Annotated in this window: 48 protein-coding genes and 1 pseudogene (1 of these 49 cut by a window edge); 29 read left to right on the top strand and 20 right to left on the bottom strand. The window is 65.8% G+C overall.

Annotated elements, in window-relative coordinates:
• The 6 genes in view from BRX37_RS19910 to BRX37_RS19885 are tightly spaced (at most 23 nt apart) and all read right to left on the bottom strand, a layout consistent with a single transcriptional unit that may run on beyond the window.
• Window positions 1–2,146: the 5' portion of a glycoside hydrolase family 31 protein gene (locus BRX37_RS19910; RefSeq protein WP_125988946.1), read on the bottom strand. Its footprint begins 191 nt before the window's first position; only the first 2,146 of its 2,337 coding nucleotides appear in the window; the start codon lies at window positions 2,144–2,146; its stop codon lies off the left edge, out of view.
• A 23-nt stretch (window positions 2,147–2,169) separates the two neighbouring features.
• On the bottom strand, window positions 2,170–3,795 hold the full coding sequence (locus BRX37_RS19905) for an alpha-L-fucosidase (protein WP_125988944.1): 1,626 nt from the start codon (window positions 3,793–3,795) through the stop codon (window positions 2,170–2,172).
• Entirely contained in the window at window positions 3,795–4,601 is an 807-nt protein-coding gene (locus BRX37_RS19900) for an SGNH/GDSL hydrolase family protein (RefSeq protein WP_125988962.1), read from the bottom strand. Before BRX37_RS19900 ends, BRX37_RS19905 begins: the two co-directional genes overlap by 1 nt.
• 8 nt (window positions 4,602–4,609) lie before the next feature.
• Entirely contained in the window at window positions 4,610–5,404 is a 795-nt protein-coding gene (locus tag BRX37_RS19895; RefSeq protein WP_125988942.1) for a GDSL-type esterase/lipase family protein, read from the bottom strand.
• Entirely contained in the window at window positions 5,401–6,369 is a 969-nt protein-coding gene (locus tag BRX37_RS19890) for an alpha/beta hydrolase (protein ID WP_125988940.1), read from the bottom strand. Before BRX37_RS19890 ends, BRX37_RS19895 begins: the two co-directional genes overlap by 4 nt.
• Window positions 6,366–7,157 (bottom strand): IclR family transcriptional regulator, encoded by a 792-nt coding sequence (locus BRX37_RS19885; RefSeq protein WP_125988938.1) that lies wholly within the window; start codon window positions 7,155–7,157, stop codon window positions 6,366–6,368. The genes BRX37_RS19890 and BRX37_RS19885 overlap by 4 nt, the downstream gene beginning before the upstream one ends.
• A gap of 254 nt (window positions 7,158–7,411) precedes the next feature.
• Here BRX37_RS19885 and BRX37_RS19880 point away from each other — a divergent pair, with 254 nt between their 5' ends.
• From BRX37_RS19880 to BRX37_RS19840, 9 genes are all read left to right on the top strand, one after another.
• On the top strand, window positions 7,412–10,144 hold the full coding sequence (locus BRX37_RS19880; protein WP_125988936.1) for a TonB-dependent receptor: 2,733 nt from the start codon (window positions 7,412–7,414) through the stop codon (window positions 10,142–10,144).
• A gap of 152 nt (window positions 10,145–10,296) precedes the next feature.
• Window positions 10,297–11,478 (top strand): L-fucose:H+ symporter permease, encoded by a 1,182-nt coding sequence (gene fucP / locus BRX37_RS19875; protein ID WP_318276795.1) that lies wholly within the window; start codon window positions 10,297–10,299, stop codon window positions 11,476–11,478.
• Window positions 11,475–12,299 carry an amidohydrolase family protein gene (locus BRX37_RS19870; protein ID WP_125988934.1) on the top strand — a complete coding sequence of 275 codons (825 nt, stop codon included), beginning with the start codon at window positions 11,475–11,477 and terminating at the stop codon, window positions 12,297–12,299. Before fucP ends, BRX37_RS19870 begins: the two co-directional genes overlap by 4 nt.
• Entirely contained in the window at window positions 12,296–13,279 is a 984-nt protein-coding gene (locus BRX37_RS19865; RefSeq protein ID WP_125988932.1) for an aldo/keto reductase, read from the top strand. The genes BRX37_RS19870 and BRX37_RS19865 overlap by 4 nt, the downstream gene beginning before the upstream one ends.
• Window positions 13,272–13,580: a UxaA family hydrolase gene (locus BRX37_RS19860; protein ID WP_125988930.1), complete on the top strand. Its 309-nt coding sequence runs from the start codon at window positions 13,272–13,274 to the stop codon at window positions 13,578–13,580. Before BRX37_RS19865 ends, BRX37_RS19860 begins: the two co-directional genes overlap by 8 nt.
• Window positions 13,577–14,779, top strand: a complete 1,203-nt coding sequence (locus BRX37_RS19855; RefSeq protein WP_125988928.1) for a UxaA family hydrolase — start codon at window positions 13,577–13,579, stop codon at window positions 14,777–14,779. Before BRX37_RS19860 ends, BRX37_RS19855 begins: the two co-directional genes overlap by 4 nt.
• Window positions 14,752–15,519, top strand: coding sequence for an SDR family oxidoreductase (locus BRX37_RS19850; RefSeq protein WP_125988926.1), 768 nt, complete (start codon window positions 14,752–14,754; stop codon window positions 15,517–15,519). The genes BRX37_RS19855 and BRX37_RS19850 overlap by 28 nt, the downstream gene beginning before the upstream one ends.
• On the top strand, window positions 15,519–15,863 hold the full coding sequence (locus BRX37_RS19845) for an L-rhamnose mutarotase (RefSeq protein WP_125988924.1): 345 nt from the start codon (window positions 15,519–15,521) through the stop codon (window positions 15,861–15,863). Before BRX37_RS19850 ends, BRX37_RS19845 begins: the two co-directional genes overlap by 1 nt.
• Window positions 15,864–15,876: 13 nt before the next feature.
• Window positions 15,877–17,496 carry a DUF5597 domain-containing protein gene (locus BRX37_RS19840; RefSeq protein WP_125988922.1) on the top strand — a complete coding sequence of 540 codons (1,620 nt, stop codon included), beginning with the start codon at window positions 15,877–15,879 and terminating at the stop codon, window positions 17,494–17,496.
• A 473-nt stretch (window positions 17,497–17,969) separates the two neighbouring features.
• On the opposite strand, the gene BRX37_RS19835 is transcribed toward BRX37_RS19840, so the two are convergent.
• Window positions 17,970–18,512, bottom strand: a complete 543-nt coding sequence (locus BRX37_RS19835) for a gluconokinase (RefSeq protein ID WP_097384450.1) — start codon at window positions 18,510–18,512, stop codon at window positions 17,970–17,972.
• A gap of 154 nt (window positions 18,513–18,666) precedes the next feature.
• Between BRX37_RS19835 and BRX37_RS19830 the strand changes: the two genes are divergently transcribed.
• The 3 genes from BRX37_RS19830 (at window position 18,667) to BRX37_RS19820 (ending at window position 27,914) form a co-directional block, all read left to right on the top strand.
• Window positions 18,667–21,690 carry a glycosyl hydrolase family 28-related protein gene (locus tag BRX37_RS19830; RefSeq protein WP_125988920.1) on the top strand — a complete coding sequence of 1,008 codons (3,024 nt, stop codon included), beginning with the start codon at window positions 18,667–18,669 and terminating at the stop codon, window positions 21,688–21,690.
• Window positions 21,691–21,826: 136 nt separating this feature from the next.
• Window positions 21,827–24,796 carry a TonB-dependent receptor plug domain-containing protein gene (locus tag BRX37_RS19825; RefSeq protein WP_125988918.1) on the top strand — a complete coding sequence of 990 codons (2,970 nt, stop codon included), beginning with the start codon at window positions 21,827–21,829 and terminating at the stop codon, window positions 24,794–24,796.
• A gap of 79 nt (window positions 24,797–24,875) precedes the next feature.
• On the top strand, window positions 24,876–27,914 hold the full coding sequence (locus BRX37_RS19820; protein ID WP_125988916.1) for a glycosyl hydrolase family 28-related protein: 3,039 nt from the start codon (window positions 24,876–24,878) through the stop codon (window positions 27,912–27,914).
• A 4-nt stretch (window positions 27,915–27,918) separates the two neighbouring features.
• On the opposite strand, the gene BRX37_RS19815 is transcribed toward BRX37_RS19820, so the two are convergent.
• From BRX37_RS19815 to BRX37_RS19785, 7 genes are read right to left on the bottom strand one after another with little or no spacing between them, the layout of a single operon-like run.
• On the bottom strand, window positions 27,919–29,259 hold the full coding sequence (locus tag BRX37_RS19815) for a DUF1552 domain-containing protein (protein WP_010338474.1): 1,341 nt from the start codon (window positions 29,257–29,259) through the stop codon (window positions 27,919–27,921).
• The gene (locus BRX37_RS19810; protein ID WP_125988914.1) at window positions 29,256–30,974 is read right to left on the bottom strand and encodes a DUF1592 domain-containing protein; all 1,719 of its coding nucleotides are present in this window, start codon (window positions 30,972–30,974) and stop codon (window positions 29,256–29,258) included. Before BRX37_RS19810 ends, BRX37_RS19815 begins: the two co-directional genes overlap by 4 nt.
• On the bottom strand, window positions 30,971–32,146 hold the full coding sequence (locus tag BRX37_RS19805) for a hypothetical protein (RefSeq protein WP_125988912.1): 1,176 nt from the start codon (window positions 32,144–32,146) through the stop codon (window positions 30,971–30,973). Before BRX37_RS19805 ends, BRX37_RS19810 begins: the two co-directional genes overlap by 4 nt.
• Window positions 32,147–32,163: 17 nt before the next feature.
• Window positions 32,164–32,955 carry a COG4315 family predicted lipoprotein gene (locus BRX37_RS19800; RefSeq protein ID WP_125988910.1) on the bottom strand — a complete coding sequence of 264 codons (792 nt, stop codon included), beginning with the start codon at window positions 32,953–32,955 and terminating at the stop codon, window positions 32,164–32,166.
• The gene (locus tag BRX37_RS19795; RefSeq protein ID WP_125988908.1) at window positions 32,955–33,419 is read right to left on the bottom strand and encodes a c-type cytochrome; all 465 of its coding nucleotides are present in this window, start codon (window positions 33,417–33,419) and stop codon (window positions 32,955–32,957) included. Before BRX37_RS19795 ends, BRX37_RS19800 begins: the two co-directional genes overlap by 1 nt.
• Before the next feature lie 26 nt (window positions 33,420–33,445).
• Complete coding sequence (locus tag BRX37_RS19790) at window positions 33,446–34,102, bottom strand: cytochrome b/b6 domain-containing protein (RefSeq protein ID WP_125988907.1); 657 nt, start codon at window positions 34,100–34,102, stop codon at window positions 33,446–33,448.
• Window positions 34,102–34,410: a high-potential iron-sulfur protein gene (locus BRX37_RS19785; protein WP_125988905.1), complete on the bottom strand. Its 309-nt coding sequence runs from the start codon at window positions 34,408–34,410 to the stop codon at window positions 34,102–34,104. Before BRX37_RS19785 ends, BRX37_RS19790 begins: the two co-directional genes overlap by 1 nt.
• A gap of 198 nt (window positions 34,411–34,608) precedes the next feature.
• Between BRX37_RS19785 and BRX37_RS19780 the strand changes: the two genes are divergently transcribed.
• Window positions 34,609–35,355, top strand: a complete 747-nt coding sequence (locus BRX37_RS19780; protein ID WP_206434189.1) for a response regulator — start codon at window positions 34,609–34,611, stop codon at window positions 35,353–35,355.
• Window positions 35,352–36,683: a sensor histidine kinase gene (locus BRX37_RS19775; protein ID WP_125988900.1), complete on the top strand. Its 1,332-nt coding sequence runs from the start codon at window positions 35,352–35,354 to the stop codon at window positions 36,681–36,683. The genes BRX37_RS19780 and BRX37_RS19775 overlap by 4 nt, the downstream gene beginning before the upstream one ends.
• Before the next feature lie 98 nt (window positions 36,684–36,781).
• On the opposite strand, the gene BRX37_RS19770 is transcribed toward BRX37_RS19775, so the two are convergent.
• Entirely contained in the window at window positions 36,782–38,134 is a 1,353-nt protein-coding gene (locus tag BRX37_RS19770) for an FAD/NAD(P)-binding protein (RefSeq protein WP_125988898.1), read from the bottom strand.
• Window positions 38,135–38,342: 208 nt separating this feature from the next.
• Here BRX37_RS19770 and adh point away from each other — a divergent pair, with 208 nt between their 5' ends.
• The 7 genes from adh to argB all read left to right on the top strand — a co-directional run bounded on the left by adh (window position 38,343) and on the right by argB (window position 46,767).
• Window positions 38,343–39,863 carry an aldehyde dehydrogenase gene (adh, locus tag BRX37_RS19765; protein ID WP_125988958.1) on the top strand — a complete coding sequence of 507 codons (1,521 nt, stop codon included), beginning with the start codon at window positions 38,343–38,345 and terminating at the stop codon, window positions 39,861–39,863.
• Window positions 39,864–40,001: 138 nt separating this feature from the next.
• Window positions 40,002–40,394, top strand: coding sequence for a DUF779 domain-containing protein (locus BRX37_RS19760; RefSeq protein WP_004208356.1), 393 nt, complete (start codon window positions 40,002–40,004; stop codon window positions 40,392–40,394).
• Window positions 40,384–41,685: a DUF3422 domain-containing protein gene (locus BRX37_RS19755; protein WP_125988896.1), complete on the top strand. Its 1,302-nt coding sequence runs from the start codon at window positions 40,384–40,386 to the stop codon at window positions 41,683–41,685. Before BRX37_RS19760 ends, BRX37_RS19755 begins: the two co-directional genes overlap by 11 nt.
• Before the next feature lie 42 nt (window positions 41,686–41,727).
• Window positions 41,728–42,879, top strand: a complete 1,152-nt coding sequence (locus BRX37_RS19750; RefSeq protein WP_048937584.1) for an FIST N-terminal domain-containing protein — start codon at window positions 41,728–41,730, stop codon at window positions 42,877–42,879.
• Window positions 42,876–45,125 (top strand): hybrid sensor histidine kinase/response regulator, encoded by a 2,250-nt coding sequence (locus BRX37_RS19745; protein ID WP_125988894.1) that lies wholly within the window; start codon window positions 42,876–42,878, stop codon window positions 45,123–45,125. Before BRX37_RS19750 ends, BRX37_RS19745 begins: the two co-directional genes overlap by 4 nt.
• A 66-nt stretch (window positions 45,126–45,191) precedes the next feature.
• Window positions 45,192–45,824, top strand: coding sequence for a queuosine precursor transporter (locus tag BRX37_RS19740; RefSeq protein WP_010338459.1), 633 nt, complete (start codon window positions 45,192–45,194; stop codon window positions 45,822–45,824).
• A gap of 25 nt (window positions 45,825–45,849) precedes the next feature.
• A complete protein-coding gene (argB, locus tag BRX37_RS19735; RefSeq protein WP_004208351.1) occupies window positions 45,850–46,767 on the top strand; it encodes an acetylglutamate kinase in 918 nt (305 codons plus the stop codon).
• 8 nt (window positions 46,768–46,775) lie between these two features.
• Here the strand turns inward: argB and BRX37_RS19730 are convergent, their stop codons facing one another.
• Window positions 46,776–47,297: a GNAT family N-acetyltransferase gene (locus BRX37_RS19730; protein ID WP_125988892.1), complete on the bottom strand. Its 522-nt coding sequence runs from the start codon at window positions 47,295–47,297 to the stop codon at window positions 46,776–46,778.
• 160 nt (window positions 47,298–47,457) lie between these two features.
• Between BRX37_RS19730 and BRX37_RS19725 the strand changes: the two genes are divergently transcribed.
• The 5 genes from BRX37_RS19725 to BRX37_RS19705 all read left to right on the top strand — a co-directional run bounded on the left by BRX37_RS19725 (window position 47,458) and on the right by BRX37_RS19705 (window position 50,363).
• Window positions 47,458–47,751 carry a YggT family protein gene (locus BRX37_RS19725; RefSeq protein WP_004208349.1) on the top strand — a complete coding sequence of 98 codons (294 nt, stop codon included), beginning with the start codon at window positions 47,458–47,460 and terminating at the stop codon, window positions 47,749–47,751.
• 140 nt (window positions 47,752–47,891) lie between these two features.
• Window positions 47,892–48,215 carry a DUF167 domain-containing protein gene (locus BRX37_RS19720; protein ID WP_125988956.1) on the top strand — a complete coding sequence of 108 codons (324 nt, stop codon included), beginning with the start codon at window positions 47,892–47,894 and terminating at the stop codon, window positions 48,213–48,215.
• Window positions 48,212–49,105 (top strand): bifunctional methylenetetrahydrofolate dehydrogenase/methenyltetrahydrofolate cyclohydrolase FolD, encoded by an 894-nt coding sequence (folD, locus tag BRX37_RS19715; RefSeq protein WP_097384437.1) that lies wholly within the window; start codon window positions 48,212–48,214, stop codon window positions 49,103–49,105. Before BRX37_RS19720 ends, folD begins: the two co-directional genes overlap by 4 nt.
• Window positions 49,102–49,749: a Cif family virulence factor gene (locus BRX37_RS19710; RefSeq protein WP_010338454.1), complete on the top strand. Its 648-nt coding sequence runs from the start codon at window positions 49,102–49,104 to the stop codon at window positions 49,747–49,749. The genes folD and BRX37_RS19710 overlap by 4 nt, the downstream gene beginning before the upstream one ends.
• A complete protein-coding gene (locus tag BRX37_RS19705; protein WP_004208345.1) occupies window positions 49,746–50,363 on the top strand; it encodes a MarC family protein in 618 nt (205 codons plus the stop codon). Before BRX37_RS19710 ends, BRX37_RS19705 begins: the two co-directional genes overlap by 4 nt.
• A 157-nt stretch (window positions 50,364–50,520) precedes the next feature.
• On the opposite strand, the gene BRX37_RS19700 is transcribed toward BRX37_RS19705, so the two are convergent.
• The 4 genes from BRX37_RS19700 to pedF all read right to left on the bottom strand — a co-directional run bounded on the left by BRX37_RS19700 (window position 50,521) and on the right by pedF (window position 54,449).
• Window positions 50,521–51,288 (bottom strand): response regulator, encoded by a 768-nt coding sequence (locus tag BRX37_RS19700; RefSeq protein WP_125988890.1) that lies wholly within the window; start codon window positions 51,286–51,288, stop codon window positions 50,521–50,523.
• Window positions 51,289–51,301: 13 nt separating this feature from the next.
• Window positions 51,302–53,056: a methanol/ethanol family PQQ-dependent dehydrogenase gene (locus BRX37_RS19695; protein ID WP_125988888.1), complete on the bottom strand. Its 1,755-nt coding sequence runs from the start codon at window positions 53,054–53,056 to the stop codon at window positions 51,302–51,304.
• A gap of 95 nt (window positions 53,057–53,151) precedes the next feature.
• Complete coding sequence (locus tag BRX37_RS19690) at window positions 53,152–54,015, bottom strand: substrate-binding periplasmic protein (RefSeq protein WP_125988886.1); 864 nt, start codon at window positions 54,013–54,015, stop codon at window positions 53,152–53,154.
• A 5-nt stretch (window positions 54,016–54,020) separates the two neighbouring features.
• Window positions 54,021–54,449 carry a cytochrome c-550 PedF gene (gene pedF, locus BRX37_RS19685; RefSeq protein ID WP_004208341.1) on the bottom strand — a complete coding sequence of 143 codons (429 nt, stop codon included), beginning with the start codon at window positions 54,447–54,449 and terminating at the stop codon, window positions 54,021–54,023.
• A gap of 167 nt (window positions 54,450–54,616) precedes the next feature.
• Between pedF and BRX37_RS19680 the strand changes: the two genes are divergently transcribed.
• From BRX37_RS19680 to BRX37_RS19670, 3 genes and pseudogenes are all read left to right on the top strand, one after another.
• A complete protein-coding gene (locus BRX37_RS19680; RefSeq protein WP_125988884.1) occupies window positions 54,617–55,579 on the top strand; it encodes a PQQ-dependent catabolism-associated beta-propeller protein in 963 nt (320 codons plus the stop codon).
• 120 nt (window positions 55,580–55,699) lie between these two features.
• The gene (locus BRX37_RS19675; protein ID WP_125988882.1) at window positions 55,700–57,079 is read left to right on the top strand and encodes a porin; all 1,380 of its coding nucleotides are present in this window, start codon (window positions 55,700–55,702) and stop codon (window positions 57,077–57,079) included.
• A gap of 104 nt (window positions 57,080–57,183) precedes the next feature.
• Window positions 57,184–57,466 (top strand): annotated as a pseudogene (locus BRX37_RS19670) (TonB-dependent receptor); the annotation flags it as partial.

The following is a 57,466-nucleotide window of genomic DNA, read 5'->3' as shown; positions in this document are numbered from 1 at the left end:
TCTCCAGGGCCTGCTTCTCGGCCGTGCTCTTCACCTGCACGCCCATCGGCACGATCGAACCGGCCTTCACGAACAGCGGCATGCGGTTGATCGGGGCATCCACCTCGATCGTCTGGCCACCCTCATATTTCTGGTTGGTCCAATAATCATACCAGGCGGTGCCGGCGGGCAGATAGACCGGGCGCTTGGTCTGGCCCTGCTTGGTCACCGGGGCGACCAGGAAGGCGGGGCCGAACATATATTGGTCGCCGATGTCCGACACCTTGGGGTCGTTCGGGAAGTCCATGAACAGGCCGCGCATGAACGGCGCGCCGGTGTCATAGGTGTGGCGGCCCAGCGCATAGATATAGGGGATCAGCGTGTAGCGCAGGCGCAGCCAGTCGGCCAGGATCGGCTCGGCTGCCTTGCCATAGGTCCACAATTCCGTGTCCGGGCGCTGGCCATGGATGCGCAGCGTCGGCGTGAACACGCTATACTGGAACCAGCGCACGAACAGTTCGGGATAATCGGTATAGTCCGCACCCGCCGCCGTCATGCCGGCCGGATCGAGCAGCACCGGATGCTGCGCCTTGGGGCCGCTCGGCCACTGCCAGCCGCCAATGTCGCTGCCCCAATAGGCCAGGCCCGACGCGGTGAAGTTGAGGCCGGCGGGCACCTGCCGGTCGAGCGCTTCCCAGGTCGACTTGATGTCGGACGACCAGAACAGGCCGCCATTGCGCTGCGAGCCCAGATAGGCGGCGCGCGCCAGGATCATGTTGCGGAAATTGGGACGGTCGCGCTCCGAGCCTTCGGCCACGCCCGACGTATGCACCAGCGGGAACAGATTATGATAGCGGTCGCCCGAACCGATCGAGTAGAAATAGCCGTCCGGCACCAGATCGGGCTCGGTCTCGTCCAGCCAGAACCAGTCGAAGCCCTGGCTCGCGATATTGTCGCGCAGCTTGCCCCAGAACCATTCCCGCGCTTGCGGATTGGTGCTGTCGATCAGCGCGCCGGCCCGGTCGGACCGCATCGGCAGGCCGTCGACCGGATTGCCGTCCTTGTCCTTCAGGAACCAGCCCTTGGACTTGAGATACTCGAAATAGCGGCCTTCGCGCTCGAACCGCGGCCACACGCTGATGATCGACCGCATGCCCATGGCATTGAGCTGGTCGTTCATCCCCTTGGGGTCGGGATAATAGGTGCGGTCGATGTCGAGCTGGCCCATGCGGGTCCAGTAGAACCAGTCCAGCACCATGATATCGAGCGGCAGATTGCGCTGGCGATAGCCATTGGCGACGTCGAGCAATTCCTTCTGGCTCTCGTAGCGCGCCTTGCTCTGGATCAGGCCGAAACCGGCCTTGGGCGGCAGCGGCGTCGCGCCGGTCAGCTTGGCATAGCCGGCATAGAGGTCATCGGTGGTCTTGCCGGTGATGACGAAGAAGGAGACGCGCTCGCCGACCTGGCTCTGGAAGCGGGTCGAATTGTGCAGGCCGGGCCACACCAAAGTGCGCGCCGGATTGTCCCAGACGATGCCATAGCCCTTGTTGGTGACCAGGAAGGGGACGCAGACGGTCTCGCCGGCCGGCGCGTCATAGCTGTGCGAACAGTCGATCTGCTTGCCGCGCAGATCCATATAACCTTCCTGGTTCTGGCCCAGGCCGTAATAATGCTCGTCCAGCGGCGCGTCGAAGCTGGCGCCGACCTTGAAGGTCTTCTCGCCATTGACGGTCACGGGCGCCATTTCCCAGCCGGTCATCTTGGTGAGGACGGTGCCGCTGGCATCCTTCACCGACAGGCTGACCGGCGGCAGGGCCGGCGCGAAATAGCGCTGCATCTGGGTCGGCGCACCGGGCCAGGGCTGGGCATCGATCGTCAGCGAGATCGCCGAGGAGGTGAAGATGTCGCCGGTCGCGTCGCTGCTATGGGTCCAGCCGGTGGCATCGGCCTTGGCATTGGGGCCTTCGCCCGGTGCCGCCTGCGCCAGGTCCGGGTCCATCGCGATGGTGACGCGCACGATATTGGGGGCATAGGGTTCGATCGCGACCCGGCTGCCATTGCGGTCCAGCAGCGCCATCGGCGCGGCCAGCGCCGGTGCGGCGATGGCGATGCAGGATGCACCCAATGCGATCCCCGCCAGTCTTGCCTTGAAGCCCTTTGCGATCATCCCAGTCATTCCCTGTACTTGCATTAAACCAGACCCCGGCCGTCGATGCGGACGGCGGGGACGAAATCGATGCCGTGCGGCATGGTGAAGTGGAGGCCCGCGCCATCCTGACGGAAGGCAAGCTGGCCGCCACCGAGCAGCGTCACCCGCTCGATTGTGCCAGTCCCTTGGCCGCGCGCCAGTGAGCGGATGGTCGTAGACCCGGCCGGCTTGCCCAGGAACAGCGCATAGAGCGCGCCCTTGTTGGTGGTGAATCGGATGTCCTGCGCGGTGAAGGGCTTGGCCTTCTCCTCATTCTGCATGCCCACGATCGCCTGGGTCGGCCCTTCGCCATAGCGCTTCCACGGCCGCGAACCGAAGATCGCCTCGCCGCCATGCACCATCCATCCGGCCATCGCGTCCAGTATCTTCTCCGCCTCGCTGTCGATGGAGCCGTCGCCGGGCTGCGGAATGGACAGCATCAGATTGCCGTTCTTCGACACGACATCGGCCAGCCGCTGGATTACCTGCTCGGCGCTCTTGTAGCTTTTGTCGGTCAGCCGGGCGATATTGTAGAACCAGTCGCCGATGCAGGTGTCGGTCTGCCAGGGCTCGTCCCAGATATGGTCGGTATAGCCGCGCTCGACATCCTGGACGATGCCGAACCGGGCATAGGGCTTGAGCTGCTTGCCGGTCATGACCACGTCGATCTTGCCGTGCCATTCGATCGACCGGTTATAATAGTCCGCCGCCGCTTCCAGCCCTACCGGGCCGAAGGGCAGTTCATGATCGTCCATATAGACCATGTCGGGCTTGTATTTCGCCACCAGGTCGGTCTGGCGCAGCAGCCAGCGGGTGACATAGGCCGGGTCATCCTTCGGCCCGGTCTCGATCCACTGGCCGTTATTGGCGTCGTGCCACTTGTCCATCGCCTCGATCGTGTCGATGCCGTCGGGCAGCACGGCATGGCCGCCGGTATAGAGTTCGCGCGGGTCGAGGCCATCCCACCATTGGCCCTTGCCGTCTTCCTTGCGCAGCCGGAACGCGTCGTAACGCACGCCCTTCTGCGGGCCGACCGGATCATAGCCATAAGCGGGCTGATACCAGTGCCAGGCATGGGCGGCATGGTTCGACACGCCGAATTTCAGGCCGGCCTTGCGCGCCGATTTTTCCCAGATGCCGACGATGTCCTTCTTCGGCCCGACGCGCAGGCTGTTCCAGGCGTGATAGCGGCTGTCATAGCAATCGAGATTGTCGTGATGGCAGGCCAGCGCCATGAAATATTTGGCGCCGGCCTTCTGATATTTGGCCATCAGCGCATCGGGATCCCACTTGTCGGCGGTCCACAGATTCTGGATGTCCTTCATCCCCGCGACCGACGGATGGCCGTAGGTCTTGAGGTGATGTTCGTACATCGGGTGGCCCTGCATATACATGAAGCGGCCATACCAGTCGCCCTGCGCCGGCACCGATTGCGGACCCCAGTGCGACCACATGCCCAGCTTCGCGTCGCGGAACCAGTCGGGATAGCGGTAATTGTCGACCAGCGAGGGCCAGCTTGCCTGCACCGGGCCTCTGGCGGTGCCCATAGGGCTGGCCGCGCGGGCGGCATTGGCCAGGCCCAGCGCAGCCGCGCCCGCCAGGAAGGATCGGCGTCCGAAATCCTGCATCACTTTTCCCCCAAAGTCTTGGCGATCGCGGCCTCGGCCAGCGGGCGCATGATGGCATAGCCTTCCCTGGTCGGATGGGCGCCGTCGCTCGACAGGCCCGGCTTCATCGCGCCATCGGGCTGTGCCATCGCCTTGTGATAATCGACGAAGGTGAAGCCATTGGCGCGGGCATAGTCGGCCAGCCATGTGTTGATCGCGGCGACCTGCGGCGCGGGCGTCATGCCGGGGCTCCAGGGGAAAGCGGCGGCGGGCGGCACGGAGGCGATGATGACCTTGATGCCGTGCGCGCGGGCGAGGTCGGCCATGGTCTGGATATTGCCCAGCACCGTTTCCATCGTCGCCGCACCGGTATTGCCGGCGATGTCGTTGGTCATCGCCATGATGTGGACCGCCTGCGGCTTCAGCGCGATCACGTCATTGCGGAAGCGCACCAGCATCTGCTGCGTCGTCTGGCCGCTGATGCCGCGATCGACCAGCCCGTTGTGGAACATGGTCGGGTCCAGGTTGATCCAGTTGTCGGTGATGGAATCGCCCATGAAGACGACGCGGACCTTTTGGCCCTCGATTGCCTTGTTGGCGGCGGCATAGCGGCACAGCTGCCCGAAATCGCGGGTCAGCATGTGCAGGTTCCACAGCTTCCAGCCGGCCTCGTCGCTCGGCTTCTCGTGGGTGGGGCAGGGATCGGCGACGATGCCGACTGGATCATTGGCATGCGGATCGCCCGGCACCTTGGTTTCGGCGAGGGCCGGCATGGCCAGCGCCATTGCGCAGGCAGCGGCGAGAAGGGGGGCGGTGAAACGCAGCATCGTCGTCCTCATTTCCTTGTTCCTAGCGCCTGCGCGATCGCCCTGGCGGCGATCGGCGCCATCACGGCATAGCCATTGTCCAGCGGATGCACGCCGTCCTGCGTATAGGCGGCGGCCATCAGGCCATTCTGATCGACCATCGCGGCATGATAATCGGCAAAGACATGGCCATGCTGCGCGCAATAGGCACGCAGCCACTGGTTGAGCGCGACCAGTTCGGCTGGCTTGCGCTCCGCCACCACATCCTTCGCCGCATCCGTGTAGTTGTTGACCGGCAGGATCGATCCGAACACGACCCTGATATGATGGGCGGTGGCGATGTCGGCCATCGCTTCCCAATTGGCCTCGATCTGTTCGGGTGTTTCCTGCTGCAGGAAGCCCTGAACGTCATTGATGCCGGACAGGATCACCACGACCTTCGGCTTCAGCGCCACGACATCCTGATGGAAGCGCAGCAGCATCTGCGCCGTCACCTGGCTGCCGATGCCGCGATTGACATAGGGCTTGCCGGGGAAGCTGGCCGCCAGGTTCCAGCGATCGGTGATGGAATCGCCCAGGAACACCACGCGCTGCTCGCCGGGTTTCGGCGCGGGCAGGGCGGCGTTAGCGGGCGCGTAGAGATAGCGTTCGCCAAAATCCTGCATCAGGCTGGGCACCAGTTTCGCGCGGAACGGGCCAAGCCATGGCCCCCAATCCTTTTCCGCGACGGTGCGGCGTTCGGGCGCGCTTTGATAGGGGGCGGGTGCCGCGGACGCAGCGCTGGCGACAAGCGCGAGCAGGCCTATCGACAGCGCTGTCTTCATTGCGCCAGCAATCCCTGCTTGGCGGCGAATGTCATGAACAGACCGGGCCAGGCCGACGCCTGCATCGTCCGGGGCAGGCGGTTGCCGAAGCCATGGCCGCCATCCTCGAAAATATGGAGCGCGACCGGGCGCTTGGCCACCTCCATCGCCTGGAACAGGGCGATGCTGTTGGCCGGCGGCACCAGACCGTCGTCGCTGGCATGGACCAGGAAGATGGGCGACGTATCGGCGGCCACCCGCATCTCCACCGATTGCGCCCGGCGCATGTCGGCGCTGGCGCCCTCACCCAGCAGCATGTCGCGCGACCCGCCATGGGTGAAGGGCGCGTCGAGGCTGACCACCGGATAGATGAGGCCGGCGACATCGGGACGCGCGCTTTCCCGATCGGCGGCATCGACCGGGGCATAGACGCGCTCGCCATGGCGCGTCGCCAGCGATCCCGCCAGATGACCGCCGGCCGAGAAGCCGAGCACGCCGACGCGGCCCTTGTCGACAGCGAAATTGACAGCCCGCGCGCGGATCAGCCGCATCGCGCGCTGGGCATCCTGCAACGGCACATCCTGCCGCTGCGCCCAGCCTTCGCCGGGCAGGCGATAGAGCAGGATGAAGGCGGTGATGCCCCGGTCGTTGAGCCAGGCGGCCTGGCTCGTGCCTTCATTGTCGTAGGACAGGAAGCCATAGCCGCCGCCCGGCACTACCAGCATCGCCGCGCCATTGGGGCGGGCAGGACGGCGCACCACCAGCACTGGGCGGGCGATCCCCGTCACCCAGCGATCGGGCTTGGCCGGGTCTTTCGACTGGTCGTCGATCTTGCGGACGATCCGCGCGCCGGTGTTGCCGGGCGGCGGTCCGGGCCACAGCTCGATCACCTCGTCGGCCGCGGTCGTCTGCGCGGGGGCAAGGCCGGGCAGGGCGGCAAGGCCGGCGGCAGCGATCAGCGCTGTGCGGCGATCCAGCAGGGTCATTGATCCTCCTCCATGGCGGTGGCGCGGGACGGCGCATCCTTGATCGGCGACATGGCCGCGCCGATCGCCTGCGCGGCGGCGCGCACCAGGTCATTGCACTGCTCGATGCTCGCCCGGTTGGCGGCGCCGTCGACGAAGGGCATGGTCAGCGATGCGCGGGCGATCCCGCCGACCAGGATCGGCGCCGACAGGTCGGTGATGCCGGTCAGCATCGGGCTGGGCGACACCGCGCCGCCCGCCGCGACGGCGGCGTCCAGCCGCGCGACCAGATCGCCTTCCTCCAATTGCGGATCGCTGGCCCGGATGTCCTTCAGCATCGCCTCGCGATTTTCGGGCGACTGGAAGGCGAGCAGGATGCGGCCGGAATTGGAGCGGTGCAGCGGCCGGCGATAGCCCACGCGCACGGCAAAGCCCGACAGGCCCGGCGCCTCGATCGCGATGATGACGACCATTTCCGCGCCCGACACCACCGCCATATGACAGCTTTGCCCGGCCTGCCGCGCCAGTTCCTGAATCACCGGCAGGGCGGTCGAGGCAAGGTCGCGAATCGGCGGCTGGCTCATGCCCAGGGTGAACAGCCGATTGGTCAGGCGATAGCCATCCTCGGCGCGGGCGATATAGCCATGTTCCTCCAGCACCTGGAGCATGCGGAAAATCTCGCTGACCGACCGGCCAAGCGCGGCGGAGATGTCGGACATGATCAGCGGCTCGCTGGAACCGGCCAGAAGCTCCAGAATTTCCAGCCCTTTCTTCAGGGCCGGCGCTTGGTAGCGCGCCTTGCCTTCCATCCCGATCCCCTCACCAATCGGGCGCTATCTCGCCTTTGGTAGCGCCATCATCTGTTGGTCCTTCCCTACACACCATCTACAGGTGAAATCAATTTTTATATTTCACAAATTGGAAACGGAGAGTAATAGGGCGCCGCGTTGGTATCGCTCCCAATAGGGAAATATCACGGCAGGGGAATATGTTTTTGCCGCGGCATCGCGGCGCCGAATCGATCAGTGCTCCGACCAGGGGCCAGGGGAGAGGAAGGGACCAAATGTTCAAGAATTTTAACGTGCCGTCGCGTGCGGAATTGCTCGCCGGTATCTCGCTCGCCAGCGTCATGCTGGGGTGCAGCGTGCAGGCGCACGCCCAGGATGTGGCTGCGGAACAGTCGAGCGATGCTCCTGCGTCCGAAGATGGCATCGTTGTCACCGGCGTCCGCGCCAGCCTTTCCAGCGCCCAGTCGATCAAGCGCAACAGCGACGTGATCGTTGACTCGATCGTCGCCGAAGACATTGGCAAGCTGCCCGACCGGAACGTCGCCGAAGCGCTGCAGCGCATCCCCGGCATCCAGGTGCAGCGCCAATATGGCGAAGGCAGCTCGGTCGCGATCCGCGGCCTGACCCAGGTCCGCACCGAACTCAACGGCCGCGACATCTTCACCGCCTCGGGCGCCAACCAGCTCAGCCTGGAAGACATTCCGTCCGAATTGCTGGCCGGCATCGACGTCTACAAGAACCCGTCGGCCGACCTGATCGAGGATCAGCTGTCGGGCACGATCAACTTCCGCACCCGCAAGCCGTTCGACTTTGACGGTCTGAAGGTCGCCGCCACCGCGACCCAGAGCTATTTCGACCTGACCGACAAGTTCAAGCCTTCGGCCTCGCTGATGGTCAGCGACCGCTGGGACACCGGCATCGGTGAAATCGGCATCCTCGCCAGCGTCTCGTTCCAGAAGACCGCCTTCCGTCAGGACACCATCTCGACCGAGCCCTTCTACACGCTCGATCAGTCGGTTGATGCGAACGGTAATCCCGTTTCGCCGGTCGATTATGCGACCGCCGTCCAACTCGGTCGTCTTGGCCAGACCACGACCCTGCCGCACGGCACTGGTATCGGCGAAGTCTATGGCGATCGTCGTCGCCTCGGCACCGATGTCGCGCTGCAGTGGCGTCCCAGCGACACGCTGGAACTGACCGCCGAAGTCTTCCGTTCGGATTACAAGTTCCGTTACGACGATTACAGCTTCTTCGCCTATAGCGGCGACGTCGCGATTACGCCTCAGCCGGGCGCGGCCTTCACCTATGCCGACAATGGCGATTTCCAGAGCGGCACCTTCATCAACGTGCCGATCGGCAACAACACCAGCTCCCAGACCCGTCATTCGATCACGACGGACTATTCGCTGAACCTGAAGTGGAAGCCGGTCGACAATCTGACGATCACCGCCGACGGCCAGTATGTCGATGCCAAGACCAAGAATCTGCGCTCGATCTTCGGCCTGAACGGCGTTGCCGACACCCTCTATCAGGATATTTCCGGTTCGGTCCCGGTCGTGAACATCGGTTCGGAAACCGGCCTCACCAACCCGGCGACCTACACCAGCGCCTTCTATCTCGATAACCTCAATGAATCGAAGGCGTCGGACAAGACCGCGCGCCTCGACGCCGAATATCGCTTCGATGCCGGCATCCTGTCGTCGATCAAGGCGGGCTTCCGCTATGCCGACCGCAAGAACCGCACGATCGACACCGGCTATCGCTATACCGGCCTGTCGGGCATCCCCAGCGAACTGGAAACGGTTGACCTAGGCGACTTCTTCCGCGGCGACGCCGACCTGTTCGGCAACATCATCGCCTTCAACCGCGGCATCATCCGCAACTATCAGGATACGCTCGACACGCTGGGCATTGCCAGCGCGCCGGCCTATACCCAGAGCGGCACCAACCAGCAGCGGCAGAAGACCTTCACCGGCTATGCCACCGCCTTCTTCAAGGCCGATCCGGTCGACGGCAATATCGGCGTCCGCGTGATCCGCACCAATCTCGACGTGTCGGGCTTTTATCAGCAGACCACGATCATCCAGAATCCGGATGGCACCGAAACCAACGGCCCGACCGTGTTCAACCCGATTGCGGTGTCGGATGACTATACCTCGGTCCTGCCGAGCCTGAACCTGCGCGTCCACCTGACCGATAATCTGCAGCTGCGTTTCGCGGCCGCGAAGAATATTTCGCGCCCCAGCTTCACCCAGCTTGCTCCCAGCCTGACAATCACCGAGCCGGGTAGTGCGCAGCAAAATCAGATTCACACGGCCAGCGGCGGCAACCCGTATCTGAAGCCGATGAAGTCGGACAATCTGGACGCGACGCTGGAATGGTATTTCTCGCGGACCGGCTCGCTGACCGCGGCGGCCTTCTACAAGAATATCAAGAACTACATCCAGACTGCGGTCGCCAACCGTGAAGTGACTTTCGACAACGGCAACACCTACACTTACGAAGTGACGTCCTATGGCAATGTCGCCAAGGGCAAGGTGAAGGGCTTTGAACTGGCCTATCAGCAGTTCTTCGACTTCCTGCCCGGTCCGTTCGACGGCCTCGGCATGCAGGCGAACTTCACCTATGTGGACTCGCAGGCACCGTCGCCCGCCACCAGCGGCCCGGTCACAAACGTTCCGCTCGAACTGCTGTCGAAATATAACTACAATATCGTCGGCATCTACGAGAAGGGCGGCCTGTCGGCTCGCGTCGCCTATAACTGGCGCAGCAAATATGTCGTGACCACGGCGGGCAACGGCACCGGCAGCCTGCCGGTGTTCAACAAGCCCTTCGGTCAGCTCGACGCCTCGATCAGCTATAATGTGACGCCGCAGTTCGCGGTGGCGCTGGACGGCACCAACCTGACCAACACCCGTCGTGCGACTTATTTCGGCATCGACAGCCGCCCGCGTGACGTGGTGGTCAACGACCGTCGCATCAGCCTGACGGCCCGGATCAGCTACTGATCCGTCTGGGAGGCGTATAACCTCCCCCGACTGCGCAGGCCCGATCCCAAGAGGGACGGGCCTGCCATGTTCGCCAATAGAGAGGATGGGTGATGCAGGCAGATGCCAGGGTAGACAGACAGGAAGATAGCGGCGCCACAAAGATGGCGGTCATGCTGACGATCGGCCTCTTCTTTCTCTGGGGCCTTGCCAATAATCTCAACGACGTGCTGATCGCCCATTTCCGGCACGCCTTTGCCATTTCGGACTTCGCCTCGGGCCTGGTCCAGTCGGCCTTTTATCTGGGCTATTTCTGCTTCGCCATTCCCGCCGCGCTGACGGCGCAGCGTTTCGGCTACAAGGCGACGGTGATCCTGGGCCTGCTGCTGTTCGCGCTCGGCGCCTTGCTGTTCCTGCCGGCCTCCGCTGCGGTCAGCTATCCCTTCTTCCTGTTCGCCCTGTTCGTGATCGCCAGTGGCCTCGCTTTCCTCGAAACCGCCGCCAATCCGATGGTCGCGGTGCTGGGCGATGCCGCGGGCGCCGCCCGCCGCCTCAATCTGGCCCAGGCGTTCAATCCGCTCGGCTCGATCACCGGCGTGGCGCTGGGCGCGACGCTGATCCTGTCCGATGCCCCGGCACAGGGCGCCGCTGCTGCCTCGGCCGTGCGCCTGCCCTATCTGCTGATCGCGCTGGTCGGGCTGGCTTGGGCGGCTTTGCTCGCGCGCACGCCCTTCCCGAAGGCGGCGGTGGAGGGCCATGCCGGCGCCGCCTCGCCGCTGGCCGGCTATCGCCAGTTGCTGCGTCGTCCGCGCTATCTGGCCGGGGTCGCCGCCCAATTCTTCTATGTCGGCGCACAGGTCGGCATCTGGAGCTATCTCATCCGCTATGCCCAGGCCGCGCTGCCGGGCATCACCGCCCAGCATGCCGCCTGGCTGCTGACCCTGTCGCTCGGCCTGTTCATGGCCGGCCGCTTTGCCGGTGCGGCGCTGCTCTCCCGTTTCGATGGCGCGCGGCTGATGCGGCTGTTCGCGCTCGTCAATCTCGGCCTCGCACTGGTCGGTTCGGTCTGGCTCGGCCTGCCGGGCGTCGTCGCGCTGGTGGCCGCCAGCTTCTTCATGTCGATCATGTATCCGACCATCTTCGTCCTCTCGCTCGATGGCCTCGGCCCGCTGACCAAGCCGGGCGCGTCGATGATCGTCATGGCCATCATCGGCGGCGCAGTGCTGACCGCGCTCATGGGCCTGATTTCCGACCTGGCCGGCACGATCAACGCCGCGATGGCGGTGCCCGCTTTCTGCTTCCTGGTGGTCGCGGCCTATGCCCATCGCATGCGGGGCAAGGGCGGGGCGGCATGATCGACGCCCATGTCCATCTCTGGCAGCTCGGCCGCAACGATTGCACCTGGCCCGGCGAAGACCTGCCGGCGATCCATCGCGATTATGGGCTGGATGATCTGGTCGCGCAGCTCGATGCCAACAAGGTCGACGCCGCGATCCTGGTGCAGAGCCAGGAATCGGACGCCGACACCCATTGGCTGCTGTCACTCGCCGCCGAAACCGATCGCATCGCCGGCGTCGTCGGCTGGGTCGACCTGACCGGCGATGTCGCTGCCCGCGTCGCCGCGCTGCAGGTTGCCGGCCCGCTGGTCGGCATTCGCCCGATGATGCAGGGCCGCGCGGCCGACTGTTTCGACGATCCGGCGCTGGCGCCCGGCTTCGCGGCGCTGGCCCGCCATGGCCTGGTGCTCGACGCGCTAGTGCGGCCGCATCATCTCGCCTCGCTCGCCCGGCTGGCCCGGCGCCAGCCCGACCTCAGCATCATCATCGATCACGCCGCCAAGCCGCTCGTCGGCGATACGATCCCGGCGGACTGGCGCGCCGCCATGGCCGATCTCGCCGCCTGCCCCAATGTCGCGTGCAAGCTGTCGGGCCTGCTCACCGAGCTGGCGCCGGGGGCGGGGGAGGGCGCCGCCGCCCCCTTCATCGCCGAACTGCTCGCCCTGTTCGGCCCGGATCGCCTGCTCTGGGGCAGCGACTGGCCGGTGCTGACCCTCGCGTCCGATTATGCCGCCTGGTTCGACCTCGCCCGCGCATTGGTGCCGGTCGCGGCGCATCGCGCCATCTTCGCCGACAATGCCGCGCGTCTCTATCGCGTCACGCAGGGAGCCGCCGCATGATCGATTTCCCGACCCTGGGCATGGGCACCGCGCCCATCGGCAATCTCTATCGCGTCGTCAGCGATGCGGAGGCGCGCGCCACCCTCGACGCCGCCTTCGCCGCCGGCATCGCCTATTTCGACACCGCCCCCCATTATGGCTTTGGCCTTGCCGAACGGCGGCTGGGTGCGGCGCTTGCCGACCATGACCCGCAGGGCAGGGCGCGGGTCTCGACCAAGGTCGGCCGCCTGCTGCGGCCCACCGACGCGCAGGGCGAACGCCATGGCTTCGTCGACGCCGACCCGTTCGAGCCGCATTTCGACTATGGCCATGACGCCGTGCTGCGCTCCTTCGAAAGCAGCCAGAAGCGCCTGCGCCGCGACCGGATCGACCTGCTGCTCGCCCATGATATCGGCCGCCTGACCCATGGCGATGCGCATGATGATCATCTCGCCGCCTTCCTCGACGGCGGCTATCGGGCGATGCGTGACCTGCGGGACGCCGGCGCGATCGGCGCGATCGGCATCGGCGTCAACGAAGTCGCGATCTGCCACGAATTGCTCGACCGGGTGGAACTGGACGCGATCCTGATCGCCGGCCGCTACACCTTGCTCGATCGCGGCGCGGAGGAACTGCTCGACCGCTGCGCCAGCGCCGATGTGCGGGTCATCGTCGGCGGTCCCTATAATAGCGGCATCCTCGCTCGCGATCTCAGCGGACCGCTCCATTTCGACTATGCCGCCCCGGACGCGGCGATCCTCGCTCGCGCTCAGGCCATGGCGGCGCTTTGCCGCGACGCCGGCGTCGCGCTGCCCGCCGCCGCGCTGCAATTTCCGCTGCGCCACCCGCAGGTCATGGCCGTGATCCCCGGCCTGGTCGGCGCGGACCAGGTCCATGACACGATCGCCCGCCTGGGCGCCTCCATTCCAGCCACGCTCTGGTCGGCGCTCGACGCCGCCGCCCGTGCCCATCCTCTTGCCAAGGCCCACAGCCATGCTTGAACATGACAGCCGCCTCATCCTGCTGCACCCTAACGACAATGTGCTGATCTGCGTCAGCGCGATCGAGGCGGGCGATATCCTGCCCGTATCGGGCGGCACCATCCCCGCGCGCGAAGGCATCGCGATCGGCCACAAGATCGCCCGCATCGCACTCGCGCAGGGCGACAAGGTCATCAAATATGGCGCGCCGATCGGCTCGATGACCGCGCCGGTCGTCGCCGGCCAATGGGTCCATATGCACAATATGAAGAGCGATTATATCAGCAGCCACACCCGCACCGCGCTGGAGCAGGGCGCATGATCCAGGGCTGGCTCCGGTCCGACGGGCGCAAGGGCATCCGCAATGTCGTCGCCGTCGCCTATCTGGTCGAATGCGCGCACCATGTCGCGCGCCGCATCGTCGACAAGGCCGATGATCCCGATGTCCAACTGATCGGCTTCCCCGGCTGCTATCCCAACGCCTATGCGGCCAAGGTGATGGAGGCGATCGCCACCCATCCCAATGTCGGTGGCCTCGTCATCGTCTCGCTCGGCTGCGAAAGCTTCAATCGAGAGAAATTGCGCGCCGTCGTGGAGGCGAGCGGCCGCCCGGCCGAACTGTTGGTGATCCAGGAAAAGGGCGGCACCGCCGCCACCATCGCCGCCGGGCTGGAGGCGGTCGATCGGGTGCGGGCACAGCTCGCGTCGGTCGAGCGCGTACCGATGGGCGTCGAGGAACTGGTCGTCGCCACCATCTGCGGCGGGTCGGACGGCACCAGCGGCATCACCGCCAATCCGGCGGTCGGCCGCGCCTTCGACCGGCTGGTGGCGGAAGGGGCAGCCTGCATCTTCGAGGAGACCGGCGAACTGGTCGGCTGCGAGAAGATCATGGCCGACCGCGCCGCCACGCCCGAACTCGCCGCCGCGATCGAGGCCTGCGTGCAGAAGGCGGAGGCCTATTATACCGTCATGGGCTTTGGCAGCTTCGCGCCGGGCAATGCCGAAGGCGGCCTCACCACCCAGGAGGAAAAATCCATGGGCGCCTACAGCAAGTCGGGCAGCTCGCGGATCGACGGCATATTGAAGCCGGGCGATATCCCCCCGATGGGCGGTCTCTATCTGCTCGACGTCGTGCCCGATGGCGAGCCGCGCTTTGGCTTCCCGAACATCTCCGACAATGCCGAAATCGTGGAGCTGATCGCCTGCGGCGCGCATGTCACCCTGTTCACCACCGGGCGTGGATCGGTGGTCGGATCGGCGATCTCGCCGGTCATCAAGATCTGCGCCAATCCCGAAACCGGTCGCCGCCTGGCCGCCGACATGGACGTCAATGCCGGCCGCATCCTGGAGGGGGAAGCGACCCTCGATCAGGTCGGCCAGGAAATCTATGATGCCATCCTCGCCGTCGCGGCGGGCGAGCGCAGCCTTTCCGAACAACTGGGCCATCAGGAGTTTATTTTGACCTACAAGGCTTTCGATCCCATCGGTCCCGAATGTCTGCCGATGGTGGCGCGCGCATGAGCGCCCCGCAGAACGGCCGTCTCGCCGGCAAGACCGCGCTCATCACCGCCGCCGCCCGCGGCATCGGCCGCGCCTCGGTCGAGCGTTTCGTGGTGGAGGGCGCCCGCGTCTTTGCCACCGACCGCGATCTCGATGCGCTCGACGGGCTGGAGGGCTGCGAACGCCTTGCCCTCGACGTCACTGACGGTGCCGCCGTGCGCGCGCTCGCCGCAGACATCGGCCCGATCGACATCCTCGCCAACATTGCCGGCGTCGTCCATGCCGGCAATATCCTGGAATGCAGCCAGTCCGACTGGGACTTTGCCGTCGCGCTCAACATGACCGCCCAATATCACACCATTTCGGCCTTCCTGCCGGGCATGGTGGAAAAGGGCGCGGGCGCGATCGTCAACATGTCCTCCATCGCCAGCTCGGTGAAGGGCATCCCCAACCGCTTCGCCTATGGCGCGACCAAGGCGGGCGTGATCGGCCTGACCAAGGCGGTCGCCGCCGATTTCGTCGGGCAGGGCATTCGTTGCAACTGCATCTGCCCCGGCACCGTCGACACGCCTTCGCTGCAGCAGCGTCTGCACGACACCGGCGACTATGAAGCCGCCCAGACCGCCTTCGTCGCACGCCAGCCGATGGGACGCCTGGGCAAGGCGGAGGAGATTGCCGGCCTGGTCCTCTATCTCGCCAGCGACGACGCTGCCTTCACTACCGGCGCGGTCCATGTGATCGACGGCGGCTGGGTGATGTGATGCGTCATGTGTTGTTGATCGACCTCGCCGACGATGCGGCTGCCATCGCCCAATATGAGGCATGGCACGCATCGGGCGCGCTGCCGCCGGCCATCGGCGCCAGCATCCGCGCTGCCGACGTTCGGGCGATGGACATCTATCGCAGCGGCAACCGGCTGGTCATGCTGATGGAGACCGGCCCGGATTTCGACCCGGCGGCCAAGGCGGCGGCCGACGCCGCCGATCCGGCGGTGCAGGCCTGGGAAGCGCAGATGGACGGCGCCCAGCGGCCATTGCCCTGGTCCGTCCCCGGCGCCAAATGGACCGCCGCCACCCGCATATTTTCCCTAGACGAACAGCCCTGAGAGACCCGATCTGATGCGCAATCTTCTTCCCCTGCTCACGGGCGCCATGCTGCTCGCAACCCCCGCGCTCGCCCAGAATGGCGGACAAGTGCCGCATATCGAGAGCAAGAATGGCCGCCATGCCCTGATCGTCGACGGCGCGCCCTTCCTGATGCTGGGTGGCCAGGTCAATAACAGCAGCAATTATGCCGCCCCGCTGAAGCAGGTCTGGGATCGGCTCGACAGCATCCATGCCAATACCGTCGAAGTGCCGGTCGCCTGGGAACAGCTGGAACCCAAGGAAGGCCAGTTCGACTACAGCTTCGTCCAGACCCTGCTTGACGAGGCGCGTGCCCATGACAAGCGCATCGTCCTCCTCTGGTTCGGCGCCTGGAAGAATACCGGCCTTGCCTATACCCCCGACTGGGTGAAGCTCGACAATCGTCGCTTCCCGCGCATGAAGACCGCCGATGGCAAGGATCATGGCGTGCTCTCGCCCCATGGCGCGGCCACGCTGGCAGCGGACAAGCGCGCCTTTTTGAAGCTCATGACCTATGTGCGCGATCATGATGCGCAGAATACGGTCATCATGGTGCAGCCCGAAAATGAGGTCGGCAGCTACCAGAATCCCCGTGACTTCAGCGCCACCGCGCAGAAACTGTTCGACGGCCCGGTCCCGGCCGAACTGACCCGTGCGCTCAAGAAGCCGGCGGGCAACTGGAAGAGCGTGTTCGGCGACACCGCCGATCGCACTTTCAATACCTGGTACACCGCCCGCTATATCGAGGAACTGGCCAAGGCCGGCAAGGCGATCAAGCCGCTGCCCATGTATGTGAACGCCTCGCTGACCGATCCCTACAAGCCGGTCGACCCGATGAGCGTGTCGAGTGGCGGGCCGCAGGGCGACGTGATCGACATCTGGAAGGCGGCGGCACCCTCGCTCGATCTCGCCGCGCCCGACATTTATGACCGGGGCAGCCGTAACGTCTTCAAGCATCTCGATCTCTACACAAGGCCCGACAATGCGCTGATGGTGCCCGAAATCGGCAATGCCGCCGAATATGCCCGCTATTTCTGGTCGGCGCTGGGACGCGGGGCGATCGGCTTCTCGCCCTTCGGCATGGATGATGCTGATTATTTCAACTATCCGCTCGGCGCCAAGAGCTTCGACGATGCGACCATCCACGCCTTCGCATCCAAATTCGGCGTGCTCGGCGCGGCCATGCGCCCCTGGGCGAAGATCGCCTTCGCCCACCCGACCTGGGGCGCGGCGCGGCCGGACGACGGCACGCCGCTCAGCACCACCATGGGCGACTGGACGGTCACGGCCAGCTTTGGCCAGTGGCAGTTCGGCCAGCGCGAATGGTTCCCCAATGCCGACACCCCGGCCTGGGACAAGGCGATGGTCGGCGGCATGGTCGTGGCGCAGCTTTCGGCCAATGAATTTCTCTTCACCGGCGACCATGTCCGCGTCCAGTTCGGCTCGCGCGAAGGCGCCCCGGCCAACGGCATGATCGTGAAGGTCGAGGAAGGCCATTTCGAAGGCGACAACTGGGTCTTCGATCGCATCTGGAACGGCGACCAGACCGATTATGGCCTCAACATCATCGACAAGCCGGTCTGGCTCAAGGTGACGATGGGCCGCTATCGTTAAGCCGCGCGCGACCCAATTCCTCCCCAAGCTTGCTTGGGGAGGGGGACCGCCGCAGGCGGTGGAGGGGCACAAGCCCAATAGCGCAGCACTAATAGGCTCCTGCCCCTCCGTCAGCGCTTCGCGCTGCCACCTCCCCGTTCCGGGGAGGAATGTCCGACATTGGTCGCCTGCGGTCGTCTGGCGGCGCTTTCCTACTTGGCCTTTCTCTGATCTATCCTGTCTGATGGAACAGGCCGCTCTTCCGCCATCACGCCTTTCGTCGGTTCGCTATTCGGCGTCGCGCGCGCCGCCCGGCGCCGGTCCGACTGTCGCCTTGCTGTCGCTTCACTGTCGCCTGACTGTCGCTTGGAAAGCGCGCCAGTGTCGCGTCACTGGCGCTTCGTCGGCGTGTGACAGGCGCATTACGCCTATTTTCGGCCCGCCATCGCTGGTTATCGATACTATGAACTTTCAACTGTCGCGTCGGTGTGCCCTTATCCCAGCCAGGCCAGCGCCCGGTCGCGCAGTTCGCTCGCCGGGACATTGGTGGTCAGGATCATCGCGCCTTCCTCGGGCAGCGGCGGTTCCAGCGTGGCGAGCTGGCTGTCGAGCAGGCTGGCGGGCATATAATGGCCCGGCCGGTTGCCCAGCCGCGCCAGTAGTTCGTCGCGGTCATTGTCGAGCAGGATGAAATGCACCGGCACGCCGATCGCCGCGCGCAGCCGGTCGCGATAGGCGCGCTTCAATGCGGAGCAGGCGGCGACCGCCACGCCCTGCGCCGCCACCGTCCCGGCGATCGCCGCGCCCAGCCGGTCGAGCCAGGGCCAGCGATCTTCGTCGGTCAGCGCTTCCCCGCCGCGCATCTTTTCCACCGCCGCCGCCGAATGATAGCTGTCCCCCTCCAGGAAGGGGCAGTCCAGCGCCTGCGCCAGCATCGCGCCCAGCGTCGACTTGCCACAGCCGCTGACCCCCATGACGATGACGGCGCGTCCGACGGCTTTGGGCGAAACGGGGGCAGGGTCGGCGGAAATCGGCAAGCGGGCGTCCTTGGTCGCTGGGGCAGGGGGATTGGTTTTCCCGCTATAAGGCCGCGCCACCCCACAGGAAAACTACGACCTTTGTCGCAAGTGCCAAGCCGCGACCGCTCCCCTAGCCATGCACCATCTATAAAAATGAGGATGGGAGGCGGACATGATCGGACGCAGCATGATCGCGGCTTTGCTGGCGGCAACAACGCTTGGGGCACCGGCCTTCGCCGCGACGACCTCGGTCTTCCCGGTCGCGCCGGCCGAGCCCCATGCCGTGACGGTGAAGGCCGTCGGCGATGGCCGCGCCGATGACAGCGCCGCGATCCAGCAGGCGCTCGATCAGGCCCGCGATACGACCGGCCATGGCATCGTCTTCCTGCCGTCCGGCACCTATCGCATCACCCGCTCGCTGATCGTGCCGGCGGGCGTGCGCGTCTATGGCGTTGGCCCGACCCGGCCGGTGCTGTTGCTCGGCGCCAACACGCCGGGCTTCCAGCAGGGCGTGTCGACCATGGTGATCTTCGCGGGCGGCGATCAATATCAGGTCGGCAAGGTGCCCGTCCCGGTGCCGACCGTGGTGCCGCGCGACAAGATCGTTCGCGACGCTAATTCGGGCACCTTCTATTCGTCGATGAGCAATGTCGATATCGAGATCGGCGCGGGCAATCCGGCCGCGGCCGGCGTGCGTTTCCGCATGGCCCAGCATGCTTTCTTGAGCCATATGGAATTCCGTCTCGGCACCGCCTTTGCCGGCGTCTATCAGGCCGGGAACGTGATCGAGAATGTCCATTTTCAGGGCGGCCGCTATGGCATCGTCACCGAAAAGACCTCGCCCGCCTGGCAGTTCACCCTGCTGGACTCCAGCTTCGACGGCCAGCGCGACGCGGCGATCCGCGAGCATGAGGTCGACCTTACCCTCGTCAACGTCGCGATCAGGAACACGCCGGTCGGGATCGAGATCGACCGCGGCTACAGCGACAGCCTCTGGGGCAAGGATGTCCGGTTCGAAAATGTGTCGAAGGCCGGCGTCGTCATCTCGAACGAGAAGAATGTCTTCACCCAGGTCGGATTCGAAAACGCCCTGGCGGTCAACAGCCCGGTCTTCGCCCGCTTCCGCGACAGCGGCAGGACGATCGACGGCAAGGGCAAGGCCTATAAGGTCGCCAATTTCTCCTATGGCCTCGCCGTCCCCGCGCTCGGCCACACGGGCGACTATGCCACCACCTTCGACATCCAGCCGCTCTCCGCCATGCCCGCGCCGCGCGCGTCCGCGATCCGCGACCTGCCGCCGATGGACCAGTGGGTCAATGTCCGCACCCTGGGCGCGATCGGCGACGGCAAGGCGGATGACACCACCGCCCTGCAAAAGGCGATCGACGCCAATCGCATCCTCTATTTCCCGACCGGCTTCTACAAGGTGACGGACAAGCTGACCCTGCGCCCAGACAGCATCCTCATCGGCCTGCACCCGGCCATCACCCAACTCTTCATCCCGGACAACAACCCCAATCATGCCGGCCTCGGTCCGGTCCTGCCGATCCTCGAAAGCCGCAAGGGCGGCGACAATATCCTCTCGGGCCTCGGCCTCTTCACCGGCCGGGTGAACCCGCGCGCCTCCGCCCTGCTCTGGCGTTCGGGCGAGCAGAGCCTGGTCGAGGACGTCAAGATCATGGGCGGCGGCGGCACGCCCACCGCCGATGGCAAGATGCTCGGCACGCTGCGCGTCAACACCGGCGATCCGGTCACCGATAGCCGGCTCGATGCCCAATATCCCAGCATCTGGGTGACGGACGGGGGCGGCGGCACCTTCGCCGACGTGTGGAGCCCCAACAGCTTCGCGCAGGCGGGCTTCTACATCACCGACACCGACACGCCCGGCCATGTCTATGAAATGTCGGTCGAACATCATGCCCGCAACGAATTCGTGCTCGACAACGTCCATAATTGGGAGTTCCTGGCACCCCAGACCGAACAGGAAGTCGATGACGGCCCCGACGCCATCTCGCTCGACATTCGCAACTCCAGCAATCTGCTGTTCGCCAATTATCATGGCTATCGCGTCACCCGCACCTATGCGCCGGAAAAGAGCGCGGTGAAGATCACCAACTCCGGCAATATTCGCTTCCGCAACGTCCATGTGAATGGCGAGAGCGGCTATGCCACCTGCGACGATGAGGGCTGCGGCACCTTCCTGCGGGCCAGCAAATATCCGTTCGACAATGCGATCGAGGATGTCAGCCGCAAGCTGCTGGTGCGCGAGCGTGAGTTTGCCGCACTGGATATTGGCCCGGCCGGTAGTGCCGTCCCTGCGGTCGCACCGTCCGGCACCAAGGTCGAGAAGCTGGAAGATGGCTTCTGGTCCATCTCCGGCGCTGCTGTCGATGCGCAGGGGGCGCTCTATTTCATCGACCGCCGTTTCCAGCGCATCCACCGCTGGAGCGAAGGCAAGGGGCTGGAGATCGTCCGCGACCATGCGCTCGATCCGGTCAATCTCGCCATCGACGCTTCGGGCCATGTCATGGTCCTGTCCTCGCTCGGCGCGAAGGGCGGCGCCTATTCGTTCGACCCCGCCGGCCCCAAGGACGCGCTGACGCTGATCCAGCCGACCCCGGTGCGCAGCACTGGCCCGGCTAAGACGCTGCTGCCGGTCAACTGGTGGAATAATGGCGAGTTTCGCGACCAGCTCGACCCCAAGACCTACGAGTTCACGACGCTGGCCGAAATGTTCGCCCGTGACGTCGGCACGCCCAAGGCCAAGGAATATGTCTCACCCGACGGCAGCCTGTCCTTGCCGGCCTTCCGCGTCTGGCAGCAGGGGCCGATCGATCACACCGGCTGGCGCTGGTCCGATGGCCTCAACGCCAATGGCTTCGTTTCCGGCAAGATCGGCGATCGCTTGTTCGTCACCAATGGGTCGGAAAATATCATCTATAGCGGAACGGTGGGCGCAGGCGGCACGCTGACGGCGCTGAAGCCCTTCGCCAATCGCGGCGGCGAAAGCGTCGCGGTGGACGGGCAGGGCAGGGTGTTCGTCGCCAATGGCCAGATCTTCGTCTACGGCCCCGACGGCAAGGAAACCGGCCGGATCGACGTGCCCGACCGGCCGCTCCAGATCCTGTTCGGCGGCCCCGACAAGCGCACGCTTTTCATCCTGACGCACCACGCGCTCTACGCCGCAAAGCCCTGAAAAAGCGACGGTTCGCCCCCACCTACGACCTATGTCGTAAGTGCGGTGGCGACCGCTCGGGATTAATACTCACACAATAGCCCGCCATGGGCGCGCCGACGCCGGGAGGGCGCCTGGTGACAAGAGGGGAAGAGGAATGAACGTGCAGATCGCAATCCATCGGCATATGGCGGGCGTCAGCCTGGCCGCCGTCGCCATCATGGCGCTGGCCGGCACCGCCCAGGCCCAGACCGAACCGGCGGCCGAACCCGCGCCGCAGGCCCAGACGAGCGATGCGCCGGCCGCACAGAGCGCCGACATCATCGTCACCGGATCGCGCATCACCACCAGCGGCTTCAATGCGCCGACGCCCACCACCGTCATCGGTGAGGAGCAGATCGCCAACAACGCCCAGCCCAACATCTTCAACACCATCGCCCAGCTGCCCTCGCTGCAAGGCTCGACCGGCGCCGCCACCGGCACCTTCTCCACCTCCAGCGGCCAGCAGGGCCTCAGCTCCTTCTCGCTGCGTGGCCTGGGCGCGATCCGCACCCTGACCCTGCTCGACGGCCAGCGCGTCGTTGGCGCCAATGTCACCGGCGTGCCCGACATTTCCATGTTCCCGCAGCTGCTGGTGAAGCGCGTCGACGTCGTCACCGGCGGTGCCTCGGCCTCCTACGGCTCGGACGCGGTCGGCGGCGTGGTCAACTTCATCACCGACACCCATTTCGAAGGCTTCAAGGGCAATATCCTGGGCAGCATCACCAAATATGGCGATGACGAAACCGCGCTGGTCCAGGCCGCCTATGGCAAATCCTTCATGGACGATCGTCTGCATGTCGTGGTCAGCGGCGAATATGACCATGAAGGGGGCGTGGGCGCCGGCGACTTCGGCACCGATCTCGCGGGCAGCCGCAACTGGTATCGCGCCACCACGCTGATGAACACCGGCCAGACCAACAATGGCCTGCCGCAATATAATTACCGCGATTATGCCCAGCCCTATCAATATGCCCGCTACGGCCTGATCAACAATGGCCCGCTGCAGGGCATCGCCTTCGACCAGAATGGCAATCCCTATCAGTTCAACTATGGCTCGAACGGCACGCCGACCGGCACCGGCGCGGTCACCAACTGCTATCGCGGCAACAGCTTCTGCGAGGGCGGCGACCTGTCGGGCGCACCCGGCTCGGGCGCCTCGCTCAAATCCTCGCTGGAACGCATCAACGGCTATGGCCGGATCGGCTATGATTTCGCCGACAACAACGAAGCCTATGTCACGGTCAATGTCGCGCAGGTGAAGACCAACAACCAGCCTAGCCCCGGCTATGGCCGCGCCAACCTGACCGTCCAATGTTCCAACCCCTATCTGCCCCAGTCGGTGCGCGACCAGTGCGCCACCGCCGGCATCACCTCCTTCGGCTTCGGGTCGTCCAACGCCGCCTTCCCCGATCCGCAGGTCTATACCGATCGCAAGCAATATCGCTTCGTCGCCGGCGCCAAGGGCAAGTTCGGCGCGGCCGGCACCGACTGGAATTATGACGCCTATTATGAGCATGGCATCACCATCTCGGACATCCGGGTGAAGGATATCGTGCTGCAGAACCGCTATGCCGCAGCGGCCAATGCGATCGAACTGAACGGCGCGATCGTCTGCGCCGATCCGGCCGCCCGCGCGCTCGGTTGCCAGCCGATCAACATCTTCGGCGGTTTCACCCCCTCGGCGGCCGCGCTCGCCTATGTCGCGCCGCATGACAATGGCCCGTTCCAGCACACCAAGCTGACCCAGGACGTCGCCAGCCTCAACTTCTCGGGCAATCCGGTGGAATTGTGGGCAGGGCCGCTGTCGGTCGCCTTCGGTGCCGAATATCGCCGCGAATATTACCGCGTGAACGCCGACCCCTATGGCGCGGGCGTGTCCGATCTCAGCCCGAACAGCGCCGATTATCCCGCCGACCCGCTGCTGAACGGTGCGCAGGGCAGCAACTGGGCGGCCGGCAATTACAAGAATGGTCGCGGCAAATATGAAGTCTATGAAGGTTTCGTGGAAATCGACATGCCGTTGTTCGACAGCGAAGCGGTCGGCCGCGCCAATCTGAACGCCGCGGGCCGTGGCACCCATTACAGCACGTCGGGCACGGTCTGGGCGTGGAAGGTCGGCGGCACCTGGGACACGCCGCTCGACGGCATCCGCCTGCGCGCCGTCACCTCGCGTGACGTCCGTGCGCCCAACCTGTCGGAACTGTTCGCCGCGCCGACCGTCACGACCCTGCCGAACTTCAGCGATCCCTTCCAGGGCGCAGCGGTTCAGGCATTCCAGAACACCATCGGCAACCCCAATCTGAAGCCGGAAATCGCCCGCAACACCGAAATCGGCATCGTGCTGGCGCGTCCCTCCTGGCTGCCGGGCCTCAGCCTGTCGTTCGACTATTATGACATCAAGCTGAAGGGCGTCGTCTCCAGCCTGTCGGCACAGCAGATCGTCCAGTTCTGCTATGACGGCAATCAGGCCTTCTGTGGCGGCTTCAGCCTCGACAATGCCAATCCCAGCCTCAACTATATCAATGTCCAGCCGTTCAACCTGGCCTCCTGGCGGACCAGCGGCTTCGATATCGAGGCGAGCTATCAGTGGCAGCAGCCCTTGGGCCTGCCAGGCAACTTCACCGTCCGGGCGCTGGGCACCCATATTCGCAAGTTCATTGTGGAGGCTGGCATTGCCGGTGTCGATCCGGTCGATCAGGCCGGCGCCAACAACGGCAACACGCCCGACTGGAAATGGCTGGCGGTGCAGACCTATGACAGCGGCAAGTTCAGCCTGACGGTGCAGGAACGCTGGATCAGCGACGGCACCTTCGGCAATCAATATGTGGTCTGCCAGTCGTCCTGCCCTACCTCGACCGCGAACCACCCGACCATCGATTATAACAAGATGAAGGGGGCCTTCTATGTCGACATCGGCGCCACCTTCAAGTTCAGCGACCGTGTGTCCCTCTATGGCAAGGTCGACAATCTGTTCGACAAGGATCCGGTCGCCTCGCCCCAGACCAACACTGGTCTCGATATCAACCCGGCGCTCTACGACACGCTGGGCCGCATCTACCGCGCCGGTTTCCGCTTCAATTTCTGATAAAACATAACATCTCTCCCCCCCAAACTTGTCCCGGTCCTGCACGGCCGGGACATCTTCTTTTTACGGAGCCTGGCTGATGTATCGTGGATTGAGTGGAGCCTGTGCGTCGGTGTTGCTATGTCTGATGGCGGCGCAGCCGGCTTTCGCGTCTCCGTCCGTCTATACCGCCATGCCCGACGATGCGCGGGCCGTGACGGTCAAGGGCGTGGGTGATGGCCGCGCCGATGACAGCGCCGCGATCCAGCAGGCGCTCGACGCCGCCGCCGCGACGCCCGGCGGCGGCATCGTCTTCCTGCCCCAGGGCACCTATCGCATCAGCCGCACCCTGTTCCTGTGGCCGGGCGTGCGCATCTTCGGCATCGGCGCCCAGCGCCCGACGATCCTGCTCGGCACCAACACGCCCGGTTTCCAGCGCGGCGTCGCCCATATGCTGATCTTCACCGGTGGCAAGCGTCAGACCGACAAGGACAGCTGGCCCGCCGCCTTCCCGCCGGCCGGCAGCGTGCCGTTCGACAAGACAATTGCCGACGCCAATCCGGGCACCTTCTATTCCGCGCTCGGCAATATCGATTTCCGCATCATGGACGGCAATCCGGCGGCGACCGCGATCCGCTTCCATTCCGCCCAGCACAGTTTCGTCAGCCATGTCGATTTCGACATCGGATCGGGCCTCGCGGGCCTCTACCATGTCGCCAACGAGGCGGAGGATCTGCACTTCAAGGGCGGCCGCTATGGCATCCTCGCGGAAAAGACCTCGCCGGCCTGGCCCTTCGCCCTGGTCGATGCGACCTTCGAGGGACAGCGCGACGCCGCCATTCGCGAGCATGAGGCGGGCCTGACCCTGCTCAATGTCGCCTTCCGCAACGTGCCGGTCGGGATCGAGATCGACCGGGGCTATGGCGACTGGCTCTGGGGCCAGGATGTCCGCTTCGAAAATGTTTCGAAGGCCGGCGTCATCATTTCCAACGAGAGGAATGTCTATACGCAGGTCGGCTTCCAGAATGTGCTGGCCGCCAACACGCCCACCTTTGCCCGCTTCCGCGAAAGCGGCCGGACGGTGGCGGGGCAGGGGAAGGCTTACAAGGTCTCCTCCTTCACCCATGGCCTGACCCTGCCGGGCCTTGGCCGGATCGGCGACTACAAGACCGACATGCAGGCGCAGCCGATCGCCAGCCTGCCCGCACCCGGTGCGCCCGCCATTCGCCCGCTGCCGCCCGTCGCCGAATGGGTGAATGTCCGCACATTGGGGGCGAAGGGCGACAATAGCACGGACGACACCGCCGTGCTGCAGAAGGCGATCGACAGCCATCGCGTCGTCTACCTCCCTGCCGGCTTCTACAAGGTCAGTGACACGCTGCGGCTGCGCGCCGACACGGTGCTGATCGGCCTCCACCCCAGCCTGACCCAGATCGTCCTGCCCGATGGCACGCCTGCCTTCCAGGGTGTCGGCGCGCCCAAGGCGCTCATTGAAAGCGCGCAGGGTGGCGACGCGATCGTCGCCGGCCTGGCGCTCGACACCAATGGCGCCAATCCGCGCGCGACCGGCCTGCTGTGGAAGGCCGGCGCCAGTTCCATGGTCAACGACGTCAAGTTCCAGGGCGGCCATGGCACCGATGCCTTCGATGGCAGCCGGCGCAATCCCTATAACAACAACGCCACCGCCGATCCCGACGCATCGCGCCGCTGGGCCGGCCAATATGCCAGCCTCTGGGTGACGCAGGGGGGCGGGGGCACCTTCGCTAATATCTGGAGCCCCAGCACCTTCGGCCATCCGGGCATTTTGATCTCCGATACGGACACGCCGGGCCGGTTGATCCAGGCCTCGGTCGAACATCATGTCCGCACCGAAATCGGCCTCAACCGCGTCGCCAACTGGGAATTGCTGGCGCCCCAGACCGAGGGGGAGGCGGGCGAGAGCGGCGATGCCGTCGCGCTCGAAATCCGCGACTCCCGCAACATCCTGGTCGCCAATTTCCACGGCTATCGCGTCACCCGCACGCGCAAGCCCGCGCCGACCGCCGTGTCGCTCTACAATTCCCACGACATCCGCTTCCGCAACGTCCATGTGAACGCGGAAAGCGGGGTCGGCACCTGCGACGAAAATGGCTGCGGCACCTTCCTGCGCCTCACCAAATATCCGTTCGAAAACGCCATTCAGGATATCACCCATGGCCTGGAAGTGCGCGAACGCGAGTTCGCCGTGCTGGACGTGCCGGCGAAGCCCGATCCGGTCGCCCCCTCGACCTTCGGCGGCGCCAGCGTTCGGAAGCTCGCTGACGGCTTCTATGGGTTGGGCGGTGGCGCGGTGGATGCACAGGGCCGGCTCTATTTCATCGACCGCTTCTTCCAGCGCATCTGGCGCTGGTCCGACGCGGGCCGGCTGGAGATGATCCGCGACGCCGCGCTTGATCCGGTGAACCTGACCATCGACAAGTCGGGCAATCTGCTCGTTCTCTCCTCCTATGGCCGCAACGGCACGGTCTACAGCGTCACCTCCGGCGCGCCCGACACGCAGGTCAGCGTCATCCCGGCGACGCCTGCGGGGCAGGGCAGCGCGGCCACCATCTTCCCGGTCAACTGGTGGGTGAATGGCGAGTTCAGGGATCAGATCGATCCCAAGACCTATCAGTTCACCACGCTCGCCGAGATGTTCGCCCGCGATACCGCCCAATCCAATGCGCAGGCCTATGTCTCGCCCGACGGCAGCATCGCGCTGCCGGCTTGGCGCGTCTTTGCCCAGGGACCGGTCGATCATCGCGGCCTGCGCTTCTCCCACACGCTCGACAGCTATGGCTTCGTCCAGGGCAAGCCGGGCCAGCGCATCTATGTCACCAACGGATCGGAAAACCGCACTTACAGCGCGCTGGTCGCCGGCAACGGTACGCTGACCGACCTCAAGCCCTTCGCCGATCGTGGCGGGGAGGGCGTGGTGAGCGACGCGCAGGGGCGGGTCTATGTCGCCAACGGCCAGGTCTTCGTCTACGCGCCCGACGGCAAGCCGATCGGTCGGATCGACGTGCCCGAACGGCCGCTACAGCTGCTGTTCGGCGGCCCGGACGGCAAGACCCTGTTCATGCTGTCGCATCACGGCCTCTACGCGGCGCGGGTCGAATAGGGGATCAGACGATCAGTCCGGGGATGATCTTGTTCGTCTCCAGACTGCCCGTGCCCCAACGGTCGACCGGCACGCCCATCGCCTGTTGCAGGGTCAGGCCGACCCGGCTGACCGGCGATCCGTCGCCGGTGATATATTGGCCGGTATGGATGCGTCCGCCGGCCGATCCCGCCGTCATCATCGGGATATTGTCGATGGTGTGGAATTTGGCGAACTCGGTCTCGCTATGGGCAAAGACCAGGCTGTTATCCAGCAGGGTGCGGTCACCTTCCTTCACTGCGTCCATCGCCTTGATGAAATAGGTCCAGGCTTCCATGCACTTGTCGACATAGAAGGTGACTTCGGGCTGATAGCCCAGCCGGTTATCCAGCACCTCCTCATGGGTCAGCTGATGATGGGTGATGGTGCTGCCCACCCGCGTCAGCGACGATGCGCCATTGTTGAAGTTCATGTTGAACAGGCGGACATTGTCGCACGCCATCGCCATTACCAGCAGATCGGTCATGATCTCGTGATTGCGCATGACATTCTCGATCTCGGCATTGACGGGCAGGTCGGGCACCTTGGGCGGGACGACACAGGCCTGCATCGGTGCCGGCTTGGTCAGTTGCACGTCGAGCTGGTTTTCCAGCTGCCGCAGCGAGGTGAAATACTGGTCGAGCCGCTGCCTGTCGGCCGCGCCCAGCCGCGCCTCCAGCGCCTGGCGCTGGTCGGACACGCCGGACAGGACACTGCGCCGCGCCATGACCGCCGGATCGGGGGTGAAGGTCGCGCTGTTGGGGTCATGGAATCCAGCGCCAAACAGTCTTGTATACAGGGCCGCAGGCGACACTTCCGCCGGGTTGAGATTGCCATTGCCGCGCCCCGACAGCGAATTGCGCGGATCGCCGGTCGCCGACAGCTCGATCGAACGGAAGCGGGTGCGGGTGCCGATCACGTCGCCGATCGACACGTCGAAGGACGGCCCCGGCAGGCCCCGGTCGGAATCGATCGCCATGCCGGTGCGGATGCCGATGCCGCCGCTGATGTGCGGCAGGTTGGGCTTGCCGTCGAGCGGCAGGGTGAAGTCGCCCAGGATATTGACCTTGTGCTTGAGCGCCTCGATCGAGGCGAGTTCGACCTTCAGCTCATAATCCTTGCCGGCGGCGCTGGGGAACCAGCGCGGCGGATTGACGCCCAGCCCCCAGAACCAGGTGCCGAAGCGGATCGGCATCGGCGCGCCGGTTGCCGCCATGGCGGTGCCGTTGCCGTCGAGGAAGATGTCGAGCAGCGGCAGGCCGACGGCCACGGCCATGCCGTTGACCATGCCACGCAACGCGGTGCGGCGATCGAGGGTGAAGCTCATGGGTGGTCTCCTTCTCGGATATGCGGGCTGGTCATCATCGCGACCTGCGGCTTGGCCAGCGGCGGGGTGCTGACGCGATAGGCATCGGCCATGGTCGCGACCCGCAGGAACAGCGCCTGGATGCGATAGCCGTCGGCGGCAAAACCCTGTTCCAGCGCCATGGCGGTCGCCTCCTCATCCTCCGGCATGCGCCCGGTTGCATATTGGAAGGCGCGGCCAGCGACGCATTCGGTGGTCGACTTGCTCGCCGCCAGCGCCTGGCCCAGGCCGACATTGCCCTGGAAGGCCGTGCCCTCAAACACGCCGGCGGTATCGATCGGCGCGTCATTCTCGGTCCGGCGGAAGGCGCCAATGCCGTCGAACCGCTCCAGCGGCAGGCCTAGCGGATCGGTGATCTTGTGACAGGCGGCACAGACCGGATCGCTGTTATGGGCGTTCAGGCGAATGCGGGCGGTCGGCATCGCCTTGTTGCCGACATCCTGCACGGCGGTGAAATTGACGTTGCCCGGCGGGTTGGGCACCGGCTGGCACAGCAGCAGTTCGCGGATCGCCCGGCCACGCAGGGTCGGCGAACTGCGGCCCGAATGGGAATAGAGCGCCAGGAAACCGGCCTGGCCCAGCAGCCCGGCGCGATCGTCGCCATCGGCAAACTCATAGGGCATCCAGCCCTGCATGCTGGAGACCTTGGCCTGATAGAGCGGCCCCAGCGCCCGGTTGATGAAGGTCCGCCGGGTGGTGAACAGGTCGCGATAATCGCCCTGCCGCGTCACCAGCTGGTCGACGATCATGCGCAGCATCTGTTCGGACAGCGCCGACGCCACATCGGGGTTGAAGCGGGGATAGACGATCTGGTCCTTGGCCATTTCGTCGAACTTCTCGAACAACAGCATGTCGGCGAAGAAGGCGCGCACGCCATCCTCCAGCCGGGGTGATCGCACCATCTTCTGCGCGATCGCCGCAAGCTGGGCCGGATCGGTCAGCTTGCCCTCGTCGGCCGCGCGCAGCAGCGCCTCATTGGGCGTCGTGTTCCACAGCAGATAGCTCAGCCGCGCGGCGCGGGCATGGTTGTCGAGCCGCAGGCTGCCGGACGCTTCCGGGTCGGGTTCCGCGCTCTCGATCATGTAGAGGAACTGCGGCGACACCAGCATGGCGGCGAGCGCCAGCTGCATCCCGTCATAGAAACCCTGGCCATCGCCAGCGCCCTTGCCCGCCATCATGACGAAGGCGCCGATCTCTTCCTGCGTCATCGGCCGGCGAAACAGATAACGGCCGATCGGCATCAGCGTGCGTGCGGCGCAATCGGCGTCGGGCGCGGCCGCGTCGCGCGGGGCGCAGGGCATGAACTGGGCGCGGCGATCCGGCGCAAACACCTGCGCGGCGATATTGCGCGCCATCGCATCGAACTGTTCCAGTCCGGCGGGCGAGATGGTCGATGCGCTGGCGCCGGTCGCGATCAGCTCATGCACCGGCCGCACGATCGGCTCGAACCGGCCGGCGACCTTGATGTCGGGGCCGAAGATATCGGCGATGCTGTTGCGATATTGCGCTTCGGTCAGGCGGCGCATCCCCGCCACATGGCTCAGCGGCGTCTTCAAGGGCGCGAAGCTAGCGTCGGGCGTGGCGGCGGTCTGCGGCGCCTTCTCGACCGTGCAGGCGCTCAGCAGCAACCCGGCGAACAGCGTCCAGCGCGCCCTGTGGCGAAACGGCCCGCTCATCGCTGCGCCACCTTGGGCTGGGGCAGACGGTCGGTGACGAAGGCGGGCACGGCCCAGGCCTCCATGCCGCTCGAAATGCGGCGGCACTGGCCGGTCGCCGGATCGCGATCGCCATCGGCCATCGCCTTCAACGCCGCATACATGGCGGCGCAGTCATAGCCGGCCGTGGTCGCCGCGCCCTCGCCACCGACCGAGGCGCTGGCCATCACGTTCCAGATCGGCTGATAGCCGCCGACAATGCCCTTGATCGATCCGTCCGGCTGGAAGGTGAAGCGCAGCCGCGCTTTGGTGAAATCATATTCGTTGCGCCGGCCGCGAATGTCCCGCTCCGATCCCTGGCCCCAATTCTGCTTCAGGCGGATATGGGCCGGCTCGGTGGTCAGCACGCCGTTGACGATCCGCCCTTTCAGCACATTGCGATGGGCGGCATTGGCGGTGACGCTGTAGCTGGCGCCGGGAATGAAATTCTGGCGCGAATCCACCACCGCCCGATCCTCGGTATTGGCGTAGATGACCGTCACGTCGGGATCATTCTCCAGACTGTCGACGCCGCTGAGCAACAGCACTTGGCTATGCTCGCCGCTGACAAGAAACTGGGTCAGGCCCTTGACGATGTCGCCGCCGGTGCCATCGACCCCGCGCCAGGTCCGCACGCAGCCCATCGCCCGCCACATCTGGTTGTCGACGCCCGGCTCGCCGGCTGGCCCGGTAAAATTGGCATGGCCGCAGCTGTCGTCCGCCGCCGCGCCGTCCGCATCATCGTCCAGGTTCAGACCCCGCGCGACCTTGCCTTGAACCATGCGCTGGGGCGGCCGGTCGAACTTGTCGGGATGGGTGCAGATGTTGAGATTGTCGGGCCCGAAGGCATAGCGGGTCCAGCGCGCGGTCAGTTCTTTCTCGTTCGCCTTTTCCAGCAGCCGCGCCCGCTCGCCCGCCGGCTGGGTCTGCAGGTAATTTTCGCGCAGGGTGGCGGCCAGGCCCTGCGGGCAATCCTCCTTGCCCTGATAGATGGCGGGCGCGAAATGGCTGACGACGAAGCCCATCTCGCCATTGGCCGGCGGCGCGGGCAGCGCTGCGGGTTTGGCGGGGGCATCACCCCGCGCCGAAACCGACGCCGCGAGTGGCAGCGCGCCCAGCAGCAGGATCAGTTTGCGATGATTCTGCACGATCATCCTCTCCTTGCGAAATGTCATGGGATCAGCGGCTCGGCCTCGGCGGGAATGTCCGCCGGGTCGTCGCCCGCGATGGTGAAGACCGGCCGGTCGCGATAGGCCCATTGGGCGCGGTCGCCATCGGGCCGCACGGTCCAGGCGCCCATGCCCCGCCGCGCCATGCCCGCCGGGAAGACGCGCCAGTCGGCACAGGCCGTGCCACAGGCCTTGCCCTTATGCGTCACCAGCAAATTGTCCTGGCCATCGACCAGCAGATAGCGCCCGTCCACCAGCCGCGCCGTCACATCGGCCGGCGCGTCGATCTTGGGCGCGGCCGGCACATATTTGAGGCTGTTCCAGACCAGAGCGTCCTCGCCCTCATGCCCGATCGTGCCGGGCCGTTCGCCGACATGGGTGAAGACCAGATTGACCCGCTTATAGACCCATTGCGGCCCGCTCGGCCCCTGCATCACGATCCAGTCGGGGCCGTCCTGCTTCAGCCGGGGCGCCTTGCGATCGCCGCCGAACTCGGGCGGTGCAGGCACGATCTCCGCCTTGGCGGGCGCGGCCAGCGGCGTCCATTGGGTCAGGCAATCGCCCGAACACCAGAGCGGCTGGTGCCCGGTCCGCCCCGTCACCGCGCGCATGTCCATGCCATAGAGGGTGCGGCCATGGGCATCGACATAGACGCTCTGCGCGCCGACCTTGCGGACGCTGACCCCCGTCGGCAGCGGTTCGCCGCTCGCGGCCTCGGGCGGCAGGTCGGCGGCCTGCGCCCAGAGCGCGGTCGGCTGCGCCAGCCACAGGATCGCGGCCGCCCGGCGCCACATCAGCGCTTCTCCTCGACGCGGAAGCTGCGGTGGCAGGTGCCACAGCTTTGCCCCAGCGTCTTGGCCGCCGCCCGCATCTTCGCCACGTCGCCGCTCGCCGCGACGGTGGCGAAGCTGTTGGCCTGCGCGGTAAAGCCGTCCTGTGCCGCCTTGAATGCGGCCGGCTGGCTCCAGATTTCCGGCTTGGCCGCCGTCTTGACGCCGGGCTTCGGGCCGCTGCCGGCCGGGAACCAGCCCTGCTGCTGGCGCGCATAATCGCGGATCTGCCGCGCCGAAATCTGGATCACATAGGTTTGCGGCGTGGCCGATTTCAGCTCGTCATTGATATTCTTGAACGCCGCGCCGACCTCGCGAAAACCCGCGATCCGGGTGGTGACGATATCGCCGGGCGCGGCCGCCAGCGGTGCCGCGCAGAGCAGTGCCAGCATCGCGATCGGCCGCTTCATCCGGGCTGTATCGTGCATCCTCATCCTCGTCCCTTTCATGTCTGTCACAGCATCGGATCGGCAAAGACCCACCAGGCGAGGCTGCCCGCCAGCAGGATGGCGACGGCGAAGGCGACAGGCGACGCGCGCCGCACCGCCACCGGCTCGCCGGTCACTTTCGCCCGGCCGCTGACCATCGGCCCGATCAGGTTGCGCCGTCGCACCAGCAGGTAGAACAGCACCGCCAGGACATGCAGGCCGATCAGCACCTGCAGGATGGTGAAGCTGACGCCGTGCATGTCGGAGGCGAGCCGGCCTTGATCGAAATCGACCAGATGCGACAGCGGCCCGGATTCGATGCCGTCGATATCGACCGCGAACAGGCCGGTGCCGACCTGCACCGACAGCGCCAGCAGCATCGCCACCACGCTCCAGCCGCCCAGCGGATTATGGCCCGGCGCCGCAGGCGCACGGCCGGTCAGATAGGCGAAGATCGCGCGCGGCCCGCGCAGGAACTGGGCAAAGCGCGCCGGCCCGGACCCGATCAGGCCCCAGATCAGGCGAAAGGCGATCAGGAACAGCACGGCCTGACCCGACAGGCGATGCCAGTCCATGTGATAGGTTTCCGCGCTCCACCAGGAAAAGCCGATCAGGCCGACCAGCGCCCAGTGAAACAGGCGGATGGGCAAGTCCCAGACATATTGGCGGGCGGGGTTCGCCATCAGCTCTTCTTCGCCCAGCTGTCGCACACGCCCTCGGCCGGCACGATGCCGCCGCTCAGCAGCGCGCATTTGCCGCAACCCGGCTGGGCGGCGGTGAAGAAGGCGCACAGGCCGCAGCGTTTGGTTGCATCGCTCGACGTGCGAAAGCCCAGCGACTTGCGCATGCTCTTCTGCGCGGCGGACAGGCTGGCGGGATCGACGCATTCGGCGGCCTGGGCGACGCTCGCCAGCCCCAGCGGCACGCAGGCGATCAGGCCCAGCGCTGATCGGCGGCTCCAGTGACGGACATGATGATGGCTTGCCGCCATGCGGCCCACTCCTCTTCCCTGCCGGCCCGGTTGCTCCGGTCCTCTTGTGCGATCCTTCTAACAGGGGGGCGGCGGATTAATTTGTCAGCGCCGACAAAATCGGCGCAGAATGCGGGCGCTTATTCCGCCCTTTGTGTCGGGCCTGACAAAATCCGGCGCGGGCCGGCGGCTAGAAGGGGCGGAATGGGAAGAGGAGGGATGAGGGTGACAGCGAAGCTGACAGGCGACAGCGCGCCGGGCGACACGCATATCCTGATCGTCGATGACGATCCGTCGCTGCGCGCGCTGGTCCGCGCTTTCCTGATGCAGGAAGGTTATGTCGTCAGCGAAGCGGCCGATGGCCCGGCGATGCGGGCCATCCTCGCCCATCAGCCGGTCGACATCATCGTCCTCGACGTCATGATGCCGGGCGAGGACGGGCTGTCGATCGCCCGTTCGCTGGCGGGACAGCAGGATGCCGGCATCATCATGGTGTCGGCGCTGGGGACGGAGGGCGACCGGATCACCGGCCTGGAAATGGGCGCCGACGATTATCTGCCAAAGCCGCTGTCGCCGCGCGAACTGCTCGCCCGCATCCGTGCGCTGCAGCGCCGTCGCCGCCCGGTCGCCGAAACCCGCCAGCCGGTGCTGGCCCATTATCATTTCGAAGGGTGGCAGCTCGATCCGGTGCGCCGGGTGCTGCGCGATCCCGCCGGCATCATCATCAGCCTGTCGGAGGGGGAGTTCGCCCTGCTGCTCGCCTTCATCGAGCATCCTCAGCAGATATTGAACCGCGACGCGCTGGTCGAACTGGCGCGGGGCGAGGATGCCGATGTGTTCGACCGGGCGATCGACACCCAGGTCAGCCGCTTGCGCCGCAAGCTCGGCACCCGCGCACGCGGCGAACTGATCCACACGGTGCGGTCCGAAGGCTATATCTTCCAGGCGCCGGTGCAGCGCGGATGAAGGCGGGCTTCCTGCGCTGGGCCAATTCGATCCACGCCCATCTGCTGGCGCTGGCCCTGGTCGTCATCCTGACGCTGACCGCCTTCAGCCTCACTTTGCTGCTCTATTTCATCCCGCCCGAACGGGTGCCGCTGTCGGTCTATGAGATTGCCCGCATCGTCCATGGCCAGCCCCTGCTGCGCGACGAGCCGGTGGTGCATGAGGTGCGGCAGGCCGCCGCGCCGCCGGCATCGACCGACCCGGCCGATCGGCTGATCGCCGCGCTGCTGGCGCGACGCCTCAGCCTGCCGGCGGCCGATGTGCGCATCCGCCTCGACCCCGGCGATCGCGAGCGGATCGGGCAGTTCGTCGAGGAGATGCAGCTTTATGGCCCCGATGGCGTTGCCGACCCCTTCATCCTGGGCACCTTCACCGCCGCGATCCGCCAGCCCGACGGTCAGTGGCGGATGATCACGCGGGAAGCGCGGGGCGGGCGGTCGCTCTGGCGGCTGCTCGGCCAATATGCCTTCCTCGTCGGCATCCTGCTGGTGGTGCCGCTCAGCCTCTGGTTCAGCGCGCGTCTGACCCGCCCGATCCGCGCCTTCTCCGCCTCGGCCGAGCGGATGGGGGCAGGGCAGGAGGAACAGCCGATCCCGCTCGACGGGCCGAGCGAGATCCGGCTGGCGGCGCAATCGATCAACGAGATGCAGGCGCGCATTGCCCGCTATGTGCGCGAACGCACCTCGGTCGTCGGGGCGATCGCCCATGATCTACGCACGCCGCTGTCGCGCCTCCATTTCCACCTCACCGCGGCGCCCGCGCCGGTCCGGATCGCGGCCGAGGAGGAAATTCGCCAGATGGAGGCGCTGATCGGCACGACGCTGGATTTCGTCGACAATGAAAATCGCCCCCGCCTCAAGGAGCCGCTCGACCTTGGCCTGCTGGTCGAGGGGCTGGTCGACGATTTCGCCGACATGGGCCGCGACGTGACCCTGACGGGCGCGGAGCCTGTCATCATCGCGGGTGACATGATCCTGCTCAAGCGGCTGTTCACCAACCTGATCGACAATGCGATCAAATATGGCGATCGCGCGCGGGTGCGGGTGATGCGCGACGAGGGGCGGGCGATCGTCACGATCGAGGATGACGGGCCGGGCATGGAACAGGCCGATATCGCCCGCGCCTTCGAGCCCTTCTATCGCGGCGAACCCTCCCGCAACCGCAGCACCGGCGGGGTCGGCCTCGGCCTGTCGATCGTCCAGTCGGCGGCGCAGGCGCATCAGGGGCGAGTGTCGCTGGTGCGCACTCCCGATGGCGGGCTGCGCGCGCAGGTCGAGCTGCCGGTTTAGAGCGTTTTCTAATCAGCTAGAATCACCTGATGACTCGGAAAACGCGTTAAACCAAAAATTAGAGCAACCGATCTGACGCAGTCGGATCGGAATTTGCTCTAAAGCCCTTCCGCCTCCACCCATTGCGCGCCGGTCAGCGCGCGCGCCATGTCCCAGCTATGGCGGCGGATATCGGGCACAGCGACGATTTCCCAATGGGCGCCGCGCGTCATCGGCCCGACCACCAGCAGTCGCTCTTGCGCGCTGCCGTCGCGTGCGATGGCATGGCCCTGCCGGTTGGTGTCGATGCCGATCGCCAGCGCGTCCGGCCGGATTGCGCCGCGACCCGCCAGCCGGCGCAGCAGCACATCGTCCGCCCGGCCAAGGTCGGCCAGCGGCCCGGTGCAATTGACCACCCGCGCCACCCGGATTTCCTGCACCTGTTCGCCGCCGCGCGGCCGCCATTGCACGATCAGTCCCTGGTCGGCGTCCTGCGCGCCGATGATCCGGCCCGCCGCGATCCGCAGCCGCCCGCTTGCCTGCATCGCGGCGATTCGTTCGGCCACCTGCGGCGCGATGCGGTGGCGATGCACGTCCCAATAGGGCCGGGCGTGGCGCAGGAAGCGCGCCCGTTCGACCGGGGAGGCCGCCCGCCATATATCCTGGGTGAAGGGGCGCAGCTCATCGACCGCGCGGCGCCAGCCGACCGCATCGGCCCGCTGGCGGATGGTGCGGACCAGCCCGGCGCAATGGGCGGCCGGCCGTTCGCGCAGGGCGGGGAAGGGCATGGCCGGCGCATGGCTGTGCGGCACCAGCCCGCGCCGCGACAGCGCCAGGATCGATCCGCGAAAACCCGCGCTGTCCAGCGTCTGCGCGCAATCCACCGCGGTCAGGCCCGTGCCCAATAGCAGTATCTTGTCGCTCGGCGTCAGCCCCTCGGCAATGTCCGCGCCCCAGGGTTCGGACACATAGAGCGGGGGCGCCTTGTCTCGAAATGGCGGCAGGTCATGCGGCGGCAGATTGCCCGGCGCCAGCGCCACCGCATCGGCCGCCAGCGTCTTGCCCGACGCCAGTTCGACGACACAGCCATCGCCGGCCATGCGGATGTCGACCGCCGCATCATCGATCACGTCCAGCCGGTCACCCGCCTCGGCGCGGGTCTTGTCCAGCAGCGCGGAAAGATAGCGGCCATAGGTCGCCCGTGTCGCGAAGCTGGCGTCCGATCCGCCACTCGTCTCCGCCAGCCATTGCGCGAAATGGCCCGGCTGGTCGGGAAAGGCGCTCATGTTGCCGGCGCGGACGTTGAGGATATGATCGGGCAGGGCGCTGCCGAACGCGACACCCTTGCCCAGCCGTTCGGGCCGCCGCTCGACCAATGTCACCCGCATCGTCCCGTAGCGCAGCAGGTTGATCGCCAGCAGCGTGCCGCTGAACCCGCCACCGACGATGACCAGGTGGGAAACTTGGAACATGGGGGAAATCTCTCCGGGCAGGGAAGGGGCCTGTCAGATAGAGCAGCCCGTCGGGTCGCTGTCGAGGGGGCGGCACAGGTCGCGTCTCATGCCCGCCTCGTCCCGCAGGCGGGGCGATCCGACCGAAGGTCCAATTGCACCGGCGGCCTGCTTTGCCATCTTCTGAAGGCTGAAAGACGATCACAAAATCGACCCAGGAGACAAGATGATGCTGCAACAGGCGCTGGATAAATTCGCCGGCCAGACCCTGATCCGCGACCGCTACGACAATTATATCGGCGGGCAGTGGACGGCACCGGCCAAGGGCCAGTATTTCGACAATATCTCGCCGGTCACCGGTCAGGTCGTGTGCCAGGTCGCGCGCGGCACGGCGGAGGATATCGAGGCCGCGCTCGACGCCGCCCATGCCGCCAAGGACGCCTGGGGCAAGATGTCGTCGACGCAGCGGTCCAACATCCTGCTCAAGATGGCCGATCGCATGGAGGCCAATCTTGACCTCATCGCGCTCGCCGAGACGATCGACAATGGCAAGCCGATCCGCGAGACCACCCATGCCGACATTCCGCTCGCCATCGATCATTTCCGCTATTTCGCCGGCTGCGCCCGCGCCCAGGAAGGATCGATCAGCGAGATCGACCATGACACCATCGCCTATCATTTCCATGAGCCGCTGGGGGTCGTCGGCCAGATCATCCCCTGGAACTTCCCGATCCTGATGGCGGTGTGGAAGCTGGCGCCCGCGCTCGCCGCCGGCAACTGCATCGTGCTGAAGCCCGCCGAGCAGACGCCGATGTCGGTGCTGGTGCTGGCCGAGATCATCGGCGACCTGCTGCCGCCGGGCGTCCTCAACATCGTCAACGGCTTCGGCGTGGAAGCGGGCAAGCCGCTGGCGTCGAACAAGCGGATAGCCAAGATCGCCTTCACCGGCGAGACCACGACCGGCCGCCTGATCATGCAATATGCCTCGGAAAACCTGATCCCCGTCACGCTGGAACTGGGCGGCAAGTCGCCCAACATCTTCTTCGAGGATGTGATGGATGCGGACGATGATTATTTCGACAAATGCCTCGAAGGCTTCGCCATGTTCGCGCTCAACCAGGGCGAGGTCTGCACCTGTCCCAGCCGCGCGCTGATCCAGGAATCGATCTACGAGAAGTTCATCGAACGGGCGATCGCACGGGTGAAGGCGATCAAGCAGGGCAGTCCGCTCGATCCCTCGACGATGATCGGCGCCCAGGCGTCGAACGACCAGCTCGAAAAGATCCTCTCCTACATCGCGATCGGCAAGGAAGAGGGCGCGCAAGTGCTGACCGGCGGCGATCGTGCCACCCATGACGGCGAACTGGCCAACGGCTTCTATGTGACGCCCACCGTGCTCAAGGGCCATAACAAGATGCGCATCTTCCAGGAGGAGATTTTCGGCCCGGTGCTGGCCGTCACCACCTTCAAGGACGAGGCGGAGGCGCTCGCCATCGCCAATGACACGCTCTACGGCCTGGGCGCGGGCGTGTGGACCCGCGACGGCGCCCGTGCCTATCGCATGGGCCGGGGCATTCAGGCCGGTCGCGTCTGGACCAACTGCTACCATGCCTATCCGGCCCATGCGGCCTTTGGCGGCTACAAGCAGTCGGGCATCGGCCGCGAAAATCACAAGATGATGCTCGACCATTATCAGCAGACCAAGAATCTGCTGGTCAGCTACAGCCCCAAGGCGCTGGGCTTCTTCTGACGGATCCACAGCGGAGCGCCCCTTCTCTCTCCTTTCTCGGCGCTCCGCACCTTTGGCGGGCATCCTCCCCCGGATGCTCGCCAGCTTTGGTTCTGCCAATGTTGCCAATGGCGGTTTTGGTTCTGAAGGATCGGATCGATGGCCGATTGTCCTGCCCGCATTCTCGCCACGCCCGCGGCCGATGCGCTGATCGCGCGCCTGACCGACCAGCATGGCCCGCTGATGTTCCACCAGTCGGGCGGCTGCTGCGATGGTTCCGCGCCGATGTGCTTCCCGCGCGGCGAGTTCCGGGTCGGCCCGCAGGATGTGCTGCTGGGCCATGTCGCGGGCGATGTGCCGGTGTGGATCGGCGCGGCCCAGTTCGAATATTGGCGCCATACCCAAGTGACGATCGACGTGGTGCCGGGGCGGGGCGCCGGCATGTCGCTCGAAAGCCCGGAAGGGCAGCGCTTCATCGTCCGCTCACGCGTCTTCACCGATGCGGAGGCGGATCTGCTGGAAGCCGCTGGAGAGCCGGCGCGTGGTGGCTGAGCGGCGCTTCACCGAACATGCGCTGCGCCCGCAGGTGGTGGGCGAGATGCAATTGCGCCGCGAACCTGCGCTGACGGTCCCGGCACGGATGATCCAGCTTGTCCGCCTGCTCGATGCGGACGCGCGCACGGCAGAGCTTGCGGCCTTGCCCGCCATGCCGGGCGATCTGCGTCCAGGGCATGACAGCCGCCATCGCGAGACCCGACTGGGCGCCGACATCCATCTTCACTGGGAACAGCATAGCGAGGCCAGCACGGTCACCCTGGTGCGCGGCGGCAGCGATCCGGTCGGCTGGGATTCTCCCGATGCGGCCGACGCCCGTGCCGCGATCGCCTGGGCCAAATTTCTGCCGGGTGCGGTGATCCGCGCCGTGCGGCTGGCGATCGTCGCGGATGAAGGCGCCGCCGCGGAACTGGTGGCCAGCGCCGGTTTCCCGGCGGGCCAGCTCGTCACCTGCCATGTCGGCGGCGGCGCGCGCATCTGGACCGATTTCCGTATCCATGATGATGGCTATGGCCGGATGGTGGTGGCCGCCAACGGCCTGCTGCCCGGCGATCTTGCCCGCTGCGTCCAGCGGCTGCAGGAACTGGGCAATTATCGCAATCTGGCGCTGCTTGGCCTGCCGCCCGCGCGCACGGCCTGGACCGATCTCGACTGGCTGGAACAGGCGCTGGAGCAGGTCGGCCGGGCGCTGGCCGCCGGCGAGGTGCGCGACGATGTGCTGCTGGGCCGACTGATCCAGTTGTCCGCCGACATATTGTCGATCGACAGCGGCTGCGCCTATCGGATGAGCGCGACCGCCGCCTATGGCCGGATCGTCGCCAGTCGCCTCGCTGAACTGGATGTCGTGCCGATCGCCGGTCATCGCTCGCTCGCCGACTTCACCGAAAGGCGGCTCTGGCCTGCCGTGCGCACCTGCGCGGCGCTGACCGATCGGCTGGCGCTGCTCAACGGCCGCGCGGCGCAGTTCACCGCCCTGCTGCGCACCCGGATCGAAACCCATATCGAGAACCAGAATGGCCGCCTGCTCGCCTCGATGGACCGCAGCGCGCGGATGCAGCTCCAGCTTCAGCAACTGGTTGAGGGGCTGTCGACGGTTGCCGTCAGCTATTATGCGCTTGGCCTGCTCTCCTATCCGCTCAAGGCCGTGGAAAAGCACTGGCCGCGCCTGTCCGCGACGCTGCTGCTGGGGCTTGCCATGCCATTCGTCGCATTGCTGGTCTTCCACCTGATCCACGGCGCCAAAAGCCGGCTTGTTTCGCGTGACAGGCCAGCGGAACCCGCTACATGATAATGCCCCAAAGCATAAGAAAATGGGCGATGGGGAGAGACAATGGCGACAGGCGCAGGGGTAAGGGCAGGGATAGGATTTGCGTCCTCCCATGCCGACGATCCGTTCGAGGCGATGGCGGATCTGGTGGATCAACTCGGCACGGAGCCGCTGGCCGGCGCCGTGATCTTCTGTTCCCAGCATTATGACCGGGACAGCCTGGCGCGGGCGATCAACCTGCATAGCGAATGCACCACGGTGATCGGCTGCACCAGCTCGGGCGAACTGACCGATGCGGGCTATGATCATGACAGCCTGACCGTGATCGGCTTTCCTGCGGCCGATTTCTGCATGACGTCCCATTGCTTCGACGACATCGACAATTTCGATCCGGTCGCCGCGCGCGAAGTCGTGCGGGCGCTGGCGGCGCAGGCGGAACGGGACAGCCGCCGGCTGGGCGGGCTGGTCAATCATGTCGCGCTGTTCCTGGTCGACGGCCTCTCGCACCGGGAGGAGCTGCTGACCATGACGATCCAGGATGCGCTGGGCGATATTCCGCTGATCGGCGGATCATCCGGCGACGATCTTGCCTTCCGCCAGACCGCGATCTTCGATGGCGGCCGCTTCCATGCCCGCGCCGCCGTGGTGGCGATCCTGTCCTCGACCCGGCCGATGCACGTCTTCAAGGCGCAGCATTATCAGCCCGGCGCGGCCAAGATGGTGATTACCGGCGCGATCCCGCACGAACGCATCGTGACCGAGATCAATGCAGAGCCGGCCGCGGCCGAATATCTGCGCCTGGCCGGCCATGCCGGCGAGGAACTGGGGATGGAATTTTTCGCGGCGCATCCGCCGATGGTCCGGGCCGGCGGCGAATATCATGTCCGCTCGATCCAGAGCGCCAATGCGGACGGCAGCCTGACCTTCTATTGCGCGATCGACGAAGGGATCGTCCTCAATATCGGCGAGCCGGTGGATCGGATCGCCGGCATGCGGCAGCTCTTCTCCGACCTGCACGCCCGCGTGGGCGAGGTGGACCGGATCATCGCCTTCGACTGCGTGCTCAACCGCATCGATGCCGAACAGCGCCAGATTTCGCGCGATGTTTCCGCCCTTTATGCCGGCAACCGGGTGATCGGCTTCAACACCTATGGCGAGCAATATCATGCGTTGCACGTCAACCAGACCTTCAGCGGATTGGCGATCGGCCGATGAGCGAGCTGCGCACCGCCCTTGAAACCGACGCGGAGCTGGATGCCCTGCGCGAGGAGGTGCGCAAGCTGCGCAAGATCAACGGCGCGCTGATGGACCGGGTGGAACGCTCGACCGACATGTCGGCCAACGCCTTTTCCATGTTCGAAACTGCCATCTCGCTTGAAGCCAAGGTGCGCGACCGGACGCTCCAGCTGGAGGATGCGCTGGGCCGCCTCGCCAAGGCCAATGCCGATCTGGCCGAGGCCCATGCCGATGCGGACGCCGCGCAGGTGCGCCTGCGCGATGCGATCGAATCGATCAACGAAGGCTTCGTGCTGTTCGATGCCGAAGACCGGCTGATCCTCTACAATGAAGCCTATCTCGGCTTCTGGCCGCAGGTCGCCGAGCGGCTGGATCAGAATCTGACCTTCCACGACATCGCCCGCATCGCCGCCCATAGTCAGGGGCCGGCCGGGGCACAGGTCGCGCCCGATCGCTGGGTGTCGGATCGCCTGGCCAAGCACGGCATCGCCGATGGCGGCCAGGTGCAGCGGCTGGCCGATGGCCGCTGGATACAGATCAACGAACTGCGCACCAGCGAAGGCGGCATCGTCGGCATCTATACCGACATTACCGAGGCGAAGGCGGAGGATGCCCGCGCCCGTGCCCGCGAACTGGCCGAACGCAATGTCGTGCTGCAATCGACGCTCGACAATCTGTCGGAGGGGGTCTGCGTGTTCGACGGCAGTGGGCAACTGGCCGCCTGGAACGACGCGCTGCGCCGGCTGCTCGCCTTGCCGGAAAATTTCGCTGGCGCGCTTGGCAGCCATGCCGAATTGAAGCGCTGGTGCCGCGAGACGCTGGCGATGGACGATCAGGGCTGTCTCGACTGGCGCGGCGGCGGCGCGGACCAGCAGGCGATGGTCTGCCTCTGCACCGCCGGAGAACGGCATTTCGAATTGCGCAGCAACGCCATGGCCGATGGTGGCCAGGTGTTCGGCTTCACCGACGTCACCGACATGCTGCGCGCCCAGGCCAGCCTTCAGGAAACCGCCGAGACGCTGGAACGGCGCGTGTCAGAACGCACCGGCGAACTGGTCGACCTCAACCGCAAGCTGGAAGGGGAAGTGGCCGAGCGCCGCGCGATCGAGGCGGCGCTGATCGATGCCAAGATCGTCGCGGAAAAGGCGAACCTGTCCAAGACCCGCTTCCTCGCCGCCGCCAGCCATGATCTGCTCCAGCCGCTCAATGCCGCGCGGCTGTTCGTCGCGGCGCTGGGCGATCGGCGGCTGGCGCTGCCGACCCGCGCGCTGGTCAACCAGACCTCGACCGCGCTCGACTCGGTCGAGGATCTGCTGGAGGCGCTGCTGGAAATCTCGCGCCTGGATGCCGGTGCGATCCAGCCGGAAATCGGCCCGTTCCGCATCGACCGGCTGCTCCAGACGCTGAATGTCGAATTTGCCCCCATGGCCCGGTCGGCTGGACTTGCCTTCCGGATCGAGGCGCAGCCGCTCTGGGTCGAGACCGACCTGCGCCTGCTGCGCCGCATCCTTCAGAATTTCATCTCCAACGCCATCCGCTACACGCCGCGCGGCACGGTTTCGGTCGCCTGCATCCAGCATGACGACCGGGTGGAAATCAGCGTGACCGACAGTGGCCCCGGCATCGCGCCCGAGCAACAGGCGCTGATCTTCGAGGAGTTTCGCCGGCTAGACACCCGCAGCCAGGGCAAGGGGCTGGGCCTCGCCATCGTCAAGCGGGCCAGCGACATGCTGGGCCACCCCATCACCTTGCGCTCGCAGCCGGGGCAGGGGGCGACCTTCGCCATCGCCCTCCCCATCGGCCAGCCCCAGCGGGAGGAGGATGGCGACACCGGCCAGCCGACCCGCGACCGGTCGATGCGCGACCTGTCGGTGCTGGTGGTCGACAATGAAAAGCAGATCCAGTCGGGCATGCGCACCCTGCTCACCGGCTGGGGGTGCAGCGTCGTCACCGCCGACGGCTATGACCAGGCGGCCGCGCTGTTCGCCGATGGCCGCCGGCCCGACATCATCCTGGTCGACTATCATCTCAAGGACGGGGAGACCGGCGACACGGTCATCACCCGCCTGCACGATCATTTCGGCGCCCGCATCCCCGCCGTCATGATCTCGGCCGATCGCGGCGAACCGCTCAAGACCCAGCTCGCCGCCGCCAACATCCCCCTGCTCAACAAGCCGGTAAAGCCCGCGCAACTGCGCGCGCTGCTGCGCACCATGCTGGCCTGAAAGGGGACGGGGCAGGGCGTGCCGCGCCATCTTCCCCCGCAGGCCGAATCCCGGTAAGGGCTGGCGATGACTTCATCGCCCGCGCCGCTGACCCGCTCCCTCTTCGTCTTTTCCATCCTTTATGGCGGCATGGTCTGCATGGCCGGCGTGCTGGGGGTGAAACAGGTCGCCCTGGGGCCGCTCGCGGTGGAGGCCGGCATCTTCGCCTTCCTGCTGCTGGTCATCATTTCCAGCGCCGTGTCGGAACTGCACGGGCAAAAGACTGCGACCGCGCTGGTGCGCCTGGGCTTCGTGCCGCTGCTGGTGTCGGCCGCGCTGATCCATATCGTCATCGCCCTGCCGCATGATCCGGGCATGTATCCGCCTGCCGTCGATGCCTTCCCGATCGTCGTGGGCCAGGGATCGCGGATGATGCTGGCGGGCCTCATTTCCTATGGCACGTCGCAGACGCTCAACGTCTTCATCTTCTCGCGACTGGCCGGGGGCGAGGGCCGTCTGGTCTGGCTGCGCGGCATGGTCGCCAGCGTCGTGTCGCAGATCGTCGACACCCTGCTGTTCATCACCATCTCCTTCTATGGCGAGCGGCCGATCATGGACCTGATGGTCGGGCAGATGATTACCAAGGTGCTGCTGTCGATCATCCTGGTGCCGCCGCTCATCTCCGCAGCGGTCGCATTGGGCCGTCGCCTCGATCGATAACTTGCCGTAGCGCGCATATGGGCTTATGCGCGCGCGCATGACCAGCAACTACGCCCCCGATCCCGCGCTCCTCGCGAAGGCCGAAACCCTTGTCGAGGCGCTGCCCTATATGCAGCGCTATGCGGGCAAGACCTTCGTCGTGAAATATGGCGGCCACGCCATGGGCGATCCGGAGGCTGCACGCGACTTCGCCGAGGACGTCGTCCTGATGAAGGCGGTCGGCATCAATGTCGTCGTCGTCCATGGCGGCGGGCCGCAGATCGGCGCGATGCTCAAGAAGCTGGGCGTCGAATCGCAGTTTGTGAACGGCCTGCGCGTCACCGACAAGGAAACCGCCCAGATCGCCGAAATGGTGCTGGCCGGCTCCATCAACAAGGAAATCGTCGGCTGGATCAGCGGCGCGGGCGGCCGCGCGGTCGGCATCTCGGGCAAGGATGGCGGCCTCGTCCTGTGCGAAAAGGTTGGTCACAGCCGCGCGCCCGATCCCAATTCGGGCATCGAGCGCCATGTCGATCTGGGCTTTGTCGGCGATCCGGTCTCGGTCGATCGTCGCATCCTCGACACGCTGACCCAGGACGGCATCATCCCTGTGGTCGCGCCCGTGGGCATCGGCGCCGATGGCCATACCTATAATGTCAATGCCGACACCATGGCCGGCGCGATCGCCGCCGAGCTTCAGGCGTCGCGCTTTTTCCTGCTGACCGACGTGCCGGGCGTGCTCAACAAGGACAAGGAATTGCTGACCGATCTCGATCCGGCGGCGATCCATGCGCTGCAGGTCGACGGCACCATCACCGGCGGCATGATCCCGAAGCTGGAAACCTGCGTCAAGGCGGTCGAGAGCGGCGTCGATGCCGCCGTCATCCTGGATGGCCGGGTGCCGCACGCCATGCTGCTGGAAATCTTCACCGATCGCGGTGCGGGCACGCTGATCCGCAAATAAGCGCCGATTTATCGGAGCAGGATTGCCGGATCAGCCCAGTAGATGCGCTTTTCCGGCAGGGTCCGGCCGTCCGGGCCGGGCTTGTCCCAATCCTCGACCTCGACCCCGCCGCGCGCGGCATAGAAGCCGCGCGCGGCCTGGTTGTCGCTGTAGCACCACAGGAACAGGCCGGTCTGGGGCCAGCCCTCGATCGCCCATTGCGCCCCGCGCGCCAGCAATGCGGTGCCAAGGCCCGTGCCGCGCGCGGCAGGCAGGGCGTGGAGATTGTCGACCAATGTGCCCCAGCGATCATCGGCCCCGCCAATGATGCAGGTGAAGCCCATCGGCTGCCCGGCCCGTTCGGCGATGATGATGCGCTGTCCCGGCGCCGGATGTTCGAGCCGCTGCGTCCAGGTGGCCAGCCGCTCGGCCTCGATCCCGCCCGCCAGATAGGCCGGGTCCATGATATGAGCATAGGCGATGCGCCAGCTTTCCACATGCATGGCGGCGATCAGCGGGGCATCGGCGGGGGAGGCGTCACGAAAATCCATGGCTCCGCTATAGCGCGACAGGCTGGTCCTGCTACCCCTTCCTGCTGAGCAGGCTTTTGCAGAACTATGGCGTCCTTTGGTGGAATAAGGGACTGTCGCGACTTGTGGCCGGCCCCATGCCTCGGCTAGAGCGAGCGCCAACCGCTCTTTCGGAGACCGCATGGCCTACGCCCTCTATCAGACCATCGTCATCCTGCTCGACGTGCTGTGGTGGATCATCATCATCCAGGCCGTCATGAGCTGGCTGATCGCCTTCAACGTCGTCAACATGGGCAGCGATTTCGTGCGCACCGTGATGGTCGCGCTCGATCGGATGACGGCGCCCATCTATAATCCGATCCGCCGGGTCATGCCCGACCTCGGCGCGCTCGACCTGACGCCGATGGTCGTCCTGCTGGGCATTCTCATCATCCGTCAGGCGATCCTGCCGCCGCTCTTCTCCAGCCTGATGTGACCGGCTGTTTGAAAAATCGCGAAAGAGCGATTTTTCAGCGCGGTACCAGCCCGCTCCCCCGCCCAACCACCCGACAGGATGACACTGGATCGGGTGGTTGGGCGGGGGAGCGGGCTGGTACCGGCTTTCTCAAACAGTCTCTGACCGGCTGGCGCCGGGACGGGGATGACCTCATTCTGGCGGTCCGCCTGACGCCCGGCGCCACGCGCGAGGATGTCGGCGGGCGCTGGACCGACGAACATGGCGCGCACTGGCTGTCCGCCCGGGTGCGCGCCGTGCCGGAAAAGGGAAAGGCCAATGGCGCGCTGATCGCGCTGCTGGCCAAGCGGCTGGATTGGCCCAGGGGCGCGATTTTGCTGGAATCGGGTGATACCAACCGGCTAAAGCGATTGCGGATACAGGGCGGGGCAGGGGCGTTGGACCGGCTGACCGCCATCATCGAGACATGGATAGACGCGACATGACGATCGGCAAGATTATCGACGGCAAGGCTTTTGCGGCCGGACTGCGGGACAAGGTGGCCGATGGCGTCGCCGCCTTCGTGGAACAGACGGGCCGCAAGCCGGGTCTGGCCGTGGTGCTGGTGGGCGAAGATCCCGCGAGCAGCGTCTATGTCCGCAACAAGGGCAAGATGACGGTCGCCGCCGGCATGGAAAGCTTCGAGTTCAAGCGCCCCGACAGCATCGGCGAGGACGACCTGCTCGACCTGATCGAGGAACTGAACCATGACGACCGGGTCGATGGTATCCTGGTCCAGTTGCCGCTGCCCAAGCATATCGATGAAGCGGCAGTGATCGCCGCGATCGACCCGGCCAAGGATGTCGATGGCTTCCATGTCGTCAATACAGGGCGCCTCGCCACCGGGCAGGACGCGCTGGTGCCCTGCACGCCGCTGGGCTGCATCATGCTGCTGAAGGATGAGCTGGGCGACCTGTCGGGCATGGAGGCGGTCGTGGTCGGTCGTTCCAACATCGTCGGCAAGCCGATGGCGGCGTTGCTGCTGGCCGAAAATTGCACCGTCACCATCGCCCATAGCCGCACCCGCGACATTGCCAGCATCGTCCACCGCGCCGACATCGTGGTCGCTGCCGTCGGCCGCGCCGAAATGGTGAAGGGCGAATGGATCAAGCCGGGCGCGACGGTGATCGACGTCGGCATCAACCGCGTGGTCGATACCGAAGATGGCAAGGGCCGGATCGTCGGCGACGTCGCCACGGCCGAAGCGCTGTCGCATGTCCGCGCCATCACCCCGGTCCCCGGCGGCGTCGGCCCGATGACGATCGCGGTGCTGCTGCGCAACACGCTGGTCGCCGCCCATGCGCGCGCGGGCCTCGCCAAGCCGGAGGGGCTGTGAAGGGGCGCGGCGCGCTCCTCGCCCTCAGCCTGGTGATGCTGGTCGCGGCCAAGCCGCCGATGCGTTACCAGCCCGATCCCAGCTCGGTGATCGCGGCCGAAATCGCCTTTAACCGGCTTGCCCAGCAAAAGGGGCAATGGACCGCCTTTCGCGAAACGGCGGCGGACGACGCCGTGATGTTCGTGCCGCAGCGGGTGGTGGCGAAGGACTGGCTGAAGAAGCAGGCGGACCCGCCGGCCTCGGTCAGCTGGTCGCCCTCGATCGTCTATGTCTCCTGCGACGGCCTGCTCGCCGCCAGCACCGGTAACTGGAAACGGCCGGACGGATCGGTCGGCTATTTCACCACCCTGTGGCGGCGCGACAAGAAGGGCCGCTGGCAGTGGATACTCGATCATGGCGATCGTCTGGCGACCGAACGGGACGCGCCGGAATTTCTGACCGGCAAGGTTGCGACCTGCAAGCGCGGCGCGCGGCCCGAAGGTCCGCCCCCGGCAAAGGGGGAGGCGCCACCGGTGCCGCAGGATGACAGCCTGATCTGGTCCGCCGATGTCGCGACCGATGGCAGCCGCCGGGTCACCGTCCGCATGTGGAACGGGACCGGCTATGATGTGGTGATCGACGACAAGGTGGGGGCGCCGTCATGATGGAATTGTTCATATCCGCTTTCGTCACCCTGTTCGTGGTGATCGATCCGCCGGGCTGCGCGCCCATCTATGCCAGCCTGACCAGCGGGGCGAGCATCGCCCAGCGCCGGTCGATGGCGATCCGCGCGGTCGGAATTGCCGCCGCCATCCTGCTGGTCTTCGCCCTGTGGGGCAAGCAGTTGCTGGGCGTGCTCGGCATCGAACTGGACAGTTTCCGCATTGCCGGCGGCATCATGCTGTTCATGATCGCGATGGACATGGTGTTCGAAAAGCGCACCCAGCGGCGCGAGGATCGGGCGCAGAAGATTGCCGAGACGCCGGAGGTGGAGGATGTCTCCGTCTTCCCGATGGCGATGCCGATGATCGCCGGGCCGGGCTCGATCGCGACCGTCATGCTGCTGATGTCGCGTGCCGACGGCATGGTCGACCGGCTGGTCGTGCTGGTCGCGGTGGCGGTGACTTTGGTGCTGATGCTGGGCGCCTTGCTGGCGGCCGGGCCGCTGATGGCGATCCTGGGCACCAAGATCGAGGCGGTGATTACCCGCCTGCTCGGCGTGCTGCTCGCCGCGCTCGCGGCGCAGTTCGTGATCGACGGGCTGAAGGCCAGCTTCTGACCCGTCCCTGCCTGTCCTACAGCCCCTGTTCCATGCTAGTCGGGAACAGGGGACGATAGGGATGGGGCGCGCAACATGATTTCCAACATCGGCATCAAAATGTCGAAATGTGCGGGAAATATGCGAAGTTAAGCGCGGGATTTCCTATTTTCCGCGGTCAGTTGTCGCCGTCGAAATGGACCCGGTTGGCCAGGATCACCGCCTGGGTCCGGCTGAAGACGTTGAGCTTCTGCAGGATCGCGGACACATGCGCCTTCACCGTCGTCATCGATACGCTCAGGTCATGGGCGATCTGCTTGTTCAGCCGGCCATGGACCAGATGAGTCAGCACGATCCGCTGCTGCGGCGTCAGGCTGCCGATCCGGGTCAGGATATCCGCCTCCTCGGCGCTTTCCTGCGGCGCCTCGTCGATCGCGTCGGGCATGTAGATTTCGCCGGACACCACCCGGTGCAGCGCATCGACGATGGCGCTGCGCTTCATCGACTTGGGGATGAACCCCGCCGCGCCGGCGCCCAGCGCCTCGCGCACGATTCCCCGGTCGAACGCGCCCGACACCATCACCACCGGCAGGATCGGGTGGCGGCTGCGCAGCAGTTTCAGGCCATCGAGCCGCTTCACGTCGGGAATATTGAGGTCGAGCAGCACCAGGTCGAAATTAGACTGTTTCTCCAGCGTCGCCAGCGCTTCCTCCAGGCTGGCCGCCTCAAAAATCTCGCAGCCGTCGAAGCTGACCGCGATCACGCTGCGCAGCCCGTCGCGCACCAGCGGGTGGTCGTCGACGATCAGCACCCTTTCCATCATCGCGTCATTGTCTTTGACCTGCATGTCCGCCCCCTGGCCATGATGATGGATCATAGGCGGGGGCGCGGCAAATTGCCCGCGATTTCCGCCGTGCATATGCTGTCCGCGCCCCATGACGATCATCGTCCTCGCCTCCTTATTTGGCCAGCTTGAACACCCAGAGCGAACCGCCCTGATTGATGTCCTTGAAGGACTTGGCCACTTCGCCGCCCCATAGCGGCACCGCGCCGCCCCAGCCGGACATGACGGCGACATATTGCTCGCCATCCTGTTCCCAGGTGACCGGCGATCCGACCACGCCCGACCCGGTCTGGAACTTCCACAATTCCTTGCCGGTCTTGGCGTCGAAGGCCTTCAGATAGCCTTCGGGCGTGCCGGTGAAGACCAGGTTGCCGGCGGTCGACAGCACGCCGCCCCACAGCGGCGCCTTGTTCTTATATTCCCAGACGATCTTGCCGGTCCTGGGGTCCATCGCCCGCAGTGCGCCGATATGATCCTCGGCGATCGGCTTGATGGTGAAGCCCGCGCCCAGATAGGCGGCGCCTTTCTTGTAGGCGATCGGCTCGTTCCAGATGTCCATGCCCCAGTCGTTGGACGGAATGTAGAACAGGCCGGTGTCCTTGCTATAGGCCATCGGCATCCAGTTCTTGCCGCCTAAGAAGCTGGGCGAGGAGAAGACGGTGCTGCCTTTCTCGGTCGCGCTCGGCGCGCCGGGGCGACCGGCGGGGATCACGATCGGCTTGCCATTCTTGTCATAGCCGCTGGCCCAGGTGGTCTGCATGACGAAGCGGTTAGCGCTGACGAATTTGCCGTTGGTCCGGTCGAGCACGAAGAAATAGCCGTTGCGGTCCGCCTTGGCGCCCAGCTTCATCGGCTTGCCGTTGATCGTCGCGTCGAACGGGATGAACTCGTTGACCCCGTCGAAATCCCAGCCGTCATGCGGGGTGGTCTGGTAATGCCATTTGATCACGCCGGTTTCGGGATCGATCGCCAGCGTTGACGCGGTGTAGAGATTGTCGCCGGGCCGCAAATGGCTGTTCCAGGGGGCCGGGTTGCCGGTGCCGAAATAGAGAAGATTGGTTTCCGGATCATAGGTGCCACCCAGCCAGGTCGCGCCGCCGCCGGTCTTGTAGAGATCGCCCTGCCAGGTCGCGTTGAGCTTGCCGGTGATGCCATTATCCTTGCCGCGCAAGGTGCCCATATTGCCTTCGATCACCGGGCGGTGCCAGATCAGCTCGCCGGTATCGACGTCGCGGGCCTCGACCGCGCCGACGATGCCGAACTCGCCGCCCGAGTTGCCGGTGATGACCATGGACTTGACGATCAGCGGCGCGGCGGTCGCGCTGTAGCCGGCCTTGTAGTCGGCGATCTGCTTGTTCCACACCACCTTGCCGGTATGGCGATTGAGCGCCACCAGCCGCGCATCGAGCGTGGCGAAGATGATCTTGTCGCCATGGATCGCCGCGCCGCGATTGACGACGTCGCAGCAGGGCATGATGTCGTCGGGCAGACGGGCATTATATTCCCATTTCTCCTCGCCGGTGCGGGAGTCGAAGGCATAGAGCCGCGAATAGGAACCGGTGACATAGATGGTGCCGTCATAGACCAGCGGCTGGGCCTCCTGGCCGCGCTGCTTCTCGCCGCCCAGCGACGAGGCGAAGGCGGGCACGAGCTTGCTGACGGTGTCGGTGTTGATCTGGTTGAGCGTGCTGAAACGCTGCGCCTGCGGTCCCATGCCATAGGTCAGCACGTCGCCGGTCGATGCGGCATCGTTCATCAGGTCGGCATCGGTCGGCCCGCCCGCCGCATCGGCCGCGAGCAGTGGCGCAGCCCCGGCCACCAGCGCGATCGCGGCTGCCCCCAGGAACGAACGCGTGAAACGTCCCGTCATAGTCATCCTCCCTTGTTTTCCGGCGTGATCAACGCCGTCGATGCAGCACCTTATGGGGCACGGCGGCCGTGCCAATTGGACCTTGGGTCGCCCGTTCAGCCCGCCGCGACGGCCGGCGCATAGGCGACGCCATGGCGTTCGAAGATCGCCTTGAGCGCGCCCGATTGCGTCATGTCGGCCAGGATGGTCTCGACCGCATCGCCCAGGTTCCGGCTATTCTCCTTCACCGCCATGCCGATGTCCCATCCGGCCGAGGTGAAGGCGGGCAGGGGGCTGGTGCGGCGGACGATGTTGGTGGCGCCGCTGTCGTGCAGCACCGCCTCGATCTGCGCCCGGCTGGCGAGCGCGCCGTCGGCCCGGCCATCGGTCAGCGCGGTGACGGCTTCCGCCCCGCCGGGGAAATGGACGACATCCCTGGCCAATATGCCGCCGAATGTGCCGATCAGGTAGAAATCGGGAATGGAGTCGATCTCGACCGCCAGCCGCTTGCCGCGATATTGGGTCGGCGGCGCGTTGACGTCGATCTCGCCCTTCACCGCCGCAAACTGGAAGCTCTCGCGATAATAGGGGGCGATGATCGCGACCTGATCGTTGCGTGCGGCGAAAGTCCGGTCGAACGGCACATGCAGCATGATGTCGGCCGGCTGGAAGCCTAGCAGCCCGCCCTTCCACACGCCGTTGCGCAGGTCGTCGTCGGCGCTTTCGTCGGCCACCAGTTCGGCGATGTCGGCGCGCACGCCCAGCCCCTTGGCAAGCGCCTGGGCCAGGTCGACGTCGATCCCGGTCAGCTTGCCGTCCTTGCGCCAGGACCAGGGGCGGTTGTCCTTATAGACTGCGACCCGAAGGACACCCAATTCCCTGACCTTGCCGAGCGGCGCGGCCTTTGCCGCCTGCCCGCCCGAAATATAACCAACCAGCGCGGCGGCCGCCGCGCTGGTCAAGAAGGCGCGGCGATCCATCGCGATCACTCCTGATGCTTGGTTTCGAGCCAGGCGCGGATCGCCCATCCAGCCTTCTGCCCCAGCACGTCGCCGAAGGGCGGCATATAAACCTTGCCGTCATGGCTGGAGCCATGCTGGTAACGCTGGATGAACCATTCATCGCCGCTGTCGCCGACTTCCAGATAGCGCAGGTCCGGCGCGATGCCGCCGCTTTCCGCGTCCAGCCCGTGGCAGCGCGCGCAATTCTGGCCATAGGCGGATTCGCCGATCTTCGCCGCCGTGGCATTGCCGCGATAAGGATTGTGCTGAACCCAGTCGGCGCCGATTTCCGGCAGGGCCGATGTGTCGACCGCCTGCGGCGTGACATTGCCATGCGCCATCAGTGCCGATGTGATCGATGCGCCCGCTAGGCAGGCCGCGCCGAACAATGCGATCCGTCCGTAATTCCTCATCCCAAACCCTCGTCTGTGCCGCGTGCCTGTGCTGGCCGCATGTCGTCCCTGTTGCTGACGACTGTAGGGGAGGGCGGGGACGACCCCCATTGGCCATTGGTACAATCCCGCCGCGACGGGCCGGGGGCTAATCGGCTATCAGGCCAAAAGGACGAGAGGATGCGGGCATGATGAAGAGCGTGATTGCGGGGCTTGCGCTGGCGGTGGCGATCCCGTCCGTCCGGGCCGAGACGCTCTATGTCTCCAACGAACGCGGCAACAGCATCAGCGTCATCGATGCCGCCACGATGCAGACGGTCGCGACCTGGCCGGTGGGCGGCCGGCCGCGCGGCATCACCCTCACCAAGGACGGCAAATATATCCTGCTCTGCGCCAGCAACGACCATTCGGTGCAGATGATCGACCGCGCGACCGGCAAGGTCGTCGCGGACCTGCCATCGGGGCAGGATCCCGAGCAATTCTTCCTGTCGCGCGATGGCCGGACCTTGTTCGTCGCCAATGAGGATAATGCCGCGCTGACCGCGATCGACCTCGACAGCCGCAAGGTCGCCTTCCAGGTCGATGTCGGCAAGGAGCCCGAGGGCGTGGCGCAGAGCCCGGACGGCAAATGGGTGGTGGTGACGTCGGAGGATGACGGCGTCGTCAACTGGATCGACCTGTCGAGCAAGACGATGGTCGACGCGACCGAGACCGACCAGCGCCCGCGCCATGTGGAATTTACCGCCGACGGCAAGGAACTGTGGATCGCGGCGGAGATGGGCGGCACGGTGCAGATCGCCGATCCGGCTACGCGCAAGATCGTCGAGACGCTGCATTTCGCCATTCCCGGCGTGCAGGATTATCAGCTATTGCCCTGCGGCATCCGCTTCACGCCGGACGGCAAGACGGCGGTCGTGGCGCTCGGCCGCGCCAACCATGTCGCGCTGGTCGATGTCGCCACCCGCAAGGTCCGGGCCTATGTGCCGGTCGGCAAGCGGGTCTGGCATATCGCGGTCAGCGCGGACGGCGCGCGCGCTTTTGCCGCCAATGGCCTTTCGGACAATGTCTCGGTGATCGATCTGGCCGCCGGCAAGGTCGTCGGCACGGTAGCGGTCGGCGCCGGGCCGTGGGGCATCGCCGTCGCGCCCTGACCAAAAGTATAGCGAGGTGCGCGGGGGGAGGACGAGAACCAAAGTCCAATTTCGGCCGCCATCGCCGCCGCCCACTCTTCCCGACAGCCGGCACGACCGGCGCACAAGAGGGAGGATGAGATGGCACGGGGAACATTCCTCGGCAGCGCCGCCATGGCGTTGCTGTTCGTCGCAGGGGCAACGCCGGCCAGCGCCGGCACGACGAGCGAACTGCTGAAAAGGCTTCATGAGAAGGGGATCCTCACCGACGAGGAATATGCCCAGCTGGCAAAGGAAGACGCCGCGGCGCCGGCCGCCGCCGCCGCGCCCGCCGCGTCGGACGGCAAGCCCGTGGTGCGCGTCGCCGACAGCGGCGTCGGCTTTGAGGTGGGCGATGTCACGGTCAAGATTTCCGGATCGGTCAACGGTTTCTACACCCATGAAAATGGCCAGGCGGCCGGGCCGAATACGGATGTCGTCGGCGGCGTGGTGCCGGTCGGCGGCAATAGTTCGGCGATCCGCAACGGCTTGTTGCCCGGCTATCTGAAGTTCGACGTCACCACCAACCAGGGCGGCTGGGACGTCGGCGCCCATTTCGGCATGTATCCCGGCATCAACAGCGCGGATTATTCGGTCGGCGGCGGCGCCAATGCCGGTGGCCGGCCGGTGGCGCTGCAGACCGCCGGCATCGATTTCCGCCAGACCTACATGACCATCGGCCGTTCTGGCCTGGGCGAGTTCAAGCTGGGTCGCGACATCGGCCTGTTCGGCTCGGAAGGCATATTGAACGACATCACCTTGCTGTCGGTCGGGTCGAGCGGCGGCAATGTCGCGCCGTCCAACACGTCGCTCGGTCGCATCGGCATCGGCTATATCTATACCGACTTCCAGCCGCAGATCACGTACACCTCGCCCAGCCTGTCGGGCTTCCAGGTCTCGGTCGGTGTCTTCCAGCCGCTCGAATCGCTGACGGGACCGGGCGAAAGCAACAAGTCGCCAGGCTTCCAGGGCAAGATCGTCTATGATGGCAAGTTTGGCGACTTCTCGGCCCGCGCCTGGTTGTCGGGCATTACCCAGCGGCATAATCGCGTCGACGGCATTTCCTATACCGGCAGCGGTTTCGATACCGGCGCTAAGATCGGCTATGGTCCGCTCGTCCTGACCGGCTATTATTATAATGGCTCGGGGCTGGGCACGACGGCGCTCAACCTGTTCGACACCGATGCCGCCGGCGACAAGCGCGACAGCGACGGTTTCTATCTTCAGGGGCTGGCGACCTTCGGCAAATTCTCGGTCGGCGGCAGCTATGGCGAGAGCAATCTCCATTATGCCAATGCCGCCGATGCGCTCGCCAACCCGACGCTTATCCGCAAGAATAGCAGCTGGGTGGGGCAGGGCCGTTATGGCCTGACCAGCTGGGTGACGCTGATCGGCGAATATATCCACAGCACGTCCAAGGCGCATAATGGCAATGAGGCGCAGGGCAACACGATCGCCGCCGGCGCCATCCTCTTCTTCTGAGCGGGAGATCGGCCATCGGCCCAAAGGCCAATGTTCCGGCAAGGGGCGGCATCCTATCGAAGGGATGCCGCCCCTTCGCATGACGGGCCGGCAGGGGAGGATATATGCGCAGAACAAAATGGCTCGCGCTCGGCATGGCAATGGCGCCCTTCGCGGCGCAGGCGGAAACACCCGATGGCGCCGGTGAGGCGATGGCCGCCGCGTCGATCGTGGTGACCGGCACGGGCCTCGCCCTGCCGCCGGGTACACCGGCCTATGGGTCTGTGGTGATCGACCGGGATCGGCTTGAGGATGCGGCGTCGGGTCGGATCGAGAGCGTGCTGGCCGATGTCGCGGGCTTCCAGCAGTTCCGCCGCTCCGACAGCCGCGCCTCCAATCCCTCGAACC

It is taken from the genome of Sphingomonas sp. S-NIH.Pt3_0716, from assembly GCF_003950715.1.
GTDB lineage: Bacteria > Pseudomonadota > Alphaproteobacteria > Sphingomonadales > Sphingomonadaceae > Sphingobium > Sphingobium yanoikuyae_A.
Note: the sequence above shows the minus strand (reverse complement) of the source record. Positions and strands in the feature narration are given on the sequence as shown.

Coding starts and splice junctions, on each gene's coding strand:
- BRX37_RS19805 (WP_125988912.1), bottom strand. CDS start 32,146: ATGATCGTGCAGAATCATCGCAAACTGATCCTGCTGCTGGGCGCGCTG.
- BRX37_RS19770 (WP_125988898.1), bottom strand. CDS start 38,134: ATGTTCCAAGTTTCCCACCTGGTCATCGTCGGTGGCGGGTTCAGCGGC.
- BRX37_RS19885 (WP_125988938.1), bottom strand. CDS start 7,157: ATGGAAGGCAAGGCGCGCTACCAAGCGCCGGCCCTGAAGAAAGGGCTG.
- BRX37_RS19825 (WP_125988918.1), top strand. CDS start 21,827: ATGAACGTGCAGATCGCAATCCATCGGCATATGGCGGGCGTCAGCCTG.
- BRX37_RS19860 (WP_125988930.1), top strand. CDS start 13,272: ATGCTTGAACATGACAGCCGCCTCATCCTGCTGCACCCTAACGACAAT.
- BRX37_RS19785 (WP_125988905.1), bottom strand. CDS start 34,410: ATGGCGGCAAGCCATCATCATGTCCGTCACTGGAGCCGCCGATCAGCG.
- BRX37_RS19690 (WP_125988886.1), bottom strand. CDS start 54,015: ATGGATCGCCGCGCCTTCTTGACCAGCGCGGCGGCCGCCGCGCTGGTT.
- BRX37_RS19895 (WP_125988942.1), bottom strand. CDS start 5,404: ATGAAGACAGCGCTGTCGATAGGCCTGCTCGCGCTTGTCGCCAGCGCT.
- BRX37_RS19820 (WP_125988916.1), top strand. CDS start 24,876: ATGTATCGTGGATTGAGTGGAGCCTGTGCGTCGGTGTTGCTATGTCTG.
- BRX37_RS19865 (WP_125988932.1), top strand. CDS start 12,296: ATGATCGATTTCCCGACCCTGGGCATGGGCACCGCGCCCATCGGCAAT.
- BRX37_RS19705 (WP_004208345.1), top strand. CDS start 49,746: ATGATGGAATTGTTCATATCCGCTTTCGTCACCCTGTTCGTGGTGATC.
- BRX37_RS19725 (WP_004208349.1), top strand. CDS start 47,458: ATGGCCTACGCCCTCTATCAGACCATCGTCATCCTGCTCGACGTGCTG.
- BRX37_RS19695 (WP_125988888.1), bottom strand. CDS start 53,056: ATGACGGGACGTTTCACGCGTTCGTTCCTGGGGGCAGCCGCGATCGCG.
- BRX37_RS19740 (WP_010338459.1), top strand. CDS start 45,192: ATGACTTCATCGCCCGCGCCGCTGACCCGCTCCCTCTTCGTCTTTTCC.
- argB (WP_004208351.1), top strand. CDS start 45,850: ATGCGCGCGCGCATGACCAGCAACTACGCCCCCGATCCCGCGCTCCTC.
- BRX37_RS19830 (WP_125988920.1), top strand. CDS start 18,667: ATGATCGGACGCAGCATGATCGCGGCTTTGCTGGCGGCAACAACGCTT.
- BRX37_RS19890 (WP_125988940.1), bottom strand. CDS start 6,369: ATGACCCTGCTGGATCGCCGCACAGCGCTGATCGCTGCCGCCGGCCTT.
- BRX37_RS19800 (WP_125988910.1), bottom strand. CDS start 32,955: ATGTGGCGCCGGGCGGCCGCGATCCTGTGGCTGGCGCAGCCGACCGCG.
- BRX37_RS19880 (WP_125988936.1), top strand. CDS start 7,412: ATGTTCAAGAATTTTAACGTGCCGTCGCGTGCGGAATTGCTCGCCGGT.
- BRX37_RS19810 (WP_125988914.1), bottom strand. CDS start 30,974: ATGAGCGGGCCGTTTCGCCACAGGGCGCGCTGGACGCTGTTCGCCGGG.
- BRX37_RS19900 (WP_125988962.1), bottom strand. CDS start 4,601: ATGCTGCGTTTCACCGCCCCCCTTCTCGCCGCTGCCTGCGCAATGGCG.
- adh (WP_125988958.1), top strand. CDS start 38,343: ATGCTGCAACAGGCGCTGGATAAATTCGCCGGCCAGACCCTGATCCGC.
- BRX37_RS19700 (WP_125988890.1), bottom strand. CDS start 51,288: ATGATCGTCATGGGGCGCGGACAGCATATGCACGGCGGAAATCGCGGG.
- BRX37_RS19750 (WP_048937584.1), top strand. CDS start 41,728: ATGGCGACAGGCGCAGGGGTAAGGGCAGGGATAGGATTTGCGTCCTCC.
- BRX37_RS19775 (WP_125988900.1), top strand. CDS start 35,352: ATGAAGGCGGGCTTCCTGCGCTGGGCCAATTCGATCCACGCCCATCTG.
- BRX37_RS19850 (WP_125988926.1), top strand. CDS start 14,752: ATGTCTGCCGATGGTGGCGCGCGCATGAGCGCCCCGCAGAACGGCCGT.
- BRX37_RS19745 (WP_125988894.1), top strand. CDS start 42,876: ATGAGCGAGCTGCGCACCGCCCTTGAAACCGACGCGGAGCTGGATGCC.
- pedF (WP_004208341.1), bottom strand. CDS start 54,449: ATGAGGAATTACGGACGGATCGCATTGTTCGGCGCGGCCTGCCTAGCG.
- BRX37_RS19680 (WP_125988884.1), top strand. CDS start 54,617: ATGATGAAGAGCGTGATTGCGGGGCTTGCGCTGGCGGTGGCGATCCCG.
- BRX37_RS19675 (WP_125988882.1), top strand. CDS start 55,700: ATGGCACGGGGAACATTCCTCGGCAGCGCCGCCATGGCGTTGCTGTTC.
- BRX37_RS19815 (WP_010338474.1), bottom strand. CDS start 29,259: ATGAGCTTCACCCTCGATCGCCGCACCGCGTTGCGTGGCATGGTCAAC.
- BRX37_RS19795 (WP_125988908.1), bottom strand. CDS start 33,419: ATGCACGATACAGCCCGGATGAAGCGGCCGATCGCGATGCTGGCACTG.
- fucP (WP_318276795.1), top strand. CDS start 10,297: ATGCTGACGATCGGCCTCTTCTTTCTCTGGGGCCTTGCCAATAATCTC.
- BRX37_RS19760 (WP_004208356.1), top strand. CDS start 40,002: ATGGCCGATTGTCCTGCCCGCATTCTCGCCACGCCCGCGGCCGATGCG.
- BRX37_RS19905 (WP_125988944.1), bottom strand. CDS start 3,795: ATGCAGGATTTCGGACGCCGATCCTTCCTGGCGGGCGCGGCTGCGCTG.
- folD (WP_097384437.1), top strand. CDS start 48,212: ATGACGATCGGCAAGATTATCGACGGCAAGGCTTTTGCGGCCGGACTG.
- BRX37_RS19855 (WP_125988928.1), top strand. CDS start 13,577: ATGATCCAGGGCTGGCTCCGGTCCGACGGGCGCAAGGGCATCCGCAAT.
- BRX37_RS19790 (WP_125988907.1), bottom strand. CDS start 34,102: ATGGCGAACCCCGCCCGCCAATATGTCTGGGACTTGCCCATCCGCCTG.
- BRX37_RS19845 (WP_125988924.1), top strand. CDS start 15,519: ATGCGTCATGTGTTGTTGATCGACCTCGCCGACGATGCGGCTGCCATC.
- BRX37_RS19870 (WP_125988934.1), top strand. CDS start 11,475: ATGATCGACGCCCATGTCCATCTCTGGCAGCTCGGCCGCAACGATTGC.
- BRX37_RS19780 (WP_206434189.1), top strand. CDS start 34,609: ATGAGGGTGACAGCGAAGCTGACAGGCGACAGCGCGCCGGGCGACACG.
- BRX37_RS19730 (WP_125988892.1), bottom strand. CDS start 47,297: ATGGATTTTCGTGACGCCTCCCCCGCCGATGCCCCGCTGATCGCCGCC.
- BRX37_RS19840 (WP_125988922.1), top strand. CDS start 15,877: ATGCGCAATCTTCTTCCCCTGCTCACGGGCGCCATGCTGCTCGCAACC.